The following is a 55,363-nucleotide window of genomic DNA, read 5'->3' as shown; positions in this document are numbered from 1 at the left end:
TATTTATTTTCCATACTTGTATCGTATCACATTTTGTGTACGTTGCCAAATTATACATACACATAGTTTTATATTTGGGCTATCCATCCCACACCTAAAGAAGTGGGCTTTTCGCCCCTTGCTGTAAAACAAACCAAAGTAAGAAAAAAGCTAAAAATATTATTCCAATTAAAAAATATACATTATTGTTCATAATTCACCTCTATTAGTTAAGAACCCATATACAATATATGAATTCATACTACTTAAAATAGGGATACTTCTTATACTCCTTATAACTTTAAGTGTTCTGGCAAGTTTAATATCATTTATTACTAAAAATTCTATTCAATCTATAAGTGGGTTTTTAATCTTTATATTTTTAGGTAAGGTAATGACTTTGATTAAATTCTTACCAAATAAATTATTATTAATACTTTCAACTCATATAATTTCTGACATAGAGTCTATTGCAAAAGAAACTATTATGATAAAGAATGGTGAAATAATCATGAGGGGAAGCCATAGAGAAATTTTATCCAATATGAATGGGAAGGTATATACAATAAGAGTTAATGATGAAAGCCAATTAGAAGAAATAAGAAGAAAATATAAAGTAGTAAACTTACAACGTGGAATGGATTTCACTGAACTTAGAATTGTAAGTGATGAAGTTATCAATGATGAAAATGCAAAGGTTTCAGAAGCAAAATTTGAAGATGTTTACATGTTTTACTTTGATTTAGAAAACACAAAGGAGGTATAGTAAATGGGTAGACTTATAAAGGCAGAAATTAGGAAAATTCTATTAAAGAAAAGTGTTTTAATCGCTTGGATAGCATCTTTATTGCTAGGAGCAGCGCTAATTCATAATGCTACAGTAGCTGAGGTATATGCAGATGCTTTTTATAAAAGTTACGGATATACTTCTATGATGGGGCTTGTTATGTTTATGCTTTTATCAGGTTCTTATACTGTAGAATATAACTCTAATATGAATGGCTTAATAAACACTACAATGAATGGAAAGAAAAAATTGGTTATAGCAAAGGGTATAGGAGCAGGCATAGCAGCTTCTATTATAAATCTATCTATACTACTAGCAATATATTTAGACGCTATAAGAAAAGCAAATTTTAAAGGTTTAGATATACCACTAAAAAATCTATGGTATTTTAAAGGAATAAACTCAAATTTAAATGTATTAGAAATGATGATAATAGTAAGTGTTACGGTAATAATGGGATCCTTTTTCTTCGCTCAATTATGCCTATATTTATCATCTATAAGCAAATCAGCATCGATTCCATTTATTTTTGGTGGGATCATTATGGGGCTTCCATATATATTGGGAAATTTTTTACCTAAAAAAATTATTGTTTTAACCCCATTATGGGGAATGATATCTTCCCAGTTAATTAAGTATAACAGTGGCCCAGGGGTAATGGTAGCTCAAATACTTATATTTATAGCAGGTTGCTTAATTTTTCCTAGGTTAACATGACAGACAAATTATATATATTCAGTATAGGAATTTTATTAATTGGTTTTGTTTTTATAGGATTGGGAAAGATGTCCTATAGATTTAGGGCTTTTACGAATAAACAAGCGTGGAATGGAAAGACTTTTCCTTTTTTAGTTACAGGGGTTATATTTTCTATAGTTGGAATAATATTAGTATATATATTTTATCCTTATAAATAATAAGTTTAAATAAAGATTTTAAAAATACAAAATGAAACTTTTAAAAGAACCAAAATTCATATTTTTTATTTGGTTCTTTTATTATATGATATATTTAATAAGTAATGATAGTATATTATATAAATAATAGGGGAAAAAAGGATAAAGTCCATATATTAATAAAAGACAATGGAAAGGGAATAAAAGAAGAGGATCTTAAAAATATTTTTGAAAGATATTATAGAGGAACAAATACCGGGACAAAGCATAAAGGCTCTGGACTTGGTATGGCTATAGCAAATGATATTGTAAAGGCTCACGATGGTTCCATCAATATAAAAAGTCAGCTTGGAGTAGGAACTGAAATTGAGATTATTCTTTGATTTCAGTATGGTCGGAAAATCCATGTGACTTATTTTATGTATTAAGCTATAGTGAGCGTTATTGCATAATAGATGTTTAGCAAATAAAATAATACAAATACTACAATCATTAAAAATAGATGAATTTACAAAAGTCGAATGATGGTAGCACCTATAGTTTCTCAAGTTTTTGTCGTAGATGAAACTGGGGTTGGCGAGATTATACTGATCAAAGGAAGGTAGAAGTCCTCAAACTATGGGTATGAGTAAAAACGTAAGTCTTGAAACCTTTATAAATAAAGGCTTTGAGACTTTTTTGTTTTTAGAATTGCTAAAAACTCTAGCACCTGCTGATCCTTTAGCTTTAATATCAGTACTATTTGTTTTATCATACATAATTTTTTCTAATTCATTAAATCTAGATGGTTCTAATTTAATTTTCTTTATTTTAGTATCTAATTGTGTTGGTTTGTTTCTTAAAGAATTTGAAAAAATACCAACAAGTATCAATAAGGCCTTTAAATTCTTTACAAATTAAACACAAGTCATTGGCTTTTTTAAACATTCCATAATGTGTTTTTTCATACTATTTTTGAGATTCTTCAAATCTACTTATACAACTATTCCTAGATTTAAAAATTCTTAGAAGAGTGCAGGAAAATAAAAGATAATAAGAATAAGTTCCTATAAATACAGGATTTTGAGAAAGGTTAGATATGATATAATGAAACATATAAAAATTATATAAATAAAGAGTTAAATATTAACCTAAGATAAGTTACAACGATATGATCATATAATAAATTGTAGAAGTAATTAATAGATAGACAGATTATTAGTATATACTTCAATAACTACTTTCAATTAAACAGGAGGGCATTATGAAGACTATGTATTTAAATAATAAAGGAAAAGATACAATATTTAATTATTTAAAAAATGATATTAATGTTAACTCTACACTAGATGTTATTTCTATGAACTATTCTATTTACGCTTTGTACCAATTTAAAAAAGCATTTAAAAACAACAAAAATACTAATATAATAATTTCTAATCCAAATTGGAACAAGCTGAAAATCCTAGGTGAAAGATATGAAAGAGAATATAGAAATAAATTAAACCAAAGATATATAGCTTTAGAAATTAAAAATATACTTAAGGATAATATTGATATTTTCATTTCTAAAGATATTGGTATAATGAACAATGGAATCATAAAAATTGAAAATGAAAGTACAATTTCTACAATAATGGGAAATATAAAATTTACCTTAGATGGTTTAGGAATAGTACCAACAAAGGATTTTTATTTAAATACATATATGAATCATTCAAAGGATGAAAACAATAATATTGTTGAATATATAGATAGTATTAAAGATAATAGATTACATAATATAAAGAATGAGTTTATATCAATATTAGATGAGTTAATAGAAGCAAAATCTCCAGAGTATATATATTTCATAGCACTATATAGTATATTTACAGAGGAATTGGCTGGTTTAAAAGATGGAGTATTTAAGAAACAAACTGGAATAGAACAAACTAAAATATGGAATACACTTTATAAATTTCAAGAAGATGGTGCAAGAGGTATTATAGAAAAATTAGAAAAGTATAATGGATGCATATTGGCAGATTCAGTAGGTCTTGGGAAGACATTTACAGCTCTATCGGTTATAAAATATTATGAGCTTAGAAATGATAGGGTGCTTGTTTTAGCTCCTAAAAAACTTCGGGAAAACTGGACTATATATACATTAAATGACGATAGAAATCCTTTTGTAAATGATAGATTTAATTATGATGTATTGAATCATACAGACTTAAGTAGATATACGGGATATTCAGGAGATATAAACCTTGAGAATATTAACTGGGGAAATTATGATTTAATTGTAATAGATGAATCCCATAACTTTAGAAATAATAATACAAGAAAAGAAAAAGTAACTAGATATAGTAGAATGATGGAGGAAGTAATAAAAGCAGGAGTAAAATCAAAAGTATTAATGCTTTCAGCTACACCAGTAAATACTAAAATGAATGATTTAAAAAATCAAATAGCTTTTATTACAGAGGAAGATGATAGTGCCTTTAAAAGTGCTGGGATTAAAAGTATAGAACAAACTTTAAGGATAGCACAAGCTAAGTTTAATATTTGGTCGGAGTTGCCAGATGAGGCAAGAACCACTTATAGGTTCATATCTGAAGTAAATAATGATTATTTCAAATTATTAGATGCCATAACTATAGCTAGATCTAGAAAGCATATAGAAAAATATTATGGGCTTGATGAGATTGGGAAATTTCCTGAGAGACTAAAGCCTAAGAATATTTACTCTGATATAGATTTAAAAGGTGAATATCCTAGACTAGAAGATATAAATAAGATTATAAAAAAATTAAATTTTGCTATCTATAGCCCATTAAAATATGTATTACCATCTAAAAGAGATGTATATAGTAAGAAATATGATACGGAAGTTAAAGATGGAAAGTCCATATTTAAGCAAACAGATAGAGAGCAAAATATCATAGGGCTTATGAGGGTAAATATGCTAAAGAGAATGGAAAGTTCTATTCATTCATTTGGGATAACACTGGCAAATATTTTAAAGAAGATAGATTATATGATAGATAAAATTGAGAACTCACAAAATGAGAAAATTAGGGAAGTAGAAATAGATGAAGAACTAGATGATGAAGATTTAGATATGGTAACAGTGGGAGAAAAGATAGAAATTAATTTAAAGGATATGGATCTTAAAAAGTGGAAATCAGAATTAGAAGATGATAAGAGGGAATTGGAGAAAATTTTAAAGGCAACTGCAGTTATAAGACCTGAAAGAGATGAAAAACTCTATGAACTTAAAAAACTAATAGAATACAAAATAGAAAATCCAATAAATAAAGCTAATAAAAAAGTTATTATTTTTACAGCCTTTGCTGATACAGCAGACTATTTATATGAAAACTTAGCTCAAGAGTTCAAAGATATATACAATATAAACTCAGCCCTAATAAAGGGTTCTGGACAAAATAAAACTACTATGAAAGACGTAAATACTAAAGATATAAATACAGTATTAACTCATTTTTCTCCTATTTCAAAAGAGAGAAAGAAAGGGTTTACTGAGGAAATAGATATTCTTATAGCAACAGACTGCATTTCAGAAGGTCAAAATCTTCAAGATTGTGATTATTTAATAAACTATGATATACATTGGAATCCAGTTAGAATAATTCAACGATTTGGTAGAATAGATAGAATTGGTTCAAATAATGATGTAATTCAATTAGTTAACTTTTGGCCCAACATGGAGCTAGATGAATATATTAATTTGGAAAATAGAGTTAAAAGTAGAATGGTTTTATCAGATGTATCTTCAACTGGAGAAGAAAATGTCCTAGATTTAAGTAAAAAAGAGATGAATGATTTAAAATACAGACAAAAGCAACTTTTAAAACTAAAAACAGAAGTAGTGGATTTAGAAGATATATCTGGGGGAATATCAATAACAGATTTAACATTTAATGATTTTAAAATGGATTTAGAAAAATATCTAGACAAATATGAAGAAGAATTTTTCACAGGATTATATGCTATAACCAAAATACCAGAAAATTTAAAGGATGAATATGATAAGGGTGTAATATTTGTATTAAAACAGGTAGATGAAGATATAAAGGCAGAAAACTATAATCCATTTCATCCATATTATTTAATTTATATAACAGATGAAGAAGAAATAAAATATAGTTATACCCACACTAAAAATATACTAGACATACTTAAAAAAATAGGGAAAGAAAATATAGAAGTAGATATGGAGCGGGAAAATAGATTGAAAAAAGAAACAAAAAATTATAAAAACATGGACAAGTATAGGAGATTGCTTGAAAAAGCCATAGAAAATATTCTAGGTGAGAAGGAAGAAGATGGGATAATGTCTTTATTTAGACCAGGGGGAACAAGTATAGGTATAGAAAATAAAGATATAGATTCCTTTGAAACTATATCATATTTAATATTGGAGTAGATAAAATGGAAAAGATAATGGAAGTCTTTAATATAAAAGATGAATATCTATTAAATCAAAAGATATTTAAAAAGTTTTTTTATGAAAATGGAAACTTAAAACAGAATCAGAAGAACTTAATTAAAAATTATGTAGACGATATAAGTTTAGTAACTATGATAAAGCCTAACATTATCAATATACCAGAATATGAAGACGAAAACATACAATATTTAGAGATTGCTATAATAGAATTAAATCTCATAAAAGAAGGCAAAGAAGAAGAAATATCAGAAATAATGAATAAGATGATTCAATATCCAGTAATATTATTTATAAAATATGATAGGGCTATAAATCTATCTCTTTGCCAAAAAAGATTGGATAAACAAACTGGGGAAAATAATATTATAGAGGATATTTTAGTACTAAAGAATATATATGATTTTAAAAATGTAGAAGATTATTTAATATCCATAATGTATTTAAATAATACCAATTTATATGAATACTATAAAGACTTATATAAAAAGACTTATGCATTAGAACTTTCAAGGGAAGTAGATAATTTTGAAGCTATTTCAAAACAGCCTTTGGAAAGACTTCAAGAAAGCTATAATAAACTTATAAAAATAGATAGAAATATATTATCCTATAGAAATGAAATAATAGGAGAAGTAGATATAGGAAGAAGAGTGGATTTAAATATTAAACTAAAAAAAGAAGAAAAGAAAAGAACCAAATTATTTGAAGAACTTAAGGAGGTATAGTATGGAGAAGATTAATGGTGAAAGTATGGATATAGAAAGGGAAAACATAAAAAGACTAAAAGAAATATTTCCAGAAGTATTTACAGAGGATAAAATTGACTTTGAAAAGCTACAATTAATCCTTGGAGAGGATATAGAAGAAAGTGAAGAAAGATATAGTTTTAATTGGAATGGTAAAAGAGATGCCATAAGACTATCTCAAACTCCAACAACAGGAACATTAAGACCTGATAAAGATAATAGTAAGAATTGGGATGAAACAGAAAACTTATATATAGAAGGAGATAATCTAGAAGTACTTAAACTACTTCAAAAATCCTATCATGGGAAAATAAAGATGATATACATAGACCCACCTTATAATACAGGGAAGGACTTTGTCTACAAGGATAACTATAGAGATAATATGAAAAACTATCTAGAATTTACAGAACAGGTAGACGAAGAAGGACATAAACTCTCTACCAATACAGATACCAGTGGAAGATACCACACAGACTGGTTAAACATGATGTACCCTAGACTTAGACTTGCAAGGAATCTGCTTACAGATGATGGAGTAATATTTATATCTATAGATGATAATGAGGTTCATAACTTGAGGAAGATTTGCGATGAGGTATTTGGGGAGGATAATTTTGTAGCGAATTTTATCTGGCAAAAAACATATAGTACAAAAAATAATAACAAATATGTATCAGAAGACCATGATTATATATTATGTTTTTCTAAAGATATAGGTAAAATAAATCAATTTAACAGATTAGCTAGAACAAAGGAATCGGATAGATATTACAAGTACGATGATAATGATGGAAGGGGATTATATAGGTTAGATAATATAACTGCTGCTGGACAAAGGGGTTATGATATAGAATATAATGGGAAAACATATAAAGAACCTTATCCCAGTGGTTGGAGATTTAAAGAAGAGACAATGTATAAATTAATAAAAGACAATAGAATATATCTCCCTGAGGATGCGGATAAAAGGCCGCAAGTAAAAAGGTATCTAAATGAACAAGAAGGATTGATTTCAAAAACTATTTTACCCTATGAATTAGTTGGACATACTGATAGTGCTAATAGAAAATTATTTAATTTGTTACAAGATAAATTGTTCGATTATCCAAAGCCTGTTGAGTTAATGAAATATTTATGTGCACTAGTTTCTAACAAAGATTCCATAATCCTCGACTTCTTCTCAGGATCCTCCACCACTGCCCACGCAGTCATGGACCTAAATGCAGAAGATGGTGGAAATCGTAAATTTATAATGGTACAACTACCAGAGCCTACCGATGAAAAATCTGAAGCGTATAAAGCTGGATATAAAACTATTGCAGATATAGGACGTGAAAGAATAAGGCGAGCAGGGGATAAAATATTGGAAGACAATAAAGACAAAGAAGGCATAGAAGATTTAGATATAGGATTTAAGTCTTTTAAACTAGATAGTTCAAATATAAAAGAATGGAATCCAGAGTATATGGACAAGGACTTTACTATGGAAAATTTAGTCAATAATTTTGTACCAAATAGAAATGAAGAAGATATACTTTATGAAATAATATTAAAATATGGTATAGATTTAACTGCTCCAATAGAAGAACATAAAGTAAATGGCAAGACCATTTATAATGTAGGTTTTGGTGCTATTTATATATGTTTAGACAATCATATAGACAATGATGTAGTAGAAGAAATACTAAAATTAAATGAAGAAAATAAGATGCCAAATCCAATGGTAGTTTTTAAAGATACTGGATTTAAAAATGATGAAATAAAGTTAAATGCTAAGCTAAGTTTAAATGATAATGGAATAGAGGAAGTAGTTAGTATATAGGAGGTGAATCAATTGAAGATACAATTTGACCACAAACTAGATTTTCAATTAGAAGCTATAAATTCTATAGTAGATATATTTGAAGGACAGCCAATTGAAAATGGAATATTTACGGTAGAGAACTATGGACAACAGATGATTAAGACTTTTGATGACGGAGTTAGCAATAAACTATCCATATCAAAGGAAGATATATTAGAGAACGTCAGAAACATACAACTTAGAAACGGTCTTAAGCAGTCGGAAAGACTAGAGGATTTAGATTTCAGCATAGAAATGGAAACTGGAACGGGAAAAACCTATGTATATCTTAGGACCATAATGGAATTAAATAAGAAATATGGATTTAAAAAGTTTATTATAGTTGTACCTTCAGTTGCTATTAAGGAAGGTGTATATAAATCCCTCCAAATGACTGAGAAGGATTTTAGAATGCTTTACAAAAATGAACCCTATGAGTATTTTGACTATGATTCTAATAATTTAGAAGAGGTTAGAAATTTTGCTATAAGTAATAATATACAGATAATGATTATTAATATTCAGGCCTTTAATAAGAATTTTACTAAAAAAGGTTTAGGTAATATATTTCATAGAACCAACGATAAATTAAGTGGGAACAAGCCTGTTGAACTTATTCAGCAAACCAATCCCATTGTCATAATAGATGAACCCCAATCTGTAATAAATACTAATAATGCAAAAAAAGCAGTTAAATCATTGAATCCTCTATGCCTTTTAAGATATTCAGCAACTCATAGGGAAAAAATCAACTTAATGTATAAATTAGATGCTATTGATGCTTATGAAAGAAAATTAGTTAAGCAGATTGAAGTAGCTAGTATTACAAGTGAAGATGATCACAATACTCCTTATATTAAACTTCTTAGTGTAGATAATAAGAAAAGTCCTATTACTGCCAAAGTAGAAATAGATGCAATGGAAAATGGGAAATTAAAAAGAAAGCCTATAACTGTAAGGCAAAATGATGATTTGTTTAGATTGTCTCGTGGAAGGGATCTCTATAGTGGTTATATAATTAATGATATATATTGCGAAGAAGGAAACGAGTATATAGATTTTACTAGTCAAGAAGATATAATTGCATTGGGACAAAATATAGGTGGAATAGATGATGATATTATAAAAAAGGCACAAATAAGAATGACTATAGAAGAGCATTTAGAAAAGGAGCTTAGACTTAATAAGGAAGGTGTTAAAGTTTTAAGCTTATTCTTTATAGACAAAGTTGATAATTACAGGATCTATAATGAAGATGGAAGTACAGAAAATGGAAAGTATGCTAAATGGTTTGAAGAAGAGTATAGAAAACTTTTAAATAAACCTAAATATCAAAAATTATTAAATGGTGAAGATATAGATGAGCATATTAAAAATTCCCATAATGGATATTTTGCAAAAGACAACAAAGGAAGAATAAAGGATTCAAAAACTGGAAACTCAAGAGATGATGAAGATACTTATAATTTGATTATGAAAGATAAGGAGAAACTTTTAAGTTTTGATTCTAAACTTAGATTTATATTTTCCCATTCGGCCCTTAAGGAAGGATGGGACAATCCAAATGTATTTCAAATTTGTACATTAAATGAGACTAAATCTATCACTAAGAAAAGACAGGAAATTGGGAGAGGTCTTAGACTTGCTGTCAAACAAGATGGTAAAAGAACTGAAGGTTTTGATATAAACACATTGACTGTCATGGCTAATGAATCTTATGAAGAATTTGCTAAAGGACTGCAAAAAGAATATGAAGAAGATGCAGGAATTAAGTTTGGATTTATTGAAAAACATAGTTTTTCTAATATTAAAGTTGAAGAATATGGAGAAATGAAGTATATCGGAGAGGAAAGATCTGAAAAAATATTTGAAAATCTTTTAGAAAAGAAATATATAGAAGATAATGGCAAGGTAACTAGGAAGCTTCAAGTTGCAATTAAGGAGAATTTATTTGAAATAGACAAGGAGTTTAAAGATATAGAAGAAGATATCAAGCTCTTACTTGAGAAGATGGCTTCTGGTGTTAAAATTAAAGATCGTAATGATAAGAGAATAGTTAAACCTAAGAAAGAAGTTATATTATCTGATGAATTTAAAGATCTGTGGGAAAAAATAAAATATAAAACTAACTATTCTGTAAGTGTAGATTCTAAAAGGTTAGTTAAAGAGTGTTCACTTGCTATAAATAGAAATGTTAGAATAGATAGGACAAAGATTATAATGGAAAAAGCGAAATCTGATATTAGTGAAGCTGGGGTTATGATTCGGGAAGGTAATAGAAAAGTTGAAGTTGTAGATTCAAACTATGAAAAATTGCCTGATGTTCTTACTATTTTGCAAAATCAGACGGATTTAACTAGAAAAACTATTGCTAGTATTTTAGATGGCTCAGGAACATTAGAAGATTTTAAAATAAATCCACAAAAGTATATTGGAGAAGTTGCTAGTATTATAAATAGAAAGAAGAGATTACTTTTAGTTGATGGTATTAAATATACTAGGATAGGTGAAGAAGCTTATAGTTGTCAGGAATTATTCTTGAATAATGAGCTAACAGGTTATTTATCGAAAAATCTATATGAAGCTAGAAAATCTACCCATGAATATGTAGTTTATGATTCAAATGTTGAGAGGACTTTTGCTGAAAGTTTTGAAGCTAATGATGCTATAAAATTATATACAAAACTTCCATCTGAATTTAAAATAAAAACCCCATTAGGATTCTATAACCCAGACTGGGCAATTTTAGTTGAAGAAAAAGGAAATGAAAAATTATATTTTGTTGTAGAAACTAAAGGAAGCATAAAATCTGAAGATTTAAGGGATATAGAACAAGGAAAGATTCATTGTGGAAGAGAACATTTTAAAGCTTTAAATACAGGTGTAGAATTTGAAGATTATGATGATAGTAAAAAGTTTATAGATGATGTATATATTAAAATAAATAAAATATAGATTCTGATTAGATCTACTTGGTACTAAAATAGTTTTTAAAATTGAAAAACCACAATAAAGCAAACAATATAAATACTATAACCATTGTAAAATAAACATTACAAAGTAAGATAATTGTATAAAAATTGAGTAGGGGTAGTAATTTACTACTGAGCGGGATGAAAGTTTTGAAACCTTTAGGAATAGAGGATTCAAAACTTTTTTGTTTGAAAAAATATTCTATTATAAAGGCATAAATTTAAATAAAAAACAGCAATGCATACCATATATAGAAATGAACTTGAGAAACAATACAATATATGGTATATTCTTATTAAGGGATATTAGATGAAATTGTTCAAGGAAGGAGAATAATTATGAATATACATGTGACACCTAAAGATGGAAAGTGGCAAGTCAAGAAAGGAGGCGCAAAGAAAGCGACTAAGTTATTCGATACTCAGAAGAATGCAGAAGCTTATGGTAAAAAGATAGCTCAAAAGCAACAAAAAGAGTTATTGACACATGGCAGGGATGGAAAAATCAGAAAGAAAACGTCATATGGTAATGATCCATATCCACCTAGAGGTTAAAAATAAATTACTTTATTAGAAATTAATTAGCAAAAATCAATATATTTTTATAATTAGGGAGAGATTTTATGAGAGAGTTATATAGTAAATAATTATACTGAATTAGGATGTTTCGATAACTGTCATGAGGAATTGAAAGAAGCAAAAAATATAGTGATACTAATTGATATAGAACTTGTTGCAATCCATGTCATATCAGATAGATTAATATAGGTTTTAAATAGAAAATTCTTGCTGATTATAAAACTATAGGAATAAAATTTTTAAGGGGGAGTTCATTATTAAGGGAAGTAGATCGATATTTAGTCAAAGGAATTATATAACGGAGCATGATTTAAGGTTTTATTGTAAGAAAAATAATATTGATATTTCAGGAACAGAAAGTAAAGATGATATTATTAATAAAATATTATTTAGAAAAGAATTAGAGGAAGAGTTTAATAATTGGATAATAGATAAATTAAAATATGGTAAAATTGATATATTTATTAAAAGGTTGGAGAATTTAAATGGAGAGAATATAGAGAAATACTTTTCTAAAGAAAAAGATATTGAAGAATTAATATTTGAAATGGAAAATCACGATGAACTTACACTGATACAATATGAATTATATAGAAATGAAAATAAAAATATTAATCGAATAGAAATGGTATATTCAATAAAAATAGAAAGAGAAATAACTGAAGAGGAACGAGAGGAAAGTTTAGATTTAGCATATAAAGAGACTATCCATTATCCTATTTTTGTAGAGATAGATTTTGTTAACAAATTACTTATTTCACTTAGCAAACCACATGAAAATATATCTTTCATAGAAGATAATAAAATGGTTGCTAGTTCCATAAATAATTTAAATAAAAAATTATTATTTAAAATTATAAAAGATTTTGATTTAGCAGAATATAATGACGATGAAAGATATTTATATGGGTTTACTATTTTTAATATACTAGAAAAATATATAGCTACTCCTAAAATTATTAATGAAAAAATAATCGAAGAATTTGAGGAACATAGACTAGAAGATATGATATATAGTTGGTTTAAGAACAGTAAAAACTTAGAAATTAGCAGTAAAGAAAGATTTATAAAAGAATTAATGACTTTGATAGAAAAGCATATAGCAACTAATCCTAAATATTACAGAGTTTTTATGGAAGATGTAGAAGCATATCCTATAAAGATTTTCAAGAAAAATGATGAAGGCTCTTCAACCGATAACAGATCTGAAATTTCATTACTAACTAAAGAAACATTTTATGATAATAAAAGGTCTTTGATTAGAGAAAAGAAGAGTGAAGATATTATATTAATTTATAAATTGAAAAATAGAGAATACAAAATAAGATTTGAATCCAATGATGATTATTTCTATATAAAAGTTTATGATAAAATGGGAAAAGAAAACTTTGAATTAATTAAGAAAGAAGTTTTAAGAGGTTTGAATAATAGTATCAATTAGTACTAAAATAGTTCTAAAAACTTTAAAATACATAATAAATACAAATATTTGAGGTAATACAAATACTATGACCATCGAAAAATATATATTCTAAAATAGAATAAATGTATAAAAGTCGAGTTGAAATAAAAGATGGAGAGGCAATCTGTAACTTAAATGATTTAGAAAATTATAGAAAAAAACTAAGCATTATTTAAAAGAATATGAAGATAATCTACCAATATATAAGTTAAAAAATAATGAAGAATTGACTAGAAGTGATATTAAATATTTTGAGAAAATACTTTGGGAAGAGATAGGTAGCAAAGAAGAATATGTACAAACCTATGGAGAACAACCACTATTAAAATTGGTTGCAAGTATAACAGGAATGGAAAGAGCAGCAGCAGAAAAGGAATTTTCTAAGTTTTTAAAAGATGAAAACCTAAACTCAGACCAGATAGATTTTGTAAATAGCATAGTAGATTATATAGTTAAAAATGGCAGCATAGAAAAACAAGTGCTACAAGAATATCCATTTAACAAAAATGGTGGAGTGATAAATTTATTTAAAGATAGGATGGATGTAGCTAAAGATATAGTGGCTATTATTGATAAGGTTAATGGTAGGTTGATTGTGTGATAAGTTACATTAATGGATTTATCACAATCAGATCTTATTAGAAATTATGTATTAATGGGATTAGACCCAGTTACTCAAAGTAGAATTTATATTCAGTATTGGAATCCTATAGAGAATATGTTTAATTATGAGAATCAATCAACTTTAATGGATGATTTTTTTAGGGACTATATTACCTCAATAGAAGGGCAAATTCCAACTAAATCTCTTGTTTATGAAAATTTCAAAAGAATATATAATGATTTATCTCATGATACAGTTGAAGATATATGTAGTGATATTTATAAATCAGCTAAGCTTTATACAAATATGCACTATGCAAGAGATGAGAGTATGGAGTTAAATTCTTTATTTAGGGATATCAAATCCTTAAAGATGAATTTTGATGAGATAGATGATCCTCATAAAATAGGTAGAGATGTAACTAATATTGGTACATGGGGAAATGGAAATATGGAGATTTTAATGGATTCAGTAAATCAAATACCATCTATATTATATATTATTGGTCAATCCTATGATAAGCAATTAAATTAATAAGATTAACTACCAAATATTCGAATATGAAAGAGAAATGCTTTAAGAAACTTTAAAATATGGATTTCCGACAATTAAAGTAAGTAATATTGCAAAAAATTATTTTATTGTAAATATAAATTAAGTATTGTAATATTCATTAAGAGGGGATGATTCTAATAGAAATTAATATAATAAATTTTAAAGAAGTATTTAGAAAAAAATATGGATATTATAATAATTTGGATATGAATGTTCTAAAAGAATATAAAGATAATATTTTATTTTATGAAAGGAAAATGGACAATAGTATAAAATTATATAAATTCAGTAAGAAAGATTATAATATAGAGCTTTTAGCAGATATAGAAAGAAAAGGGGATGCCCAAAAAGAATATATTGGTTTAGATTATGTATATAACAATAAATTATATTTTTCCATCGGTGGAGATGATTTATTAAGCTATTATTCCTATGATTTAATAGAGAAAAAAGAAGGGTTGCTATTTCAAGGGAAATATGATTTTTCTATTTATTTAGATGATAGGTATATGATTTTAGGAAGAGATATTTGGGAATCGAATATTAGAAAACAGTATTTATATGATTTATTAGAAAGAAGAGTTTACGAAATATTAGATAAAAAAGTATATTCTATAGATTATTCAGAAACTAGAAAGATTGTATTAAATAATGAAGAATACATAGTCTTCAATAAGAGATTTTTAGATTCTTATGAATTAGATGAAATTTATAGAGAAGGTTTAGAATGTGAAGAAGAAAAAAAATCTGGTATATATGTAATTTCATTTGATAAATTTCTTAAAGGAGTAAAATCTAATAATGAAAAATTAGACTGGGATTTAGAAATAGAAAGTAGAGAGTATAGTTTTATTCAATCGGCTATTGTGGATAAAAAAATACAAATAGACTTTCTAGAAGAAAGTTATAGATTTATATATATGGATTTGAAAAGAAAACTAGCTAAGGTTTATAATATTGTTTGGAGGGGAAAGTTAGAATTAGAAGAAGTGTTTGAAGTATCTTATAGTGATTATAAGGATTCTTATAATTTAATTTTAGAAGATTTTCCATTAAAATTAACAAAATCTACTTGGTTTGATGATTTTGATGAATATAAAGTTTATTATCCAGAGGATTATTTATTTACATCTAATGATAATGAGGGCTTATCCTATATATTAGATAATATAATTATAAATGAAAAGTGGGAAGAACCAGAGGGACAGTATAAGGACTATACTATTATTAGGGATAGATTCACATTGAAAATACTTAAAATTATTGAAGGAATCGGACTATTATTAGATCATGGGAATACTTTATTAATATATTAAATAAGAGTAATAAGTCAGAGGACAGTCCTCTGACTCGTTTAATCATCTACAATTATTTTTGCATTTAGCCAATCTTTTTTAATGTATCTATAAAATACAATTATAAATCTTATAGATAGATCAAGTAACATTCCTAGCCAAGCACCTTTTAATCCCCAGTTTAATACATTTATAAATATATAAGCTGAAATTAGTCTAACAAACCACATACCACCTAATGCAGCATATAGTGGAATTTTTGTATCACCTGCACCTCTTAATACACCAGTTAAAACTATTGTAGCATTAAATAGTGGTTGGACAAAGGCAATTATTCTAAGAGCACCAACTCCCTCATTTATTACTGCCAAATCCTTAGAAAATAAGTACATTAATTGTTTTGGAAATACATATAGCATGATTCCGCTGAACAATCCTGCAAAGATTGATAGTATGAAACAAATCCTACCAAAGTTTTCTGCATCTTTCTTTTTTCCTGCTCCCAGAGCTTGTCCGATTAATGTAGTTGCTGCTACGGAGAATCCTGTTGCCGGCATATAAGATAGAGATTCAGCTGTTGTTGCTAAATGGTGAGCGGCAACTTGGATTGTACCAAGGCTTGCTACCATTTTTTGATATAGAACTTGTCCCGTTTCAGTAATTAAATCTTGACCAGTAGCAGGTGCTCCAGTTTTAAATATATGTTTTAAAAGTATTTTTTCAAATTTAAACAAATCCTTCAAGTTTAATCTTATTATTTGAGAGCCATTAAACAATAAATATAACATAATAATCCCACCTAATGCATTGGATAGGGAAGTGGCTATAGCAGCACCAGTAACTCCAAGATTAGCACCCCAGATTGTGAATTCAGTACCTATTATAGGAATGGTAACAACTCTTGTATTATAAATAAGAAAAAAATTTCCAATTATATTTAAAATATTTATAAAAAAAGCAACTGCCATTGGCATTTTAGTATTTCCAATTCCTCTCAATATACTAGATGCAGTTCTGCCTAAGAACATAGGAATAATTGCAATGGTCCAGATTCTCAAATAAGAAACAGCATCTTGAAGAATTTCACTTTCAGCACCAAGCCATTTAGGTATATGAGGTGATAGAAAGAATATTAATATAAATATTATTGTAAAAAGGATAAATCCACCCGATAATCCATTGATAGCTGCTCTTTTAGCTCGCTTGTGATTGTTGGCACCAATACTTTGGGCAACTTGTACAGTTGTACCCACAGCAAATAAAGTGGAAAAAGCCATGAGAAACCAAGTCACTGTGGCATTAATACCCACTGCTGCAGTAGCTACTGTACCCAATGTAGCTACCATCATAGTATCTGCAAAGCCAACTACAACATTGGCAATATGTTCAATAATACTGGGAACTGCAATTCTAAAAGTATCTCTTAAATAATCTTTAGTTTTCATAGTCATAACAAATATCCCCATTCTAATCTAAATCAAATTAATTATATTATAAAATCATAAAAATAGATACCATAAAAATAGATAAGTTAATAATGTAATTATTTTTTTATAAGTAAAAGAACACTTTTTAATCATAAATTTTTAGTACTGATAAATGGTATAATTGTAGATATAAAAAAAGATACATAAAAATTGGAGGGATTATTATGAATAAAAATCATGGTTTTGATACTAGAGCAATACATGCAGGAGGTACAGGAAAAAACCCAAGCAATGCTTTAAACCCACCAATATTTCAAACTTCCACTTTTGTATTCGATGATATTGACCATGTAGAGAAGGTAATGAGCTTTCAATCTGATGATTATGTCTATACTAGAGGCAACAACCCAACTTTAAGATTATTTGAAAATAGGATGGCAGAATTAGAACATGGAGAAGGAGCTGTAGCTTTTGCATCAGGTATGGCTGCTATTAGTTCAGTTTTATTTTCCTTCCTAAAACCCAATGACAATGTAATAGTTCATAGAACATTATATGGTTCAAGCTATAGTGTGATAACAAAACTTTTACCTCAATACGGTGTGGAACATAAAATAAGAGACCTTACTAATTTAGAAAATTTAAAAGAAGCTATAGACAAAAACACAAAATTAATATATTTTGAAACACCATCAAACCCAAACTTGTCCATTATAGATATTAAAAAAGTAGTGAAAATAGCTAAAGAAAAGGACATTAAGGTGGTAGTAGACAATACTTTTGCAACTCCCTATTTTCAAAATCCATTGGAATTAGGAGCTGATGTAGTAGTACATAGTGCCACAAAATATATATGTGGTCATGGAGATGTAGTTGGAGGAGTTGTTATATCTAAAGATAATGACTATATCCAAAGATTGAAATTTGACTATATGTGTGAATTTGGTGGCGTGATGAGTCCCTTCAATGCTTGGTTACTTTTAAGGGGACTGAAAACTTTGGGACTAAGAATGAGACAACATGAAAAGAATGCAACAGAAGTAGCAAAATTTTTAAAAAACCATCCAAAAATAAAAACTGTAATGTACCCTGGTCTTGAAAACTTCAAAGGATATAATATAGCAAAAGAACAGATGAATGGGTTTGGAGCCATGATAAGTTTTGAAATAGATGGTGGATTAAAAGATGCTATAAAATTTGTAGAATCAGTTAAACTTGCTCAATTAGCTGTTAGTCTTGGAGATTGTGAAACATTGATAGAAGTGCCAGCAGCTATGACTCATAGAGGATATCCAAATGAAAAATTAAAAGAATTTGGCCTAACAGAAAGTATGGTAAGAATATCTGTTGGTCTAGAAGATAGTGAAGATATAATAGAAGATTTAGAACAAGCATTAAATATGTAGGGAATGAAAGTCTTGAAACAAAACTGTCCCCTTCATATGAAGAATATTATCAAAACTTATTAAAAGTCTTAAGATATAAGGGAAGTTGAATATAGCCTTGCACCAAAATATATAAGATAGGTACTATATGAAAAGGCAAAGCAAAATGTTGAAATAAAGGTAATCAAATAATATGAATCTTAAAGGAGTGATAAATTGAAAGCTGTAATCTTTGATATGGATGGGGTAATAATAGATAGTGAACCATTGCACACAAAATTAGAGCTGGAGCTATTGGAGGAATTTGGGGGAAAAATCAGTAAAAAGGAACATGATGATTTTACTGGTACTACTGATTATTATATGTGGAGTACTTTTAAAGATAGGTTTAACTTAGAGCCTTCGGTGGAAGAATTGATAGAAATAAAAAAGGATCGATTTATTCAAAATATCCATGAAGTTAAACTTGTAGATAATTTTTATGAATTTATGTTAAAGCTTTATAATGAAAAATATTTATTGGCCCTAGCTTCATCTAATAATAGAAAGTCTATTAATTTAGTGATGGATAAATTCAATTTGAAAAAGTATATAGAGTATTCTATATCAGGAGAAGAAGTTGTAAAAGGTAAGCCAAATCCTGAAATATTTTTAAAGGCTGCAGAAAAATTGGATGTTAAGCCTCAAGAATGCTTGGTTGTAGAAGATTCTTCTGCCGGTGTTATTGCGGCAAAATCTGCAGGTATGAAATGCATTGGTTTTAAAAACCCTAATTCAGGAAATCAAGATCTATCTAAAGCTGATATTATAATAGAGGATTTTAATGAGTTAAACTTAGATGATATAAAATAGTCTAATAGATAGAAAATACTTTTTATTTAGAATAATGATCTATAGTATTAATCATTTATTTTCATCATTGTCCATATAAATATTTATTCCTGTTTTTAATTTTTCATCGGTTATTGCCATGTCCATGTTTTATGACTTCTTTTAAGGGGAGATAGAACCAATTTAAAATTGAAAAAGGACTATCCCCTATCAGGATTGACCCAAGGGGCACAAGGATACATTTAAATACTTATGTATTTCAACAGTAACTTATAGTACAGTGTTTTGGCTATTTATTATGATAGCACCACAATTATTTTCAAAAATATTTACAAACGATAAAGCTATAGCATTACTTAGGAAGGTATTTTTACTTATACCCCTTGTGCTAATATTGCCTAATATTTTATCAAATAAAGTTTTTGCAGTATTTTTAGCAGAGCCAATATCAGATATAATAGCAGCAACAGTTACAGGAATATTATTCTATAAAGATTTTAGTTCAACCTTGAGAAGTATGCCAAATACACCATCTTATAATTAACTAAATATGAATTTCCAGTAAGTTTATATTTCTTAATATTATTTTATACTAGTGAAAATATAAGAAATGGCATAATCAATAAAAAAAGCAAGTTGAAATTTTTCAACTTGCTTTTTTCATCCTTTAATTAAAGTCTATTTAGTTTTGATACTATACTTGATGGTGTGTTAACTATTGTATCCATTACTGGACAATTGCCATCAACAAATTTAATAAATTCTTCTAGCTTTTCTTCGTCTTCATCAGATTCAAAGAAATAGTTTGTTTCTAAACTTGAAAATCCAATTTTTGCATCTTTATCTAATCCTAAGAACCCATTAGGATTAAGTGTTCCTTCAACTTCTATTCTTATATTCTTTATATCAAGATTGTGGGCTTCAGCAAAGCTTCTTGCAACTATTGTTTTGCAAGCACCAATTGCATTTAATAAACATTCAACTGGATTCATACCTAGATCATTTCCACCAAGATCCTTAGGTTCATCAAGCGTGATTTCAAAGTCTCTTGATTTACAACTTACAGTAAGCCCTTCTTTTGCTTCGACTACAGCATTAAACTTAGCATCTGCCATAACATCAGCCATTTTTAAATTCCCCCTCATATAATGTATTGATAATATATCACCATATTTATCAACTATATATTAACATATAAAAAGACAAGCTTCAATATTATTAGCGACTATTATAAAAATCACTAAATTTAGTTAAAAGTAGTCTAATAACGTATTAAAATGTGGGAGAAGAGTTCGGAAAATATTTTAAATTCAGATTAAAGTTAAAAAATTGACAAAAAAATTGTATTATTATATTATGAAATCATAAAATATAAACTTAGGATATAAGGGTGAAATAGCTAAATATAGGACATGTCATAATAAGGTAAAAGTATATATATTAATACAAGTTGTTTTTATTTTAGGGGGGCTAATTATGAAAAAAGAAATAAGGGTAACATCATTGCCAGGATTTCAACCTAGTGCCAAGGTAGGGAAAATAAATATATCACCAGGAGATGAAGTATCAGAAGGGGATATACTATTGACTTTAGAAGGTGCAAAAGGCACAAAAGATTTAGAATGTGATCTGTGTGGAAAAGTTGTTTCCATTGAAGTTGAAGAAGGGGACGAAGTAAAAAAAGAAGATTTAGTAATAGTTATAGAATGTTCAGAAGAAGATAAAAAAGCTGAGAAAGAAGAAAAAGTGGAAAATATTGAAGTTGAAAACAAGTATTCAGCAGAAGTTGTAGTTTTAGGTGGTGGACCAGGTGGATATGTAGCTGCTATTAGAGCTAGCCAAAATGGAAAATCTGTAATAATAATAGAAGAAGATAAATTGGGAGGAACCTGTTTAAATAGAGGATGTATTCCAACTAAATCTATGGTACAAAGTACAAGGGTAAATGATTTAATAAATTCTGCTGATATTTTTGGAATAGAAAATGCTACAGGACATATATCAATGGAGAAGATAATAGATAGAAAAGATGGAGTTGTAAATACTTTAGTATCTGGTATTGAAGCAAGTATGAAGAAACATAATATAAAGGTTTTAAACGGTAGAGGTAGAGGATATGATGAAAAATCTTTAGTTGTTGATATGGATGGTAAAAAAGTTATAGTAGAGTTTGAAAACTTAATATTAGCACCAGGTAGTGTAGTTTCAATACCAAACTTTGAAGGGGCTTTTGAAGATGATATTTTAACTTCTGATGAATTATTAGAATTAAAAGAAATTCCAGAGTCATTAATAATCTTAGGTGGAAGGGTTATTGCTATGGAGTTCGCTTTTATATATAGAAAATTAGGCTCTAAAGTAACTGTAATCCAAAGATCAAATACTATATTCCCAAATATAGATGAAGATATAATAGAAGTTGTTAGAGATAGTGCTATAGAAAATGGTATAACTTTATTGGAAGGTACTAGCGTGAAAGCTATTAAAAGTACAGTAGATGGAGGAAAAGCAGTTATATTTGATCAAGGTGGAGAAGAAAAAGTTGTAGCGGCAGAGAAAGTTGCTATTGCTACAGGAAGAAAACCAAATTTAGAAGGCCTAGATTTAGACAAGCTAGGTGTGGAAATTTGTGAAAAAACTAAAGGAATAAAAGTAGATAAGAAAATGCGTACAACTGCTGAAAATATTTATGCAATAGGGGATGCAACAAACCTATATAATTTAGCCCATGTAGCTTCAAAACAAGGTATAATAGCTGCTGATAATATAAATGATGCAGAAATTGAAATGGATTATTCTGCAATTCCAGAGGCAGTTTTCACAGAGCCAGAAATTGGACTTGTAGGTATGAATGAAAAAATGTGTAAAAAAGAAGGAATAGAATATATAGTAGGAAAATTCCCTTATATGGCTAATGGCAAAGCTTTAGTAGAAAATGAAACTAATGGCTTTGTTAAGGTTATTGCAGATAAAGAAACTAGAGAAATCATAGGGGCTGGTTTAGTAGGCTCAGCAGCTACTGATTTATTAAGTGTTTTTGGAAATCTTGTTACAAACAAGAACACTATTGATGAAGCTAAAAATGTTATTTATGCACATCCAACTGTTTCTGAAACTGTATTTGAAGCTATACTAGACTTAGATAATGAATCACTTCACAAGTAATAGAAGGGAAGGTTTAAATGAAAAGTAGGATTATAATATCAGAAACCTTTGATCCAGCATATAATCTAGGGCTTGAAGAATATTTAATTGAAACTGGTGAAGATATCCTATATCTATGGCAGAATGATAATACCATAGTTATAGGTAGAAACCAGAATCCCTATAGGGAATGCAATATAAATAAGATGAAGGAAGACGGTATAAAGCTAGTTAGGCGTAGAAGCGGTGGAGGGGCTGTCTTTCATGATATGGGAAATTTAAATTTTACTATTATATCAAAGAAACATGAGAAAAATATAGAAGAGAATTTCCAATTGGTTAATAAAGCCCTTAGCTATGAAAATATAGAATCTGTTTTCAATGGAAGAAATGATCTCCATGTAGATAACAAGAAAATATCTGGAAATGCATTCTATGAAGATGAGAAGATTTTCTGCCATCATGGAACCCTTTTAATAGATGTGGATATGGATAAATTATCTTCCTATTTAACTGCTTCTAAGTTAAAGTTAAAGTCTAAAGGGATAGAATCTGTTAAGTCTAGGGTTATAAATTTAAAAGAGATAAATTCTGATATTAGTGTAGAGAAGATCAAAGCTGCATTGATTAAGGCATATGAAAAAGATCATGAAGTATCTGAAATTGAATACTTTACCAAAGAAACTATGGAAGAAAATCCAGACCTTATGAAGAAGATACAACGTTATAACTCTTGGGAATGGATCTATGGAGAAAGTCCTAAATCTAATGTCTACTTCGATAGAAAATTCAGATGGGGGATAATAGAGTTTGAATTTTATATAAGTTCTGGAAAAATAAAAGAATCCAAAATATCTTCAGATAGTATAATAAATGAAGATTTCCAAGCCCTTTCACAGGCCTTTATTGGGAGAGATTTTAAGAAAGAAGAAGGTATCAAAGTTATTGAGGAAAATGTAGAGTCGGAAGAAATAAGAAGAGATTTAATTGAAGCAATTAAAAATATATAGAAAAAACTCCTATGGTTAAAACTTTTAACTATAGGAGTTTTTTATGTATTAGTGTAGGCAGCCAACTTAGACATTTCTATCGACAGGAAAATGTTGAAATGATAATATAAAATTATAGAATTTATTTAAAATATTTTAAACAGGCGGTGTTTGTCAATGTTAATGAAAAATGAAAGAGAACAGATAGTAGAATATGGGAAAAAGCTTATTGATGCCAATCTTACAAAAGGAACAGGAGGGAACCTAAGTATCTTCAACAGGGAAAAACAACTTATGGCTATTAGTCCTTCAGGAATAGATTATTTTAAAATAAAACCAGAAGATGTTGTTATATTAGATTTGGAAGGCAATAAAGTAGATGGAGATAAATCACCTTCATCTGAATATGAAATGCATCGCATATTTTATGAAAATAGAAGGGATATAGATGCTATTATACATACCCATACCATGTATGCTACTACAATTGCATGTTTAAACTGGGAATTACCTCCAGTTCACTATATGGTGGCATTGGCAGGTTTAAATGTAAGATGTGCTAAATATGCTACCTATGGAACTAAAGAATTAGCTGAAAATGCCTTTGAAGCTATGAAAGATAGAAATGCTGTACTATTAGCAAACCATGGATTATTAGCTGGAGCAAAGGATTTGGCAAATGCTTTTAATATAACGGAAGAAATTGAATACTGTGCAGAGCTATATTATAGAACAAAATGTATAGGAGAGCCAGTGATTCTTTCAGAAGAAGAGATGACTTTAATGTTAGATAAATTCAAAACTTATGGTCAAGTAAAATAAAAAAATGGAGGGTTTTTATGAAAGATGAAAAATATATAAACGAAAAGGGAGAGAAAGAAGAGAAGGAAGATGATAAATTGTCAATAGGGATAGCTCTAGGATTGGCTTTTGGAACAACCTTTGGTATTTTAATGGATAATATTAGTATAGGAATATGCATTGGATTATCCATCGGTTTAGCTTTAGGCACTATATCAGATAAAAATAAAAAATAAATATTAAATAATAAAAAGGATGAGAAGCTAAAATGCCAATCATCCTTTTTATTATTTAAAAACTAACAATTTTTTTGATGGTAGATTGTCAAGTCTATGACTATCTTCGTAGTTTTTCAATATATTTATAAAATCATTCATTACTGAATCTATAAATTTATCCTTATGATAGACAATTTTAAAGGTTCTATCTAATAGATTTTTGGAACATCTGAATATGGTGATGTCTCCATTTAATATTTCTTCTTCAATTAGTCTAATGGATATAACCGATGCAAAATTGTTTATTAGTATAGCATTTTTTATGGAACCAGGACAATTACTTTGTAATACTACATTGATAGGGATTTTACTTTTTTGTATATAGTCTTCAAATAGCTCCCTAGTGCCACTCCCTTTTTCTCTAAAGACAAAGTTGGTGTTTTTAAGATCTTCAATTGTAAGCTCCTCTTTCTTAGCTAGTTTATGTTTTGAATTACATGCAAGTACTAAAGAATCTTTTAAAAAAGGTATGCTTATTAGATTAGGGTCACTTATATTGCCTTCAATCATGGCTATATCTAGTTCAGATGTTAGAAGTTTTTCTTCGATTACTTTAGTATTGCTGATACAAGATGATATATGAATATCTGGATATACTTCTTTAATATCATTTATAGCGTATGGCAATATGCAATTTCCTATTGTAATGGTAGCTCCTATGCTGAGACTCTTTTTTGAAGACATTTCCAACATTCTTTTTTCAATATTATCAAATTCAGTAAGGATATTTTTAGCATATTTTAATAGTTTTTCACCTGCATCTGTTATGTAGAGTTTTTTTCCTAATCGCTCAAATAGCAGAACTTCATAATGTTCTTCTAACTCTTTTATTGCTTGGCTAACAGTTGGTTGGGATAAGAAAAGTTGGTCAGCAGCATCACACATTTTACCTACAGTAGCTACTGCAACAAATATTCTCAGGTGTCGAATGGTCAAAAAATCTCCCCCTTTCAATATGGGAAACGTTCAACTTTTATGATAGGTTTTACCTATTGATATGATAAGATAATACCATTTTACTAAAAAATTAACAAGTGTTATACTCAAATTAGTAGAATAATTAACAGAGTTTTTGTAATATTAATTATTTTCCTTAAAAAATATAAGAGGTGGTCGAATGAAGATTCTCATAATCGGAGGAGTAGCAGCAGGAACAAAAGTTGCTGCAAAACTTAAAAGAGAGAATAGAGGTTATGATGTAAAGTTATTTACAGATAGTAAAGATATTTCTTATGCAGGTTGCGGATTACCTTATTACGTAGGACAAGTGATTAAAGATAAGGAAGAGTTAATAGTTAATACTCCAGAAAGCTTTTCAGAATTGACTGGAGTGGAAGTGTTTACAGAAACTAAGGTTACTAAGATTAATCCAGAAGATAAGACTATTGAAGTTACAGATTTAAACACTAATGAAAATAAAGAATATACATACGATAAATTGGTTATAGCTACAGGGGCAAGTCCAATTAAACCACCATTAGAAGGTATGGAGCTAGATGGAATCTTTTTTATGAGGACCCCAGAAGATGCTATAACTTTAAGAGAAGAAATAGAAGAATTGAAACCTAGAAGGGCTACAGTAGTAGGCGGAGGATTTATAGGGTTAGAAGTTGCAGAAAATTTAGCAGCTCAGGGAATAATCACTACTGTAATAGATATGGCAGAAACTATCCCACCAGGATTTGATAAAGAAATGACAGACTATATATTAAATCATCTATTTGAAAATAGGATAATGGTATTTACAGGTACTAAACTAGAATCTATTATTGGTGAAAATGGTCGAGTTAAACAAGTGAAAACTGATAGAAATAAGATGAATACAGATTTAGTTGTTCTATCTATTGGTATAAGAGCAAATACTAAATTTTTAGATGGTACTGGCATAGATTTGATGCCAAATGGAACAGTAAAAGTTAATGAATATTTAGAAACCAATATACCAGATATATATGCAGTTGGAGATTGTGCAACAGTATCCAATAGAATTACGAAGAAACCAGCTTGGTCACCTATGGGTTCTACAGCTAATATTTCTGGCAGGATTGCGGCTATGAATATAAATGGAAAAGAGAAGAAGTATAGTGGGGCTTTAGGAACAGCAGTAGCACAATTACCAGGTTTAAACATTGGTAGGACTGGACTTACAGAAGATGAGGCTAAAAGTATGGGATATGATGCTATTAGTGTAGTAACAGTAGTAGATGATAAGGCACACTATTTTCCTGGTTCATCAGCTTTTATAATAAAGATGACAGCAGATAAAAATACAAAGAAACTTTTAGGACTTCAAGTTTTAGGTTTAGATCGTTCAGCAGTAGATAAAATTGTAGATATTGCAGTGACAGCTATATCTTTAGATGGTAGCTTAGAAGATATAAAAGATTTAGATTTGGCTTATGCACCACCTTTCTCAACAGCAATCCATCCTTTTGCACATACTGTAAATGTATTGTTAAATAAAATATCTGGTGATTTTGTAACGGCTACACCAAGAGAGTTTGCCAACGGAGACTTTGATGATTATAAATTAATAGATGCAAGTATAACCCCAAAGTTGTCTAATGCCACTTATGTAGATTTACCTAAGGTAAATGGTGAGATAAAAGGCTTTGATAAAGATGATAAGATGTTGATTTGTTGTGATAAAGGAAAGAGGGCCTATTTACTACAAAACAGATTAAAGCATTATGGATATGAAAATACAGTAGTCCTTGAAGGTGGAAGTATATTAAATAATATTAAATAGTTTTAAAACTATTAAAATAAAGGGGGATTTATAATGGCAAGTTTGACTATTAGTCCAGAAGAGCAAAAGAGAGTAAAGGCATTAGGTTTTTTAGCTAATAAGGGAACTGATGAGTTTTCAGCTAGAATTATAACTGTTAATGGAAAAATAAGTGCAAAGCAATTACAATGTATAGCTGAAGCAGCAGAAAAATATGGCGATGGCACTATAACATTTACATCAAGATTGACAATAGAATGTCCAGGAGTTCCATTTGATAAAATTGAAGACTTTAGAGAATATATAGCTAAAGAAGGACTTTTAACTGGAGGAACTGGTTCCAAGATAAGACCAGTAGTTTCATGTAAAGGTACTACTTGTCAATATGGTTTAGTAGATACTTTTGATGTAACTGAAGAGATACACAATGAATTTTACTTAAATTGGCATGATGTTTTAACACCTCACAAATTTAAAATAGGTATGAGTGGATGTCCAAATAGCTGTATTAAACCAGACCTTAATGACTTAGGTATAATTGGACAATTAGAGCCTAATTATGATCCAGAAATGTGTATGGGCTGTGCTAGATGTAGTGTTGAAGAAGTTTGTCCTATGGATGCAGCAAAGGTTGTAGATGGAAAGTTAGAAATTGATAAGGAACTATGCAATAACTGTGGTCTATGTGTAGGAAAATGTCATTTCGATGCTATACCAGATGGAGAAACTGGATATAAGGTTACTCTAGGCGGTATGTGGGGTAAAAGAAAAAATCAAGGTAAACCAATAAGTAAGATGTTGAGAAGTAAGGAAGAAATAATGGATGTAATTGAGAAAACTATGTTAATATATAGAGAACAAGGGGATACTGGTGAGCGTTTAGCAGATACTCTTGAAAGAATGGGTTTTGAAGAGTTTGAAAAACAATTATATAATGATGAAATATTAGAAAGAAAAGAAGAAATACTTGCTGCTAAACTACACGTTAAAGGTGGAGCTACTTGCTAATATTGAATCTATTGTTAAAAAATACTATTGGGGAATTTCCCTAGTAGTATTTTTTTATTTACATAATTTTTTATGGTAAAATAGTATTAATGTTTCTATCAGGAGGAATATAAATGTCAAAAAAATTAGAACAATTGGATATGGAATATGTAGATGCAATAATGATAATAGATCATACGGGAAAAATAGTTTATTCTGTACGATATAATCCTAGATTTGATGATGAATCGAAGTTAGAAGATTTTAAGGATATTATAGATAAAAATATTCTTGAAGTATATCCAACTTTAGATGTAGAAGAAAGTACTATAATTAATTGTTTAAAACATGGTATTCCTAAATATGAGGACAATCAAGTATTCTATGATTACAAGGGCAGAGTTTACAATACCCAAAATTTAACTCTACCTATTATTAAAAGTGGTAAAATCCTTGGAGCTATAGAGATATCTAAAGATATAACTAGGATAGAAGAATTATCAGATAAAAACAAAAAAAGTATTCAAATACCATCAAAAGAGAATAATAAAAATAATAGGATTATTGCTAAATACAATTTTGAGGATATTTTAACTAAAAATGAAGAAATGAAAGAGAATATACATAAATGTAAAATGGTAGCTAATAGTATTTCTTCAGTTTTAGTATATGGAGAAACAGGAACTGGAAAGGAGTTATTTGTTCAGTCAATACACAATTATAGCTGTAGAAAAAACAAACCTTTTATTGCACAAAACTGTGCGGCATTACCTGAAAGTTTATTTGAATCTATACTATTTGGTTCAGTAAAAGGTGCTTTTACAGGTGCTATAGACAAGGCTGGATTATTTGAGCAAGCTAATGGAGGGACATTGTTTTTAGACGAGATAAACTCTATGCCTATCAATCTTCAGGCAAAACTTTTAAGGGTTTTACAAGATGGATATGTAAGGAGAGTTGGAGATTCAAAGGATAGGAAAGTAGATGTAAGGATTATGGCTGCTATGAATGAAGAGCCAATGGAAGCTTTAGATAAAGGGCATATAAGGGAAGATTTACTTTATAGATTGAACGTAGTAAGTATAAAGTTAGTTCCATTAAGAGAAAGAAAAGAAGATATTTCCCTTTATGTGAATTTATTTATAAAACAATATAATCAGAAGCTTGATAAAAATGTTAGTGGCATATCAAAGGAAGTTGAAAGACTTTTTTATGAGTATAATTGGCCAGGTAATGTAAGAGAACTTCAACATATAATAGAAGCTTCTATAAATATGGTAGATAAAGGTCTAATAGAAGTTAGACATTTGCCTATATATTTAAGTGAAAATATAGAAAATAGAGATTTAAAAGATAATATAGACGAAGTAAAACCTCTTAATGAAGCGATAGAAGAATTAGAAAAAAGGATGATAGTAAATTCATTAAAGAAAACAGATGGGAATATTTCTAAAGCTAGTAACTATTTAAGTATTCCAAGACAGACCCTTCATTATAAGATAAATAAATATAATATAGATGTAAATAAATATGTAAAATAATAGACAGGTTATTGTCGAATATAGACAGAAACCTGTCTATTATTTTAGGAGTAGCTTATTGAATGGCTTATAGCCATTATGATTTTTCATTTGAAAAATCATAATGTAGTTAAAACCCTATAAAATAGGGGGAATAGGAAGATAAATGGTAAATAGAAGATAAAAAGTAAAATAGTAGTGACAGAAATATGTCGCTTTTTCTGTTTTCTAGACAATAGGCTTAGGAAAATGATTTCACAGGAAGTCATTGATAAATACATATCTTAAGTAGATATTTCAAAGTTGGCATTACCTTTGCAGTATATAATATTGAATTGAAAAAACAACAAAATAAAAGGAGGTTATGTAATGGATCCAGCAACAAGCTACGGTATATTATCTTTATTGCCACCGTTGGTAGCAGTTGTTCTAGCTTTTATTACAAGGGATGCAGTGTTTTCATTGTTGATAGGGATTTTAGTAGGAATAGGTGTAACAGGACAAAATATTTTATTTGGTTTTACTGGATTAGTTCAAGACGCATTAGGAAATGCAGATTTTATATGGGTTGTTTGTATTGAAGTTTTTGTAGGTATTATGGTTGCTTATTTTCAAAAATCTGGTGCTATTGATGCCTTTACTAAAAAAATAAGCAAAAGGAATATTAATGCAGTAGGAGCTCAAGTAATATCTTGGCTACTTGGAATATTTATTTTCTTTAGTGACTATTTTAGTCCATTATATGTAGGGACTGTAATGAAAGGAATTACAGATAAAGCTAGAGTATCTAGGGAAAAGCTTTCCTATATATGTAGTTCTACATCTGCTCCAGTATGTACATTGATACCGTTTTCAGCATGGGGAGTTTATGAAGCAGGTTTACTTGTAGGATTAGGAGCATTTGCAGATAAGACTATAGCAACAAATGCAGTAGTAAAAATGGTTCCTTATAATTTCTATGGAATCATATCTATAGCTTTAGTAGGACTTATAGCTATGGGAATTGTACCAGATTTTGGACCTATGAGAAAAGCAGAAAAGAGAGCAAGGGAAACAGGAAAGGTTATTGCTGATGGTGCAAAACCAATGTTAGGTAAGGAATTGGAACAAATCAAACCTAACGAAGGTGTAGAAGCTAATCTTTTAATAAATTTCTTTGGACCAGCTGTAATAATAATAGGAGTTACTTTAGGAACTTATTTAGTAACAGGAAATGCTAAAACTCTTGAAGGGTTTATTGCAGCAGTAGTATTCCAATTTGTAACTATGCTTTTTCAAAAGATGGCTACAGTACAAGAACTTGAGGAGCAATAACAAATATTCTTTCATCATTGGCATCAGGTTCAGACCATATGGATCATGTTAAAACCCAAATGCCTTATGCACTAACTGCAGCAGTTGTAAGTTGTATATTATATTTAATACTTGGTTTTGTACTATAAAATTAAATTTTTATATATGAGGAGGAGTAGAAATGATAGCAGGTATAGCAAAAGAGATAAAAAATAACGAATATAGGGTAGCTTGTACTCCAAATGGGGTTAAGGAATTTGTTAAAAGAGGACATACTGTTTTAGTAGAAAAAGATGCAGGTATAGGAAGTGGATTTTCAAATGAAGAATATATAGCTCAAGGTGCAGAAATAGTTGAAACTGCAGAAGAACTATATAAGAGATCAGAACTTATCTACAAGGTTAAAGAGATATTAGAAGAAGAATATAAATATCTAAGAGAAGATTTAATAGTATTTACTTATATTCACTCAAATGCTCATAGAGAACAAACAGATAAATTCCTAGAAAGCAAAGCAATAGGAATTGCATATGAAGATGTTTATGATAGAAATGGAGGATTCCCACTACTTAAACCTATGAGCGAAATAGCTGGAAAAGGTGGATTTATAGCAGCACTTAACTTCTCTCAAAGTATCCATGGTGGAAATGGTCTAATGCTTGCTAGAGTTCATGGAGTAAGAACACCGGAGATTACAATAATAGGTGCAGGAAATGCAGGTCTTGGAGCAGCAGAACTTGCAGCAGCTTTTGGAAATAAGGTAACTATTTTAGATGTAAATACAGATAATTTAGAACATGCAAAACATATATTGCCTCCAAATGTAGAATTACTTTATTCTGATGAACAAAATCTAATTAATTGTTTGAAGAGAACAGATGTACTTATGAACTGTATACTATGGCCAAAATGGAGAACAGATCATTTAGTTTCAAGAGAAATGTTAAAACTTATAAAACCAAATTCATTAATTGTTGACGTTTCATGTGATGACAATGGAGCTATAGAAACTTCAAGATCTACAAGCCATGATGATCCAGTATATGTAGAGGAAGGTATAACCCATTATGTAGTTGACAATATACCAGCAGCATTCCCACAAACTTCTACATATTCACTATGTAATGCTACACTACCTTTTGCATTACAAATTGCAGATAAAGGTGTTAAACAAGCATTGATTGATAATAAATATTTAAGAAGAGGTCTTACTTCTTATGAAGGACAATTGACATTAGAAGAAACAGGTAAAAAACAAGATAGGCCATATATCTCTCCAGAAAAAGCATTAGGTATGGAGGATTAGAAAAAAATCTCTCTGTTTTACGAAACAGGGAGATTTTTATATTTTAAAAATAAATTATTTTTTGGATGAAGAAAAATATATAAGAAAACTATTCTTTACTATTAAATGAATAAATATATTAAAATGTACTGTAATGTTTATGATATAGTGAATATTCAAAAATACTTTTATAAATTCCATTGACAGACATAAACAATATTGATATTATAATTATAGATAAATTAATCGTTACTCATATAATTCTCAGAATAGGGCTGAGAAGTTTCTACTAATGACCGTAAATCATTTAGCTATGAGTGAAAGTGTGCCTAGGGTTCCGAAGAATAATTCTTGTCTGGACCGAGCGGTACAAGTATTGGACAGCCAATACTACACCGAGGGGGGAAAAGCCCGGACGGGTAGGTTTCACTAGAGCCTGCCCGTTCGGGCTTTAAAATTTTTAAGGAGGGTTTTCCTGTGGAGAATATTAAAAAATTGTTTGTAGAGAAGAAAATTGGATTCGATATAGAAGCAAAAAAGCTTTATAGAGATTTAAAAGAAAATCTTAATATTGAAGGATTGGAAAATGTTAGAATACTAAACTATTACCAAATTGGAAATATTTCTGAAGAGGAATATAAGGAAGCTGTAAATACTATTTTCTCAGAGCCAAATATAGATTTAGTATATGAAAAGAGTTTTCCTTTAGCTGAAGATGAATCTTATTTTAGAGTAGAATATCTTCCAGGACAATATGATCAAAGAGCAGACTCAGCAGTACAATGTTTAGAAATACTTACAGAAAAAAGTGGATATAAAGTAGGCAGTTCTAAAGTGATAGTTCTTCAAGGGAAAATTGGAAATAATGAATTAGAAAAAATTAAAGATTATCATATAAATAGTGTTGAATGTAGAGAAGTTCCACTAGAATTAGAAACTCTAGAAGTAGAGTGGGAAGTGGCAAAGAAAGTAGAAGTAGTTGAAGGATTTTTAGATAAAACTAAGGAAGAGTTGGAAAGTTTAAGAGATGAAATAGGATTTGCTATGGACATTGGAGACTTGCTATTTTGTCAAGAATACTTTAAGAATACAGAAAAAAGAAATCCTACTATAACAGAGTTAAAGGTAATAGATACTTATTGGTCAGACCATTGTAGACATACAACTTTCAATACTAGGATTGAAAATATAGATATTGAAGAAGGATTCTATAGCTCTATATTTGAAAAGGCTATTAAAGAATATTTAACTACTAGAGAATATGTATATGAGGACAGAGAAAAACCAGTTTCTTTAATGGATATGGGCACTATAATGGGGAAAAACCTTTCAAAGAAAGGACTACTTGATGATTTAGAAAAGTCAGAAGAAATAAATGCAGCAAGTATTGAAATAGATGTAGATGTAGACGGCAAAATTGAAAAATGGCTATTGATGTTTAAGAACGAAACCCACAACCATCCAACAGAAATAGAACCTTTTGGTGGTGCAGCAACTTGTCTTGGTGGAGCTATTAGAGACCCACTTTCAGGAAGAAGTTATGTATATCAAGCTATGAGAATAACAGGCAGTGGAAATCCAAGACAGAAAATTGAAGATACATTACAAGGAAAATTACCTCAAAGAAGAATAACTATAGATGCTATGAAAGGATATAGTTCTTATGGAAATCAAATTGGAGTTTCTACTGGATATGTAAGAGAGATTTATGACAATGGATATATTGCAAAGAGGATGGAAGTAGGAGCTGTACTTGGAGCAAGCCCTAAGGAAAATGTAATAAGGAAGAGACCTGAAAATGGAGACTTAGTGTTATTGGTAGGTGGAAGAACAGGAAGAGATGGGTTGGGAGGAGCAGTAGGCTCATCAAAGGAACATGATGAAGAATCACTATATACTTGTGGCTCAGAAGTTCAGAAAGGAAATCCTCCAATAGAAAGAAAAATTCAAAGACTTTTTAGAAAACCAGAAGTAAGTAAAATGATTAAAAGATGTAATGACTTTGGAGCAGGTGGAGTTTCAGTAGCTATTGGAGAATTGGCAGATGGACTTTATATAGACTTAGACAAAGTACCTAAAAAATATGAAGGATTAGACGGAACGGAAATAGCTCTTTCTGAATCTCAAGAAAGAATGGCAGTAGTTATAGATAGGGAAGATTTAGAAGAGTTCAAGAAATATACAGAAGAAGAAAATGTAGAGATGACTGTAGTAGCTAATGTTACAGATACAGATAGGCTTGTAATGGAATGGGAAGGGGATACTATAGTAGATATTTCAAGAAAGTTCTTAGATACAAATGGAACTGAGAAATTTACTAAAGTATTTGTAGAACAGCCTATGGAAGACAGTTATTTAAAGGATATACCACAGGAAGTAGAAGAAAACTTAGATGATATTAAGACAGCTTGGACTTTAAATATGAAGGATTTAAATACAGCTAGTCAAAAAGGATTGGTAGAGAAATTTGATAATACTATAGGTTGTGGAACTGTTCATATGCCTCTTGGTGGAGAGTATAGACAGACTCCAATAGAAGGAATGGTATCTAAGATTCCTGTACTAGAAGGAGAAACCAATACTTGTTCAATAATGACTTATGGATTTGATCCAAAACTTTCAAAATGGAGTCCTTTCCATGGTGGACTTTATGCAGTAATTGAATCTGTAGCAAAGATTGTGGCTATAGGTGGAGATTATAAAAAGACTAGACTGACTTTTCAAGAGTATTTTGAAAAACTAGGTGAAGATGAAAGAAGATGGGGGAAACCTTTTAGTGCTGTATTAGGAGCTTTTGTAGCCCAAAAGGAACTTAATATTCCTAGTATTGGAGGAAAAGATAGTATGTCAGGTACTTTCAACGATTTAGATGTTCCTCCAACCCTTATATCTTTTGCAGTAAATGTAGGAAAGGCAGATAAGGTAGTTTCTCCAGAGTTTAAGAAAAATGGAAGCTTTGTAATATTACTTCCACTAGATATAGATGAAAAAGGAATGCCAAACTTTGAACAGATGGACAGAAACTATAGCAGAATATATGAACTAATAGAAGATGGAAAAGTACTTTCTGCTTCAACAGTTAAAATAGGCGGAATTGGCAGAAGTATTTCAGAAATGTGCTTTGGAAATAAAATTGGATTTAGATTCAATGAAGATGTAGATAAAAAAGAACTATTTACTCCTAAATATGGTTCTATAATACTTGAAATAGATAAATCGGAAAATATTAAAAAAATATTTGAAGGTGTGGATTTTGAAGTACTTGGAGCTACTCATGCTGGAGAATATATTGAAATTTCCCAGGAAAAAATAGATTTAGATAAATTAATGGCTGAATGGGAAGAACCATTAGAAGATATATTCCCAATAAAAGCAGAGGCAGAAGAAAAGGATGTTGACATTAGATATACTAATGGACCAAAGGTTAATTTTGAAGGTAGACTTGGTAAGCCAAGAGTATTTATTCCCGTATTTCCAGGAACAAACTGTGAATGGGATACAGAAAGAGCTTTTAAAAAGGCTGGAGGAGCAGTAGAAACCTTTGTATTTAGAAATCTAAACAAGGAAGATATTAAATATTCTATAGAAGAAATGGTAAAATTTATAAATCAGTCTCAAATAATTGCTATTCCTGGAGGGTTTAGTGGTGGAGATGAACCTGATGGATCTGGTAAGTTTATAGCTACAGTATTTAGAAATCCATATGTAAAAGAAGCTACAATGAATCTTCTTGAAAAAAGAGATGGACTTATTTTAGGTATATGTAACGGATTTCAAGCGCTTATAAAGCTAGGACTTTTACCTTATGGAGAAATAAGGGACATAGATGAAAATTCACCAACCCTTACTTTTAATAGTATAGGAAGCCATGTTTCTACTATGGCAAAAACAGAAATAGTTTCAAATCTTTCACCTTGGTTTAGCAATACTAAAGTAGGAGAAGTATATACAATGCCTATTTCTCATGGTGAGGGAAGGTTTGTTGCAAATGAAGCTGAATTAGAAAAACTTATAAGAAATGGTCAAATAGCTACTAGATATGTAGATTTCAATCCAAATGGTTCATTATTAGGAGTAGAAGCTATAACAAGTCCTGATGGTAGGGTTTTAGGTAAGATGGGCCATTCAGAAAGAATAGGAAAAAATATTTGTAAAAATATTCCGGGAGAAAAAGATCAAAGGATATTTGAAGCAGGAGTAGGATATTTTAGATAATTGGCTTAGCCAATTATCTAAAATATTACAAATAACAAACTTTAGGGGGGATAATTGTGAAAGTTGCTGTTGTTATGGGAAGTATATCTGATATAGATATAGTGAAAAAGACAGTTAAGGTTTTAGATGATTTTCAAGTAGGGTCTGAAGTAAGGGTTATATCAGCCCATAGGACTCCTTTTGAAGCTATAGAGTTTGCAAAAAATGCAGATAAAAATGGTATAGAAGTGATTATTGCTGCTGCAGGAAAGGCAGCCCATTTAGCAGGAGTTTTAGCAGGGGTTAGTACTTTACCTGTAATAGGTTTACCTATTAAATCATCTACTATGGATGGATTGGACTCTTTGCTTTCTGTAGTGCAGATGCCAAAAGGTGTACCAGTAGCTACAGTAGCTATTAATGGAGCAGAAAATGCAGGTATTTTAGCAGTACAGATGTTGTCAATAAAATATGATGGATTGAAAGAAAAGCTTAAGGAATATAAAGAACAAATGGCTAGGGAAGTTAGTGAAATGGATAAAGAGGTAGTAAATAAACTTAACTAAGGCCTGAAAGGGTGGTCAATTTGTGCGGAATTATTGGAATATATGATAAGGAAAACAAAGATATTTCCAAAATACTATACTATGGAATGTATGCACTACAACATAGAGGACAAGAAAGTGCTGGAATCGCAGTAAATAAAAATGGATTTATAGATTATTTTAAAGATGCAGGACTAGTCCATGAAGTTTTTCCAAAAGAAACATTAAGTAGATTTAGAGGTAATATAGGCATAGGTCATGTGGAATCGAAAGATAATGGGGAAGAAGAAATTTCATTAAGTGCTCAGCCATTAGTAGTTGGATACAAAAAAGGTGCACTAGCCCTAGCCAATGATGGTAATTTAATAAATTCTAGACAGTTAAGAGAAAAGTTAGAAGATGATGGAGTTATATTTTCAACAAATACAGATACGGAAGTAATAGCAAATCTAATAGCTAGGTTTCACAAAGATGATATAGAAATGGCCATACAAAAATCTTTGAAAATGGTTAAAGGTTCTTATTCACTAGTACTTATGACATTGGATAGACTTATTGGAGTGAGAGATCCTTATGGAATTAAGCCACTATCTATAGGGAAACTTGGAGATAACTATATACTATCTTCTGAAACTTGTGCTTTTGATACTATAGGAGCTACTTATATAAGAGATGTAGAACCAGGAGAAATGGTAGTTATAAGTGATGGAGAGCTAAAAAGTATAAAGTCTGGTAAAGAGTACAATAAAAAACTTTGTATATTTGAACTTATATATATGGCTAGACCAGATAGCAAGATAGATGGAAAAACTATTTATTTAGCTAGAAGAAAGGCAGGTCAAATACTTGCTAAGGAATGTCCGGCAGATGGAGATATAGTTATTTCAGCTCCAGATTCAGGAACGGTTGCAGCTATAGGATATGCAGAGGCTTCAGGTATACCTTATGATGAAGGGTTAATAAAAAACAGATATGTAGGAAGAACTTTTATAAAGCCAACTCAGGAACTAAGGGAACAAGGAGTAAGGATAAAGCTAAATGTATTAGAAGAAAATGTAGAAGGGAAGAAAGTAGTACTTGTAGATGACTCTATAGTTAGAGGTACTACAATGAGATCAATAGTAACAATGCTTAAGAAGGCAGGAGCAAAAGAGGTCCATGTTAGAATAAGTTCCCCTCCTGTAATATACCCTTGTTACTTTGGATTGGATACTACTAAAAGGAAAAATTTAATTGCTTCTGATAAATCTATAGAAGAAATAAGAAAAATAATAGGAGCAGATTCTCTTAACTACCTATCTTTACAAGGCCTTATAGATGGGGCAGGAGGAGAAGATGTGTTTTGCACAGGTTGTTTTGATGAGAACTATCCTATGGATATTGAAGATATATAAGAAAGGAGAAAGATATGAAACTAACTTATAAAGAAGCTGGAGTCAATAAAGAGGCTGGATACAAAGAAGTACAACTTATAAAAAACTTTATAAATAAGACCTACACAGAAGGAGTACTTTCAAATGTAGGTGGTTTTAGTGGATTATTTGCTCTAGATAAGGAAAAATATAATGAACCTGTATTGGTATCTGGAACAGATGGAGTAGGAACTAAGTTGAAAATTGCATTTATGATGGACAAACATGATACTGTAGGGGAAGATTGTGTGGCTATGTGTGTAAATGACATTCTATGTCAAGGAGCAAAACCATTATTTTTCCTTGATTATATAGCTACAGGAAAGCTTGAACCAGAAAAAATGGCTAAGATAGTTGAAGGAGTAGCCAATGGTTGTATAAAAGGTGGTTGTGCTTTAATAGGAGGAGAAACAGCAGAAATGCCAGGGTTTTATCAAGACGGAGAATATGATATGGCAGGTTTTGGTGTAGGTATAGTAGATAAAGACAAGATAATAGATGGCTCAGCTATTGAAGAAGGGGATTTAGTTGTAGGTCTTCCATCAAGTGGGGTTCATAGCAATGGCTATTCTTTAGTTAGGAAAATATTCTTTGATAAGGCTAAATTAGATGCTGATAAATATATTCCTGAACTTAAATCTACATTGGGAGAAGCACTTTTAAAACCTACTAGAATATATACAAATCCACTATATGATCTAATAGAAAACTTTAATCTTAAGGGAATTAGCCATATTACTGGTGGTGGATTCTATGAAAATATTCCAAGAATGCTTCCTGAAGGACTTACTGCAGTTATAAATACTAAAGATATTGAAAGACCATATATATTTGATTTAATTCAAGAATATGGAGACATAGATACAGATGAGATGTATAGCACATTTAATATGGGTATAGGAATTGTTTTCGTTGTAGGAAAAGATGAAATAGATGATGTACTATCATTTTTAAATGAAAAAGGTGAAAAAGGGGTTCTTCTTGGAGAAATAAAAAGTGGAGAAGAAAGGGTAATACTATGTCACCAATAAAAATTGGAGTTTTGATATCTGGCGGCGGCACCAATCTTCAATGTCTAATAGATGGTATAAAAAGTGGATATATAAATGGGGAAATAAAATTGGTTATGTCCAATAAAAAAGATGCATATGGCTTAAAAAGGGCAGAAAAAGAAGGAATTGAAGCTTTATATATAGATAGAAAAAGCTTTGGTTCAGAGGAAGAGTATAATAGGAAAGTTATTGAAACATTTAAAAATAGGGAAATTGATTTAGTAGTATTGGCTGGATATTTAAGGGTTTTATCTAAAGAATTCGTAAGAGAATATAGTGGAAGAATAATAAATATCCATCCATCATTAATACCTAGCTTTTGCGGGAAAGGCTATTATGGGGAGAAAGTTCATAAAGAAGTTTTAAGATACGGAGTGAAAGTAACTGGAGCAACGGTCCATTTTGTTGATGAAGGAACGGATACAGGACCTATAATACTTCAAAGAACGGTAGAAGTAAAAGAACAGGATACAGTGGAAACATTGAAAGATAGAGTTTTAAAGGTAGAACATGAAATATTGGCTGAAGCTGTAAAGTTGTTTTGTGATAGGAAGATAAAATTAGAAGATAGAAAAGTAACTATATTGAGGTGATAATATGAAAAGGGCACTTATTAGTGTTTGGGACAAAACTGGAATTGTAGATTTTGCAAAGGAATTAGTAGATTTAGGATGGGAAATAATATCTACAGGTGGAACTAAAAAAACTTTAAAAGAGGCAGGATTGGAAGTAATAGATATTTCAAATATAACAGGATTTCCAGAAGCTTTTGATGGAAGGGTTAAAACTCTTCATCCTAATATTCATGGTGGACTTCTTTATATAAGAGAAAATGAAGAACATGTGAAAACATTGGAAAAACTAGATATGAAGCCAATAGATTTAGTAGTAAACAATCTATATCCATTTAAACAAACTGTACTAAAAGAAGGAGTAACCCATGAGGAAGTAATTGAAAATATTGATATTGGCGGTCCTTCAATGATTAGGGCAGCAGCAAAAAACTATAAATATGTAACAGTTATAGTAGATCCAAAGGACTACGAAAAGGTAATAGATGAATTAAGAGAAAATGGGGAAACCAGTTTAGAAACTAGAGGAAGTCTTGCAAGGAAGGTATTCCAATATACAAGTAATTATGACAGCCTTATAGCTAATTATTTTAATGAAAAAGATAATATAGATTTTCCAGATACTATTACTTTAACTTTTGAAGAAAAAGTTGGTCTAAGATATGGAGAAAATCCTCACCAAAAAGCAGCATTTTATAGGGAAGTAGGGGATAATAGAGGAACCCTTACAGGGGCTACTCAATTACATGGAAAAGAACTATCTTTTAATAACATAAATGATACAAATGGAGCATTAGAAATACTTAAAGAATTTGAAGAGCCAACAGTAGTAGCAGTAAAACATGCTAATCCTTGTGGTATAGGAAGTGGAGAAAATCTTTTAGAAGCATATAAAAAAGCTTATGAATCAGATAAAGTATCTATCTTTGGCGGTATAATAGCAGCAAATAGAGAAGTAGATGAAGAAGTAGCAGAAATGATAAATAGTATTTTTATTGAAGTAGTAGTAGCACCATCTTATACAGAAAATGCATTAGAAATATTAAAGTCTAAGAAGAATATTAGACTTTTAGAATTAAAAGATATTATGAAAAATGATTATAAATCCTATGATGTTAAAAAGGTTTTAGGAGGTATCTTAGTACAAGAAAGGGATACAGTCCTTTTAAAAGAGGATTTGGAAGTTGTAACTAAGAGAAAACCTACAGAAGAAGAGTTAGAAGAGCTAATGTTTGCATGGAAAGCAGTTAAGAATGTAAAGAGTAATTCAGTTGTTCTTGTAAAAGATAAAGGAACAATAGGTATTGGAATGGGCCAGACAAATAGGATATGGGCTGTAGAACAGGCTATAGAACATAGTGGAGAAAAAGTAAAGGGAAGTGTACTAGCTTCTGATGGATTCTTCCCATTTGGAGACTCTGTTGAAGCGTTGGCTAAGGCAGGAGTTACAGCAGTTATTCAACCAGGTGGCTCTATTAGAGATGAAGAATCTATTAAGGCAGCAGATGAAAACAATATGGCTATGGTATTTACACATATGAGACATTTTAAACACTGATTATTCCATTTAAAAGGAAGGGATAGATATGAAAGTTTTAGTTATAGGCAGTGGAGGAAGAGAGCATGCATTGTGTCACAAGCTATCTGAAAGCAAGAGGGTATCAAAGATATATTGTGCACCAGGTAATGGTGGAACTCTTCAGGTAGCTGAAAATGTGAATATAAATCCAAAGGATATAGATCTTTTATTGGATTTTGCAATAAATAAAGATATAGATTTAACTGTTGTAGGTCCAGAAGATCCTTTAGTTAATGGAATAGTAGATAGATTTAATGAAAAAGGTCTTAAGATATTTGGACCTAACAAGAAAGGTGCAATTTTAGAAGGAAGCAAGATAATATCTAAAGGGTTTATGGAAAAATACAATATTCCAACAGGAAAGTATAAGGTTTTTAAAGAAGCAAAAGCTGCAATTAGCTTTTTAGATAGTCTAAACTACCCAATAGTTATAAAAGCAGATGGCCTTTGTGCAGGCAAAGGTGTTATTATATGCAAGACTAAGGAAGAAGGAATCAAGGCCATTGAAGATATAATGGTAGATAAGAAATTTGGCTTATCAGGAGAAGAAATTTTAATAGAAGAATTTTTAGAAGGAACAGAAACTTCCTTGCTTTGTTTTGTGTCCAATGAAAATATAATTCCTATGGAAAGTGCAAGGGATTATAAGAAGATATTTGAAGGAGATAAAGGGCCAAATACTGGTGGAGTAGGTTGTTTTTCACCTAATCCAGTAATGACTGATAAGTTGAAGGAAGAAATAGAGAAAAGTATATTAAAAAATATAAAAATTGGATTTAAAAATGAGGATATAGATTTTAGAGGTATTTTATTTATAGGACTTATGTTGACAGCAGATGGACCTAAGGTGTTAGAGTTCAATGTCAGATTTGGGGATCCAGAAACAGAAGTAGTTTTACCTAGATTAGAAAATGATATTGTAGATATATTTGAAAAGACTATGGATGGAAGTTTGAAAGAAGAAGATTTAAAATGGACAGATAAAAAATGTGTTACAGTAGTTTTGACATCTAAAGGATATCCAGTGGAATATGAAAAAGGGAAAGAAATAACAGGAACTGAAGAGTTAGACAAGGATATAATACTTTTTCATAATGGAACAAAAATGGAAGATGGGAAGCTATTAACTAATGGAGGAAGGGTTTTATCTGTAACAGCTTTAGGAGATACTCTTAAAGAGGCTAGAGAGAAGGTTTATAAAAATATAGACAAAATAAAATTTGATGGTCTTTGCTATAGGAAAGATATTGGAATAATATAAAGTAAAAGTTAAACGAAGGAGGAGAATCATGGAAAACTTTTTTAAACTAAAGGAACATAATACTGATGTAAAAACAGAAATATTGGCAGGAATTACTACATTTATGACTATGGCTTATATTTTAGCAGTAAATCCTTTGATTCTTTCAGAAACTGGAATGGATAAAGGAGGAGTATTTACAGCTACAGCACTATCTGCAGTTATAGCTACATTAATAATGGCTCTTTATGCAAAATATCCTTTTGCATTGGCACCAGGTATGGGTCTTAATGCTTTCTTTGCCTATACAGTTGTATTAGAAATGGGATATTCATGGCAGTTTGCATTAACAGCAGTATTTATAGAAGGTATTATTTTCATACTATTGTCCTTTGTTAAAGCGAGAGAAGCTATTTTTGATGCTATACCTATAAATCTAAAAAAAGCTGTTTCAGTAGGTATTGGATTATTTATAGCTTTTATAGGACTTAATTCAGCAGGAATAGTAGTTCAAGGAGAAGGAGTACCCCTTGCTCTAGGAGCTATAAACGAACCAGAAGCACTATTAGCACTGATTGGACTTATAATAACAGGTGTTTTATTAGCTAAAAATGTGAAAGGTGCATTACTTATAGGAATTATAGCAACTACTGTTATAGGTATACCTATGGGAGTTACAATTTTGCCAGAAGGCGGAAAAATAATAAGTTTACCACCATCTTTAAGTAAGGTTGCTTTCCAATTTGAATGGCATAATATTTTTACTAAAGATATGATAATAGTAGTATTTACTTTCTTATTTGTAGATATATTTGATACTATAGGAACATTAACAGGTGTAGCTTCTAAAGCAAATATGTTAGATGAAGAAGGAAAACTTCCAAGGGTTAGTAAAGCATTGCTTGCAGATGCTGTAGGTACAATAGGTGGAGCATGTCTAGGAACTAGTACTGTAACAACATTTGTTGAAAGTGCTTCAGGAGTAGCTGAAGGAGGAAGAACTGGTCTTACAGCTCTATCCACTGCAGGCATGTTTGCTCTTTCATTATTATTTGCACCATTATTTACAATGGTACCATCATCAGCTACAGGACCAGCACTTATATTAGTAGGACTTTTCATGATGAGTCCAATTAAAGAAATAGATTTAGATGATTTTACAGAAGCTATACCAGCATTCTTAACAATTATTATGATGCCTTTAGCATATAGTATTGCTGAAGGAATAGTATTTGGAATGTTATCTTATGTAGTTTTAAAATTACTTACAGGTAAAGGGAAAGAAGTATCTTTAGTAATGTATATATTAAGTATTTTGTTTATAATTAGATTTATGATATAAAAATAACAATAAATAGTTTTAAAATTAAAGAGCCTGCTATATATTATATATAGCAGGTATTTATTTCCAAGGTTAAAATATATAGAATACTTTAAATTTTCATTTTAAGAAAAATTTGGTATAATGGTATTTGACAATAGAAACATTCTATTTATAGTGTAATTAGGATTTAATAGGGTATTAGTTTTGAATAAGGAAGGGTATGTACTTTTATAGCTAGTAGATTTTATAATTTTAGAATATTTAATAAATTATCCAGAAATCATGGATAAAATTAAGTGAGGGGGAAAGCTATGAAGACTGATGTTCAGATTGCTCAAGAATCAAAAATGAAACCTATTGAGGAAATTGCAAAACAGTTAGGACTTAGCAGAGAGGATTTGGAGTTATATGGTGATTACAAAGCTAAAGTTTCATTAGATGTACTTAAAGAAAGAGAAGATCAACCAGATGGAAAATTGATTTTGGTTACAGCTATAAATCCAACTCCTGCTGGAGAAGGAAAGACTACAATGAATATTGGTTTAAGTATGGCGTTAAATAAGATTGGCAAAACTGCTATATCTGCACTTAGAGAGCCTTCTTTAGGGCCTTGTTTTGGAATTAAAGGAGGGGCTGCAGGAGGAGGGTATGCCCAAGTAGTACCTATGGAGGATATTAACCTACATTTTACAGGGGATATTCATGCTATAACTACTGCTCACAACTTACTTTCGGCATTACTTGACAATCATATCCATCAAGGAAATGAACTTGGAATAGACCCAAGAAGAATTACTTGGAAAAGGGTATTGGATATGAATGACAGAGCTCTTAGGAATATAGTTGTTGGATTAGGTGGAAAGTCTAATGGAGTACCAAGAGAAGATAGTTTTGATATTACTGTAGCATCTGAAATAATGGCTATCCTTTGTTTAGCAAATGATTTAGAAGATTTAAAAGAAAGATTAGGAAATATCTTAGTAGCTTATGATTATAATGGAGAACCAGTACATGCAAGGGATTTAAATGCTGAAGGTGCTCTTACATTGCTTCTTAAAGATGCATTGCAACCAAACTTAGTTCAAACATTGGAAAATACTCCAGCTTTTATTCATGGTGGACCTTTTGCAAATATTGCCCATGGCTGCAATAGTGTATTGGCAACAAAGATGTCTCTAAAATTAGCAGAATATACTATTACAGAGGCAGGTTTTGGTGCAGATTTAGGTGCGGAAAAGTTCTTTGATATTAAATGTAGATTTGCAGATCTAAAACCTGATGCAGCAGTAATAGTTGCTACTGTTAGAGCATTGAAACTTCATGGTGGAGTTGAAAAAACAGAATTAAATGAAGAGAATTTAGAAGCTTTAGAAATTGGATTTGAAAACCTAGAAAAACATATAGAAAATGTAAAAGGCTATGGCGTTCCAGTAGTAGTAGCTATAAATCATTTCCCAACAGATACAGACAATGAATTAGAACTTGTATTTAATAAATGTAAAGAATTAGGAGTAGAAGTAGTACATTCAGAAGTATGGGCAAAAGGTGGAGAAGGTGGAATAGAACTAGCTAAGAAGGTAGTTGAAGTTGTAGAAAGTACCCCTTCAAACTTTAAAGTGTTATATGATGAAAATTCTACTATAGTGGAAAAGGCAGAAAAAATAGCTAAAGATATTTATGGTGCAGATGGAGTAGAATTTACTCAAAAAGCTTTAAAGGAAATTAAACAAATTGAAAAGCTTGGCCTTGATAAAATGCCTATATGTATGGCTAAGACCCAGTATTCCTTATCTGATAATCCAGACTTACTAGGAAGACCAAGTAGATTTAAAATTACAGTAAGAGAGATTAAAATATCAGCAGGAGCTAAGTTCTTAGTAGCATTAACAGGAGATGTAATGACTATGCCAGGACTTCCAAAAGTACCAGCAGCAAATAATATGGATATAACTAAAGATGGAGAAATAAAAGGATTATTTTAATAAGTAGGTTAGGAGGAGCTATCACTTTATCGTTATTTAAGATAAAGTGATAGCTCCTCTTTTATAATTAATTAAAAAAATGTAAAAAATTATATTACAGAAGGTATTTGAAGAAAAAAGTAGAATTAAAGGAGTAAAGAGATAAAGGGGGTGTGATTCGATGGATTATAATTCTAGGATAAAAAGTGATCAGGTAGATTCGTTATTTAAAGCAATACTTAAACTTGAAAATATGGAAGAATGTTATCGTTTTTTTGAAGATATATGTACTATAAAAGAAATACAAGCTATTAGCCAAAGACTTGAAGTGGCAAAATTACTTAGAATGAATAGAACTTATAATGAAATTGAAGAAAAAACAGGAGCTAGTACAGCTACCATCAGTAGGATAAGTAGAGCATTGAACTACGGAGCAGATGGTTATAATATGGTACTAGATAGATTAGGATACCCTAAATTAGATAAAGATGAATAAAAGTATAGCTAATTTATTTACAAAAACGTATATAGATGATATAATATAGTTAAAATAAATATTGTATTGAGATAATGAGAGTGTATCAAAAAATCTGGAAACAGATTTTTGGTACACTTTTTTGCTTTTTTACAATAGGAAGAAATAGTAAATTCCTTGAGGAGGTATTATTTTGGATACTAATTTTTTTAAAAGACTAGAGATAAACCCTATAATAGCAGCTGTTAATGATCTAAACAAATTGGATAATGCAATAAATTCCCCTTGTGAAAACATTTTCCTTTTAACGGGAAATATTGTAAATTTAAAGGAAATAGTAGATAAGGTAAGACAAAAAGATAAAGGAATATATATACATCTAGATTTAATAGATGGAATATCTAAAGACAACTGGGGTCTGCAATATATAGCAAAAAACATAAATCCTCATGGAATAATAACTACTAAAAGTAGCCTTATTAATTATTCGAGAGAATTAGATATTTTTGCTATTCAAAGGCTTTTTGTATTAGATTCACTATCTTTAGATACAGGTATAAGAAACATTAAAAATACTGAACCTAATGCTGTAGAAATACTTCCAGGAATAATGCCTAAGATTGTAAAAAGGGTAGTTCAAGAAACTAGAAGACCTATAATAACAGGTGGACTCATAATGGATAAGGAAGATGTAATAGGAAGTTTAAATTCTGGAGCAGTAGCCATATCAACAAGTAATGAAAAAGTTTGGTATATGTAAAAGAAGGGAGAGATATAAATGTATGATGTAGCCATAATAGGTGCAGGTATAACAGGTACATTTATAGCAAGAGAACTATCAAGATATGAATTAGATATTGTTATATTGGAAAAAGATAATGATATTTCAAGTGGTGCAACTAAGGCGAATACAGGGATAGTTCATGCAGGCTATGATGCAAAGCCTAATACAAAAATGGCTTATTTCAATGTAAAAGGGAATCCTATGTTTGATAAGGTATGTGAAGAATTAGATGTACCTTTTAAAAGGAATGGTTCACTAGTAGTAGGATTTAGTGAAGAGGATATGGAGACTATTGAAGAACTTTATGAAAGAGGAGTTAAGAATGGAGTACCTAAATTAGAAATAATAGATAGGGAAAAAATCAAGGAATTGGAACCTAATATAGGTAAAGATGTAGTTGGTGCTCTATATGCTCCTACAGCTGGAATTATAAGTCCTTGGGAGCTAGCTATAGCATTAGCTGAAAATGCAATGGACAATGGAGCAGAGCTATATTTAAACAATGAAGTAAAGAATATAGAAACTACAGATAGTGGATATAGAATAAAGACCAGTGAAAGAGAAATAGAAGCAAAATACGTTATAAATTGTGCTGGAGTATATGCAGATGAAATAAGTCAAATGGTAGGAGATAGTAGTTTTAAAATAACTCCAAGAAGTGGCCAATACTATTTACTTGATAAAGCAGCAGGAGAAATGATAAATACTGTAATATTCCAATGTCCTAGAAAGTTTGGAAAAGGGGTAGTAGTTTCACCGACAGCCCATGGAAATATAATAGTAGGGCCAGACAATGAAGTGGTGCCAAATAAGGAGGCTACTGAAACTACTGGATATAGATTGAGAATGGTAAGAGAAACTGCACAAAAGAGTGTAGAGGGAATACCTTTCAATAAGAATATAACTAACTTTACAGGTGTAAGAGCAGAACCAGATACAGGGGATTTTATCATAGAAGAATCAAAAGTAGCGAAAGGATTTATAAATGTTGGAGGAATAAAATCACCAGGACTTACATCTTCCCCAGCTATAGCAGAATATGTAACTGGAATGGTAAAAGATATAGCAGGTGGTTTAGAAGATAAAGAGGACTTTAATCCTAAGAGGAAAAAGGTAATCCGTTTTGCAGAATTGTCAAATGAGGAAAAAGCGGAGTTAATTAAAAAGGATCCAAGTTATGGAAGAATAATTTGTAGATGTGAAACTGTAACTGAAGGTGAAATAATAGATTGTATCAATAGGAATGCAGGTGCTACTACTGTAGATGGAGTGAAAAGAAGAACAAGAGCTGGTTTTGGAAGATGTCAAGGTGGATTCTGTATGCCAAGGGTTATGGAGATATTGGCAAGAGAACTAAATAAAGATGTGACAGATATAGTTAAAGATGGTACTGATTCTTATATACTCACAGGAGAAACAAAAGAAATTGAAAATGGTGAAGAGTAAGGGGGCAGAAAAATGGATAGCTATGAAATTGTAGTCATTGGTGGAGGCCCAGCTGGCTTAGCAGCAGCAATTGAAGCTAGAAAAAATGGCGTGGAAAATATATTGGTAATAGAAAGGGATAAAGAGCTTGGCGGAATACTTCAACAGTGTATTCATAATGGATTTGGCCTTCATGTATTTAAAGAAGAATTAACAGGACCACAGTATTCAGAAAGATTCATAAGGGAATTAAAGGAAATGGGAATTGAATATAAATTAGATACTATGGTGCTTCATATAGATGAAGATAGGAATATAGAAGCAATTAACACAAAAGATGGACTTATACAAATAAAAGCCGAAGCTATTGTATTGGCTATGGGTTGCAGAGAAAGACCTAGAGGTGCTATAACTATTCCAGGAACTAGACCTGCAGGTATATTTACAGCAGGTACAGCTCAAAGATTTATAAACATGGAAGGCTATCAAGTGGGAAAAAAAGTAGTCATACTAGGCTCAGGAGATATTGGGCTTATAATGGCGAGAAGGATGACTTTAGAAGGGGCTAAAGTAGAAGCAGTAGTAGAGCTTATGCCTTATTCAGGTGGACTTACAAGGAATATTGTTCAATGTCTTGATGATTTTAATATACCACTACTTTTAAGCCATACTATAGTAGATATTAAAGGAAGAGATAGACTAGAAGGGGTAGTAGTAGCAAAAGTAGATGAAAATAGAAGACCTATACCAGGAAGTGAAGTAGAGTATGAATGTGATACATTGTTGCTTTCAGTAGGACTTATTCCAGAAAACGAACTATCTAATGAAGCTAATATAGAAATAGATACTATAACCAATGGACCCATAGTTAACGAATCTATGGAAACCAGTGTAAGTGGAATATTTGCTTGTGGAAATGTAGTCCATGTCCATGATTTAGTTGACAATGTAACTAGAGAAAGTAGAAAAGCTGGTAAATGTGCAGCTAAATTTGTTAAAGGTGAACTAAAAGAAGATTCACATACTGTAAAAACCATACCAGGAGAAGGCATCAGATATATAGTACCTCAAGAAATAAGGGTAGAAAATGTAGATGAAGATTTAACTTTATTTATGAGGGTAACAGATATATTTAAAGATGCTAAATTAGTACTTGAAAATGGAGATAAAGCTATAAAAGAAATAAAGAAGATACAATTTGCTCCAGGAGAGATGGAAGAAATAAAAATAAATGCTTCAGAGTTAAAAGATGGAGAAATAGGAGATTTAAAAGTATCCATCCAAGAGGGAGGGAAATAAGGTGGATGTATATGAAAAAGTTTGTATAGTATGCCCTAGAGGATGTAGATTGACTATAAAAAAGGATGAAACTAGTTTAAAAGGATATACAGTAGAAGGAAACACCTGTAAAAGAGGAGCAGAATATGGAATAAAAGAAGTAACCAATCCAACTAGGGTTATAACAAGTACAGTTAAACTAAAAAGTGACCATTTAAATAGACTTCCAGTAGTAACTAAAGGTGGAATACCTAAAGCTAAAATGATGGAATCAATGAAAGTTATAAGTAATGTAGAAGTAAAACCACCAGTAAAAGAAGGAGAAGTAATAATCGAAAACTTATTAGATACAGGAGTAGATCTAATATCCTCTAGAACTGTAGAACAATAATGGAATATTGTTAAAAAAGGAGTGATTTTCCCTTAAGGGAAAATCACTCCTTTTTCTTATAATATACGAAAGAAGGAGAATGAGAAGATGTCTAGAATATTAAACAATAGGTATTTATTATGATATGTTTTTATTGGATATTCAACTTAAAGATTATTCAGGATTTGAATTAGCTAAAGAAATAAGAAATATAGATAATTATAAATTAACCCCTATTATATTTGTAACTGCAATACCTACAAGAGAATTGATGGCATTTAAAGAAATACATTGTTATGACTATATAGTAAAACCTTTTAAAGAGGAGGAGATAGTATGGACAAAACAAGAGCTGTATCTTTTAAAAAAGTTAATAAATATTATAATGAATTCCATGCTTTAAAAAATATAAGTTTTGATATTCCAAAAAATTCAATTGTAGGATTAATCGGAGCTAATGGTTCAGGTAAAACAACCATGATTAAATGTTTATTAAATTATTATGATGATTACTCCGGTGAAATTACTGTGTTTGGAGAAAAAAATAAGAGTATTGCTCAAGAAGATAATATTTTTGCTTATATTCCAGATACACCTGTTTACTATGAAGAATTAACAGTTAATGAACATCTTGATTTTATAAGTAGAATGTATAAAACAGAAGGAAAGGTTGAAAAGCTTAAAAAAGATTTTCAATTAGAAAGTCATTTAAATAAATTTCCACATGAACTGTCTAAAGGGAATCGACAAAAATTATTGATATGTTGTGCATTGCTTAGAGATTATAAACTTTTAATAGCAGATGAGCCTTTTTCAGGATTAGATCCTAGACAGCTTAATAATTTAAGAGAAAGATTTTTAGAACTAAAAAACAAAGGGAAAACAATTATTCTATCTACTCATCTATTAGCTTTAATAGAAAACTTATGTGATTATTACATTATGATTGATAAGGGAAATTTGATAGGGGTTGGAACGGTACAAGAAATTTTAGCAAAAACTCCTGATTGTAAAAATCTTGAAGATCTTTATTTACACCTATCAGAAGGTGGTGAAGAAGATTAATGATTTAAGAGTAATTTTATCTTATAAATTTAAAATAAAAATTAGAGAAATGAAGTCTATGATAAAAAACCTTTTTATTGGGTTAATGATAATGGGCATAGTCTTTGTATTTACGGTTTTTCAGTTTGGTAAAATGATTATTTTGAATTCAGAATTAATTAATCTTTATAGTAATCAAATTGTTCTAGGTATAAGCATGGTATTTATTTTATTTACCTTAATTTATAAAAAAACACCCTTAAAGTGGCACCCAGCAAGTATGATTTATTTATCAGGCTCTAAATTCCGTAAGATTTTTAAACTTAGTTTATTTAAGAAGATTATTTCTTATGCTGTTTTCAGTATTCTTATAGCTTTAATATTAAATAATTTTAAAATTAGCTTCCAAACAATACAAGTATTCTTAAGTCTTTGGAATTTGTTCATAATTTCAATAATTAGTAGATATTTTATCTATAATAAAGGGTTTAATATTAAAATAATGGGTTTTGTTTTTATATATACTATAGTATTGAATCTCCAATTATATACAAATAAATATTTATCTATTGTACTAATATTATATTTAACCTATGTATCTATTTATAGCATTAGGGAGGCTTTGAATACAGATTTTGATTTTGGTAAATCATTTGCTGATATGGTTTTTATTAGTAGAGCTAGCTATTTAGCAAGAGGAAATGCAATTGAAGATGCACAAGGATTTGTTAGAGAAACGTCAGCAGGGAAAAATAGAAAAAATTTTATATTAAAAAACATGAAATTAAAAAACCCTTTAATTCAAAAAAACTTAATTACTTTTTCAAGAATTAATCTTACTATATCTGTTTATATATTTGTTATATTTATAGCAGTTATTGTCTTGTATAAATTTGAACTCTTTGAATTTGTTAAAACAATCAAAGAATTAGGTATTGGAGCACCAATAGTAGCATTACATCAAGCTTTATTTATAAATAATATAATAGATTTAATGGCTAATCAGAAGAATTTATTAGTGGAAAAAAGTAAAGAAGGATTGTACTTACCCTATAAAAAACATGAAATTAATAAATCATTTATGGTATTAGGGGTTCCAATATTATTAATCGCAACATTAATGGTGGGAATACTTTTCCAAAAGCCGATATGGATTATTGGTATTGGATTATTGTTTTATTCAATAATTCTTTTAATTTCTTTAAGTTTCGAGAAAAAGAAAGATTCGGATTTTTTTAGAACTATTATATATTTTGCCATATTTGGGGTTTCATATTTATTGATAAAGTAAATTACAACATTAAGTTTATCACAATACTAATTATGATATATATAATTAATGGAATCTGAATGTTATATATCGTTAAAAATATTTTGCTATAAAAATTACTTATCAGCAGTTATGAAAAATCCATATATGCATGAGCTGACAAAAGTAGGTAATGAACTGATAATTAATAAAATGAATAAGTTATATCATGGATATGGCCTAAAATCGGTAAGAACTGCAGTTGGATTGGCAACCCTATTTTGGACAGAATTTTACTTAACATAGATTTTGTTGGGTGCTTATGATACTTTTTCTAATTTTGCAGTGTTTGATTCTCTATATTCAATTGGTATAATAATCTAAAAATCTATGGATTCTTAGATTATTATACCAATAAATATACTTTGCTAATTCTAGTTGTAACTATTCTAAGGTTTCAAATTTTCTTTGATATATGAATTATGTTTTCAATATTTTATTAGTGGCCTTATTAACTGCATTATCACATGGATTTCCTTTATTGCTCAAAGAACGTTCTATTTTAAAAGTATCTAAAATATTGTCTATCGTTATATTATCATACTCATTACTACGGTCTGAATGAAATATGTTGATATGTTTTAGAGGATATGAATTGGCAACCTATTATAATAGGCTCATTTCTTTATTAGCATTCCAATTATAGTACCTATCCATATACCTATTAAAGAACTTATGGTAATAAACCCTACTGCGAAGCCTTTCCAACTTTTAATATCAGTTAGACTGTAAAAAAATAAGCTAATACAGATTAAACTTAGTATAGAAGAGGTTATAAATAGAACTGTTCTTGTAACTTTAAAAGACATTATTAAAATACCTATAGCAGATATAATTCCTATAAATAATATAGGAAACCAACCTTCTGACATTAATATTGAATAGGTTACACTTAATAGGACAGATCTTTACTTAACATGGTACAATGTACAATAAAATTAGGAGGAGATTTTAATGACCAGAAAACGTTACGATGAGGATTTCAAAAAACAGGTAGTAAAGATCTACAACCAAGGAAATCACAGTTACAGAAGTCTAGGTGATGAATATGGTGTAGCCGCCCCTACTATTAGAACCTGGGTACTAAGATATAATAATTCTAATTCCTTTGATGTGGAAGATAATAGAACTGAAGAGGAAAAAGAATTAATTGAACTTAGGAAGAAAGTAAAGCAACTTGAAATGGAAAATGATATTTGCCCTAAAGGATAAGTTCCACTAAGGCAATAAATTGCCAAGTGAGTCAGTTAAAAGCAGGCAGCACTACTACTAGGCAAAAAGTAGACCTTATCATTTCTAATAGAAAGAAATACAGTATTAGTGCAATGTGTGAACTTTTAAATGTTCAAAGAAGTTTAGTATATTACCATTTAAATAAAGAACCTTCTACTCCTTACAATGAAGAATCCATAATTACAAAACACATTAAAGATATCTTTAGGCGTAGTAGAAATAATTATGGAACAAGAAAAATTAAAGTAGAACTAGAAAAATTAGGCCATAATGTTTCAAGAAGAAGGATATCTAGAATTATGAATGAAAATGGCCTGGTATCCAATTACACAGTGGCTTAATATAAGGTTGATACTAATAATTGCAATGAATTTTCTATACCAAATATTGTGGATAGAAAATTTGAGACCTTAGAACAACTACAATTAGAGCTAGCAGAGTATATCTTTTGGTATAACAACCTAAGGGTTCACGGAGCTTTAGGATACAAGACACCAATTGAATATAGAGAACTAAGTACTATGACATTAGAAAGACATCATAGATATTTAATAAAATCTATGTTAAGTAAAATATTGTTCAAAAAGGGGTTGCCAATCCATTCTCTTATGATACTGACATGTCAACACTTTTTTGGACAGTTTTTTACCGAACAATATATTTAAACTTTCTTGAATTTATTTGCAAGTCTAAGATTATTTATTTAATCCCGTCAAGGGTAAATAAACTCGCTATCGCTCGC

General features: G+C 29.9%; 46 protein-coding genes, 3 pseudogenes and 1 riboswitch. Of the genes and pseudogenes, 43 read left to right on the top strand and 6 right to left on the bottom strand.

What is annotated here, in order from left to right; translation table 11 throughout:
* Positions 1-379: 379 nt before the first annotated feature.
* The 3 genes from FYJ27_RS09980 to FYJ27_RS09970 all read left to right on the top strand — a co-directional run bounded on the left by FYJ27_RS09980 (position 380) and on the right by FYJ27_RS09970 (position 2,045).
* Entirely contained in the window at positions 380-745 is a 366-nt protein-coding gene (locus tag FYJ27_RS09980) for a hypothetical protein (RefSeq protein ID WP_229775530.1), read from the top strand.
* A gap of 3 nt (positions 746-748) precedes the next feature.
* Positions 749-1,483 carry a hypothetical protein gene (locus tag FYJ27_RS09975; RefSeq protein WP_154484701.1) on the top strand — a complete coding sequence of 245 codons (735 nt, stop codon included), beginning with the start codon at positions 749-751 and terminating at the stop codon, positions 1,481-1,483.
* Between the two features lie 304 nt (positions 1,484-1,787).
* Complete coding sequence (locus FYJ27_RS09970; protein ID WP_154484700.1) at positions 1,788-2,045, top strand: ATP-binding protein; 258 nt, start codon at positions 1,788-1,790, stop codon at positions 2,043-2,045.
* 228 nt (positions 2,046-2,273) lie between these two features.
* Here FYJ27_RS09970 and FYJ27_RS09965 read toward each other — a convergent pair whose 3' ends face one another.
* Positions 2,274-2,534: a hypothetical protein gene (locus FYJ27_RS09965; RefSeq protein WP_154484699.1), complete on the bottom strand. Its 261-nt coding sequence runs from the start codon at positions 2,532-2,534 to the stop codon at positions 2,274-2,276.
* Positions 2,535-2,905: 371 nt separating this feature from the next.
* Between FYJ27_RS09965 and FYJ27_RS09960 the strand changes: the two genes are divergently transcribed.
* The 9 genes and pseudogenes from FYJ27_RS09960 (at position 2,906) to FYJ27_RS09920 (ending at position 16,177) form a co-directional block, all read left to right on the top strand.
* Entirely contained in the window at positions 2,906-6,073 is a 3,168-nt protein-coding gene (locus FYJ27_RS09960) for a helicase-related protein (protein ID WP_154484698.1), read from the top strand.
* 5 nt (positions 6,074-6,078) lie between these two features.
* Positions 6,079-6,822, top strand: a complete 744-nt coding sequence (locus FYJ27_RS09955; protein WP_154484697.1) for a DUF4391 domain-containing protein — start codon at positions 6,079-6,081, stop codon at positions 6,820-6,822.
* 1 nt (position 6,823) lies between these two features.
* Positions 6,824-8,668 carry a site-specific DNA-methyltransferase gene (locus tag FYJ27_RS09950; RefSeq protein WP_154484696.1) on the top strand — a complete coding sequence of 615 codons (1,845 nt, stop codon included), beginning with the start codon at positions 6,824-6,826 and terminating at the stop codon, positions 8,666-8,668.
* Between the two features lie 12 nt (positions 8,669-8,680).
* Positions 8,681-11,644: a type III restriction-modification system endonuclease gene (locus tag FYJ27_RS09945; protein WP_154484695.1), complete on the top strand. Its 2,964-nt coding sequence runs from the start codon at positions 8,681-8,683 to the stop codon at positions 11,642-11,644.
* A gap of 356 nt (positions 11,645-12,000) precedes the next feature.
* On the top strand, positions 12,001-12,216 hold the full coding sequence (locus FYJ27_RS09940; protein WP_154484694.1) for a DUF2188 domain-containing protein: 216 nt from the start codon (positions 12,001-12,003) through the stop codon (positions 12,214-12,216).
* A gap of 496 nt (positions 12,217-12,712) precedes the next feature.
* Positions 12,713-13,681: a hypothetical protein gene (locus FYJ27_RS09935; RefSeq protein ID WP_154484693.1), complete on the top strand. Its 969-nt coding sequence runs from the start codon at positions 12,713-12,715 to the stop codon at positions 13,679-13,681.
* A gap of 190 nt (positions 13,682-13,871) precedes the next feature.
* Positions 13,872-14,303 (top strand): annotated as a pseudogene (locus tag FYJ27_RS09930) (type I restriction-modification enzyme R subunit C-terminal domain-containing protein); the annotation flags it as partial.
* Positions 14,304-14,315: 12 nt separating this feature from the next.
* Positions 14,316-14,840, top strand: coding sequence for a hypothetical protein (locus FYJ27_RS09925; RefSeq protein ID WP_154484691.1), 525 nt, complete (start codon positions 14,316-14,318; stop codon positions 14,838-14,840).
* A 149-nt stretch (positions 14,841-14,989) separates the two neighbouring features.
* The gene (locus FYJ27_RS09920) at positions 14,990-16,177 is read left to right on the top strand and encodes a hypothetical protein (protein WP_154484690.1); all 1,188 of its coding nucleotides are present in this window, start codon (positions 14,990-14,992) and stop codon (positions 16,175-16,177) included.
* Positions 16,178-16,215: 38 nt separating this feature from the next.
* On the opposite strand, the gene FYJ27_RS09915 is transcribed toward FYJ27_RS09920, so the two are convergent.
* Complete coding sequence (locus tag FYJ27_RS09915) at positions 16,216-17,607, bottom strand: MATE family efflux transporter (protein WP_195839119.1); 1,392 nt, start codon at positions 17,605-17,607, stop codon at positions 16,216-16,218.
* Between the two features lie 200 nt (positions 17,608-17,807).
* On the opposite strand from FYJ27_RS09915, the gene FYJ27_RS09910 reads away from it, so the two are divergent.
* From FYJ27_RS09910 to FYJ27_RS09900, 3 genes are all read left to right on the top strand, one after another.
* Positions 17,808-18,989, top strand: coding sequence for a trans-sulfuration enzyme family protein (locus tag FYJ27_RS09910; RefSeq protein WP_154484688.1), 1,182 nt, complete (start codon positions 17,808-17,810; stop codon positions 18,987-18,989).
* A 195-nt stretch (positions 18,990-19,184) separates the two neighbouring features.
* A complete protein-coding gene (locus FYJ27_RS09905) occupies positions 19,185-19,820 on the top strand; it encodes an HAD family hydrolase (protein ID WP_154484687.1) in 636 nt (211 codons plus the stop codon).
* 277 nt (positions 19,821-20,097) lie between these two features.
* On the top strand, positions 20,098-20,343 hold the full coding sequence (locus tag FYJ27_RS09900; protein ID WP_195839118.1) for a hypothetical protein: 246 nt from the start codon (positions 20,098-20,100) through the stop codon (positions 20,341-20,343).
* 127 nt (positions 20,344-20,470) lie between these two features.
* Here FYJ27_RS09900 and FYJ27_RS09895 read toward each other — a convergent pair whose 3' ends face one another.
* A complete protein-coding gene (locus FYJ27_RS09895) occupies positions 20,471-20,926 on the bottom strand; it encodes an OsmC family protein (protein ID WP_229775529.1) in 456 nt (151 codons plus the stop codon).
* A 349-nt stretch (positions 20,927-21,275) separates the two neighbouring features.
* Here FYJ27_RS09895 and lpdA point away from each other — a divergent pair, with 349 nt between their 5' ends.
* The 4 genes from lpdA to FYJ27_RS09875 all read left to right on the top strand — a co-directional run bounded on the left by lpdA (position 21,276) and on the right by FYJ27_RS09875 (position 24,969).
* A complete protein-coding gene (lpdA, locus tag FYJ27_RS09890; RefSeq protein ID WP_154484686.1) occupies positions 21,276-22,964 on the top strand; it encodes a dihydrolipoyl dehydrogenase in 1,689 nt (562 codons plus the stop codon).
* A 17-nt stretch (positions 22,965-22,981) separates the two neighbouring features.
* Entirely contained in the window at positions 22,982-23,953 is a 972-nt protein-coding gene (locus FYJ27_RS09885) for a lipoate--protein ligase (RefSeq protein ID WP_154484685.1), read from the top strand.
* A gap of 156 nt (positions 23,954-24,109) precedes the next feature.
* Complete coding sequence (locus FYJ27_RS09880) at positions 24,110-24,754, top strand: L-fuculose-phosphate aldolase (RefSeq protein ID WP_154484684.1); 645 nt, start codon at positions 24,110-24,112, stop codon at positions 24,752-24,754.
* 17 nt (positions 24,755-24,771) lie between these two features.
* Entirely contained in the window at positions 24,772-24,969 is a 198-nt protein-coding gene (locus tag FYJ27_RS09875) for a hypothetical protein (protein ID WP_154484683.1), read from the top strand.
* Positions 24,970-25,020: 51 nt separating this feature from the next.
* Here the strand turns inward: FYJ27_RS09875 and FYJ27_RS09870 are convergent, their stop codons facing one another.
* On the bottom strand, positions 25,021-25,947 hold the full coding sequence (locus FYJ27_RS09870) for a LysR family transcriptional regulator (protein WP_154484682.1): 927 nt from the start codon (positions 25,945-25,947) through the stop codon (positions 25,021-25,023).
* Positions 25,948-26,128: 181 nt separating this feature from the next.
* On the opposite strand from FYJ27_RS09870, the gene FYJ27_RS09865 reads away from it, so the two are divergent.
* From FYJ27_RS09865 to FYJ27_RS09755, 23 genes are all read left to right on the top strand, one after another.
* Entirely contained in the window at positions 26,129-27,760 is a 1,632-nt protein-coding gene (locus FYJ27_RS09865) for an FAD-dependent oxidoreductase (protein WP_154484681.1), read from the top strand.
* A 33-nt stretch (positions 27,761-27,793) separates the two neighbouring features.
* Complete coding sequence (locus tag FYJ27_RS09860; protein WP_154484680.1) at positions 27,794-28,747, top strand: 4Fe-4S binding protein; 954 nt, start codon at positions 27,794-27,796, stop codon at positions 28,745-28,747.
* Positions 28,748-28,860: 113 nt separating this feature from the next.
* Positions 28,861-30,267, top strand: coding sequence for a sigma-54 interaction domain-containing protein (locus FYJ27_RS09855; RefSeq protein WP_154484679.1), 1,407 nt, complete (start codon positions 28,861-28,863; stop codon positions 30,265-30,267).
* A gap of 348 nt (positions 30,268-30,615) precedes the next feature.
* Positions 30,616-31,560, top strand: a complete 945-nt coding sequence (locus FYJ27_RS09850; protein WP_154484678.1) for a Na+/H+ antiporter NhaC family protein — start codon at positions 30,616-30,618, stop codon at positions 31,558-31,560.
* Complete coding sequence (locus FYJ27_RS09845) at positions 31,557-31,688, top strand: Na+/H+ antiporter NhaC family protein (protein ID WP_326831075.1); 132 nt, start codon at positions 31,557-31,559, stop codon at positions 31,686-31,688. The genes FYJ27_RS09850 and FYJ27_RS09845 overlap by 4 nt, the downstream gene beginning before the upstream one ends.
* Before the next feature lie 32 nt (positions 31,689-31,720).
* Positions 31,721-32,845, top strand: a complete 1,125-nt coding sequence (locus FYJ27_RS09840) for an alanine dehydrogenase (protein WP_154484676.1) — start codon at positions 31,721-31,723, stop codon at positions 32,843-32,845.
* A 212-nt stretch (positions 32,846-33,057) separates the two neighbouring features.
* Positions 33,058-33,158: riboswitch (purine riboswitch) on the top strand.
* 143 nt (positions 33,159-33,301) lie between these two features.
* Complete coding sequence (locus tag FYJ27_RS09835) at positions 33,302-37,039, top strand: phosphoribosylformylglycinamidine synthase (protein WP_326831074.1); 3,738 nt, start codon at positions 33,302-33,304, stop codon at positions 37,037-37,039.
* A 56-nt stretch (positions 37,040-37,095) separates the two neighbouring features.
* The gene (purE, locus tag FYJ27_RS09830; RefSeq protein ID WP_226807561.1) at positions 37,096-37,584 is read left to right on the top strand and encodes a 5-(carboxyamino)imidazole ribonucleotide mutase; all 489 of its coding nucleotides are present in this window, start codon (positions 37,096-37,098) and stop codon (positions 37,582-37,584) included.
* Positions 37,585-37,595: 11 nt separating this feature from the next.
* Complete coding sequence (gene purF, locus FYJ27_RS09825; RefSeq protein WP_226807562.1) at positions 37,596-38,957, top strand: amidophosphoribosyltransferase; 1,362 nt, start codon at positions 37,596-37,598, stop codon at positions 38,955-38,957.
* A 14-nt stretch (positions 38,958-38,971) separates the two neighbouring features.
* The gene (gene purM / locus FYJ27_RS09820; protein ID WP_154484674.1) at positions 38,972-40,006 is read left to right on the top strand and encodes a phosphoribosylformylglycinamidine cyclo-ligase; all 1,035 of its coding nucleotides are present in this window, start codon (positions 38,972-38,974) and stop codon (positions 40,004-40,006) included.
* A complete protein-coding gene (gene purN, locus FYJ27_RS09815) occupies positions 39,994-40,620 on the top strand; it encodes a phosphoribosylglycinamide formyltransferase (RefSeq protein WP_154484673.1) in 627 nt (208 codons plus the stop codon). Before purM ends, purN begins: the two co-directional genes overlap by 13 nt.
* Before the next feature lie 4 nt (positions 40,621-40,624).
* On the top strand, positions 40,625-42,157 hold the full coding sequence (purH, locus tag FYJ27_RS09810; protein ID WP_154484672.1) for a bifunctional phosphoribosylaminoimidazolecarboxamide formyltransferase/IMP cyclohydrolase: 1,533 nt from the start codon (positions 40,625-40,627) through the stop codon (positions 42,155-42,157).
* Positions 42,158-42,185: 28 nt separating this feature from the next.
* Positions 42,186-43,439: a phosphoribosylamine--glycine ligase gene (gene purD / locus FYJ27_RS09805; protein WP_154484671.1), complete on the top strand. Its 1,254-nt coding sequence runs from the start codon at positions 42,186-42,188 to the stop codon at positions 43,437-43,439.
* Between the two features lie 28 nt (positions 43,440-43,467).
* Positions 43,468-44,760 (top strand): NCS2 family permease, encoded by a 1,293-nt coding sequence (locus tag FYJ27_RS09800; RefSeq protein ID WP_154484670.1) that lies wholly within the window; start codon positions 43,468-43,470, stop codon positions 44,758-44,760.
* 293 nt (positions 44,761-45,053) lie between these two features.
* Positions 45,054-46,724, top strand: a complete 1,671-nt coding sequence (locus FYJ27_RS09795; RefSeq protein WP_154484669.1) for a formate--tetrahydrofolate ligase — start codon at positions 45,054-45,056, stop codon at positions 46,722-46,724.
* 160 nt (positions 46,725-46,884) lie between these two features.
* Complete coding sequence (locus tag FYJ27_RS09790) at positions 46,885-47,199, top strand: YerC/YecD family TrpR-related protein (RefSeq protein WP_154484668.1); 315 nt, start codon at positions 46,885-46,887, stop codon at positions 47,197-47,199.
* Between the two features lie 172 nt (positions 47,200-47,371).
* Positions 47,372-47,938, top strand: a complete 567-nt coding sequence (locus tag FYJ27_RS09785; protein WP_154484667.1) for a glycerol-3-phosphate responsive antiterminator — start codon at positions 47,372-47,374, stop codon at positions 47,936-47,938.
* A gap of 18 nt (positions 47,939-47,956) precedes the next feature.
* Positions 47,957-49,408, top strand: a complete 1,452-nt coding sequence (locus tag FYJ27_RS09780; protein ID WP_154484666.1) for an NAD(P)/FAD-dependent oxidoreductase — start codon at positions 47,957-47,959, stop codon at positions 49,406-49,408.
* A 12-nt stretch (positions 49,409-49,420) separates the two neighbouring features.
* Positions 49,421-50,686, top strand: a complete 1,266-nt coding sequence (locus tag FYJ27_RS09775; RefSeq protein WP_154484665.1) for an NAD(P)/FAD-dependent oxidoreductase — start codon at positions 49,421-49,423, stop codon at positions 50,684-50,686.
* Position 50,687: 1 nt separating this feature from the next.
* Positions 50,688-51,056 carry a DUF1667 domain-containing protein gene (locus FYJ27_RS09770; RefSeq protein WP_326831073.1) on the top strand — a complete coding sequence of 123 codons (369 nt, stop codon included), beginning with the start codon at positions 50,688-50,690 and terminating at the stop codon, positions 51,054-51,056.
* A 124-nt stretch (positions 51,057-51,180) separates the two neighbouring features.
* Complete coding sequence (locus tag FYJ27_RS09765) at positions 51,181-51,438, top strand: response regulator (protein WP_229775528.1); 258 nt, start codon at positions 51,181-51,183, stop codon at positions 51,436-51,438.
* Positions 51,372-52,100 carry an ABC transporter ATP-binding protein gene (locus tag FYJ27_RS09760; protein ID WP_154484664.1) on the top strand — a complete coding sequence of 243 codons (729 nt, stop codon included), beginning with the start codon at positions 51,372-51,374 and terminating at the stop codon, positions 52,098-52,100. Before FYJ27_RS09765 ends, FYJ27_RS09760 begins: the two co-directional genes overlap by 67 nt.
* Positions 52,101-52,701: 601 nt before the next feature.
* The gene (locus FYJ27_RS09755) at positions 52,702-53,370 is read left to right on the top strand and encodes a hypothetical protein (protein ID WP_154484663.1); all 669 of its coding nucleotides are present in this window, start codon (positions 52,702-52,704) and stop codon (positions 53,368-53,370) included.
* Between the two features lie 278 nt (positions 53,371-53,648).
* Here the strand turns inward: FYJ27_RS09755 and FYJ27_RS09745 are convergent.
* Both FYJ27_RS09745 and FYJ27_RS13100 read right to left on the bottom strand, forming a co-directional pair.
* Positions 53,649-53,979, bottom strand: a pseudogene (locus tag FYJ27_RS09745) (IS3 family transposase); the annotation flags it as partial.
* 26 nt (positions 53,980-54,005) lie between these two features.
* A complete protein-coding gene (locus tag FYJ27_RS13100; protein ID WP_154484661.1) occupies positions 54,006-54,260 on the bottom strand; it encodes a YesK family protein in 255 nt (84 codons plus the stop codon).
* An 82-nt stretch (positions 54,261-54,342) separates the two neighbouring features.
* Here FYJ27_RS13100 and FYJ27_RS09735 point away from each other — a divergent pair.
* Positions 54,343-55,151: pseudogene (locus FYJ27_RS09735) on the top strand (IS3 family transposase); the annotation flags it as partial.
* Between the last annotated feature and the right edge of the window lie 212 nt (positions 55,152-55,363).

Source organism: Anaerosalibacter bizertensis (assembly GCF_009696605.1).
GTDB classification, from domain to species: Bacteria; Bacillota; Clostridia; order Tissierellales; family Sporanaerobacteraceae; genus Anaerosalibacter; species Anaerosalibacter bizertensis.
Note: the sequence above shows the minus strand (reverse complement) of the source record. Positions and strands in the feature narration are given on the sequence as shown.

Excerpts from the sequence above, each read along its gene's own strand:
- FYJ27_RS09840 (WP_154484676.1), top strand. The coding sequence starts at position 31,721 with ATGATAGCAGGTATAGCAAAAGAGATAAAAAATAACGAATATAGGGTA.
- FYJ27_RS09970 (WP_154484700.1), top strand. The coding sequence starts at position 1,788 with ATGATAGTATATTATATAAATAATAGGGGAAAAAAGGATAAAGTCCAT.
- FYJ27_RS09800 (WP_154484670.1), top strand. The coding sequence starts at position 43,468 with ATGGAAAACTTTTTTAAACTAAAGGAACATAATACTGATGTAAAAACA.
- FYJ27_RS09975 (WP_154484701.1), top strand. The coding sequence starts at position 749 with ATGGGTAGACTTATAAAGGCAGAAATTAGGAAAATTCTATTAAAGAAA.
- lpdA (WP_154484686.1), top strand. The coding sequence starts at position 21,276 with ATGAAAAAAGAAATAAGGGTAACATCATTGCCAGGATTTCAACCTAGT.
- FYJ27_RS09760 (WP_154484664.1), top strand. The coding sequence starts at position 51,372 with ATGGACAAAACAAGAGCTGTATCTTTTAAAAAAGTTAATAAATATTAT.
- purD (WP_154484671.1), top strand. The coding sequence starts at position 42,186 with ATGAAAGTTTTAGTTATAGGCAGTGGAGGAAGAGAGCATGCATTGTGT.
- FYJ27_RS09925 (WP_154484691.1), top strand. The coding sequence starts at position 14,316 with ATGGATTTATCACAATCAGATCTTATTAGAAATTATGTATTAATGGGA.
- FYJ27_RS09895 (WP_229775529.1), bottom strand. The coding sequence starts at position 20,926 with ATGGCTGATGTTATGGCAGATGCTAAGTTTAATGCTGTAGTCGAAGCA.
- FYJ27_RS13100 (WP_154484661.1), bottom strand. The coding sequence starts at position 54,260 with ATGTCAGAAGGTTGGTTTCCTATATTATTTATAGGAATTATATCTGCT.
- FYJ27_RS09850 (WP_154484678.1), top strand. The coding sequence starts at position 30,616 with ATGGATCCAGCAACAAGCTACGGTATATTATCTTTATTGCCACCGTTG.
- FYJ27_RS09780 (WP_154484666.1), top strand. The coding sequence starts at position 47,957 with ATGTATGATGTAGCCATAATAGGTGCAGGTATAACAGGTACATTTATA.
- FYJ27_RS09955 (WP_154484697.1), top strand. The coding sequence starts at position 6,079 with ATGGAAAAGATAATGGAAGTCTTTAATATAAAAGATGAATATCTATTA.
- FYJ27_RS09960 (WP_154484698.1), top strand. The coding sequence starts at position 2,906 with ATGAAGACTATGTATTTAAATAATAAAGGAAAAGATACAATATTTAAT.
- purM (WP_154484674.1), top strand. The coding sequence starts at position 38,972 with ATGAAACTAACTTATAAAGAAGCTGGAGTCAATAAAGAGGCTGGATAC.
- FYJ27_RS09865 (WP_154484681.1), top strand. The coding sequence starts at position 26,129 with ATGAAGATTCTCATAATCGGAGGAGTAGCAGCAGGAACAAAAGTTGCT.
- FYJ27_RS09860 (WP_154484680.1), top strand. The coding sequence starts at position 27,794 with ATGGCAAGTTTGACTATTAGTCCAGAAGAGCAAAAGAGAGTAAAGGCA.
- FYJ27_RS09920 (WP_154484690.1), top strand. The coding sequence starts at position 14,990 with ATGATTCTAATAGAAATTAATATAATAAATTTTAAAGAAGTATTTAGA.
- purH (WP_154484672.1), top strand. The coding sequence starts at position 40,625 with ATGAAAAGGGCACTTATTAGTGTTTGGGACAAAACTGGAATTGTAGAT.
- FYJ27_RS09940 (WP_154484694.1), top strand. The coding sequence starts at position 12,001 with ATGAATATACATGTGACACCTAAAGATGGAAAGTGGCAAGTCAAGAAA.
- FYJ27_RS09885 (WP_154484685.1), top strand. The coding sequence starts at position 22,982 with ATGAAAAGTAGGATTATAATATCAGAAACCTTTGATCCAGCATATAAT.
- purN (WP_154484673.1), top strand. The coding sequence starts at position 39,994 with ATGTCACCAATAAAAATTGGAGTTTTGATATCTGGCGGCGGCACCAAT.
- FYJ27_RS09910 (WP_154484688.1), top strand. The coding sequence starts at position 17,808 with ATGAATAAAAATCATGGTTTTGATACTAGAGCAATACATGCAGGAGGT.
- FYJ27_RS09950 (WP_154484696.1), top strand. The coding sequence starts at position 6,824 with ATGGAGAAGATTAATGGTGAAAGTATGGATATAGAAAGGGAAAACATA.
- FYJ27_RS09790 (WP_154484668.1), top strand. The coding sequence starts at position 46,885 with ATGGATTATAATTCTAGGATAAAAAGTGATCAGGTAGATTCGTTATTT.
- FYJ27_RS09775 (WP_154484665.1), top strand. The coding sequence starts at position 49,421 with ATGGATAGCTATGAAATTGTAGTCATTGGTGGAGGCCCAGCTGGCTTA.
- FYJ27_RS09855 (WP_154484679.1), top strand. The coding sequence starts at position 28,861 with ATGTCAAAAAAATTAGAACAATTGGATATGGAATATGTAGATGCAATA.
- FYJ27_RS09765 (WP_229775528.1), top strand. The coding sequence starts at position 51,181 with ATGTTTTTATTGGATATTCAACTTAAAGATTATTCAGGATTTGAATTA.
- FYJ27_RS09880 (WP_154484684.1), top strand. The coding sequence starts at position 24,110 with ATGTTAATGAAAAATGAAAGAGAACAGATAGTAGAATATGGGAAAAAG.
- FYJ27_RS09915 (WP_195839119.1), bottom strand. The coding sequence starts at position 17,607 with ATGACTATGAAAACTAAAGATTATTTAAGAGATACTTTTAGAATTGCA.
- FYJ27_RS09795 (WP_154484669.1), top strand. The coding sequence starts at position 45,054 with ATGAAGACTGATGTTCAGATTGCTCAAGAATCAAAAATGAAACCTATT.
- FYJ27_RS09875 (WP_154484683.1), top strand. The coding sequence starts at position 24,772 with ATGAAAGATGAAAAATATATAAACGAAAAGGGAGAGAAAGAAGAGAAG.
- FYJ27_RS09900 (WP_195839118.1), top strand. The coding sequence starts at position 20,098 with ATGATAGCACCACAATTATTTTCAAAAATATTTACAAACGATAAAGCT.